The sequence below is a fragment of the Streptococcus suis genome, assembly GCF_019856455.1.
Classification (GTDB): domain Bacteria; phylum Bacillota; class Bacilli; order Lactobacillales; family Streptococcaceae; genus Streptococcus; species Streptococcus suis_AE.
On sequence record NZ_CP082205.1, the window covers coordinates 1,959,398 to 2,017,068 of the forward strand.

General features: G+C 41.1%; 52 protein-coding genes, 1 other RNA gene, 4 pseudogenes and 1 other annotated feature (1 of these 58 cut by a window edge). Of the genes and pseudogenes, 9 read left to right on the forward strand and 48 right to left on the reverse strand.

Going from position 1 to position 57,671, the window contains the following annotated elements; translation table 11 throughout:
- Positions 1 to 4 precede the first annotated feature (4 nt).
- Positions 5 to 337 (forward strand): annotated as a pseudogene (locus tag K6969_RS09430) (IS110 family transposase); the annotation flags it as partial.
- Positions 338 to 385: 48 nt separating this feature from the next.
- Here K6969_RS09430 and K6969_RS09435 read toward each other — a convergent pair.
- From K6969_RS09435 to murB, 6 genes are all read right to left on the reverse strand, one after another.
- Positions 386 to 1,924: a ClC family H(+)/Cl(-) exchange transporter gene (locus tag K6969_RS09435; RefSeq protein WP_029173403.1), complete on the reverse strand. Its 1,539-nt coding sequence runs from the start codon at positions 1,922 to 1,924 to the stop codon at positions 386 to 388.
- Positions 1,925 to 2,037: 113 nt separating this feature from the next.
- Entirely contained in the window at positions 2,038 to 3,108 is a 1,071-nt protein-coding gene (locus tag K6969_RS09440; RefSeq protein ID WP_029173402.1) for an ABC transporter substrate-binding protein, read from the reverse strand.
- The gene (locus K6969_RS09445; protein ID WP_171942827.1) at positions 3,108 to 3,878 is read right to left on the reverse strand and encodes an ABC transporter permease; all 771 of its coding nucleotides are present in this window, start codon (positions 3,876 to 3,878) and stop codon (positions 3,108 to 3,110) included. Before K6969_RS09445 ends, K6969_RS09440 begins: the two co-directional genes overlap by 1 nt.
- On the reverse strand, positions 3,878 to 4,678 hold the full coding sequence (locus K6969_RS09450) for an ABC transporter permease (protein ID WP_029173400.1): 801 nt from the start codon (positions 4,676 to 4,678) through the stop codon (positions 3,878 to 3,880). The genes K6969_RS09445 and K6969_RS09450 overlap by 1 nt, the downstream gene beginning before the upstream one ends.
- Positions 4,662 to 5,816, reverse strand: a complete 1,155-nt coding sequence (locus tag K6969_RS09455; RefSeq protein WP_014637974.1) for an ABC transporter ATP-binding protein — start codon at positions 5,814 to 5,816, stop codon at positions 4,662 to 4,664. Before K6969_RS09455 ends, K6969_RS09450 begins: the two co-directional genes overlap by 17 nt.
- A gap of 150 nt (positions 5,817 to 5,966) precedes the next feature.
- Positions 5,967 to 6,872: a UDP-N-acetylmuramate dehydrogenase gene (murB, locus tag K6969_RS09460; protein WP_029173399.1), complete on the reverse strand. Its 906-nt coding sequence runs from the start codon at positions 6,870 to 6,872 to the stop codon at positions 5,967 to 5,969.
- 386 nt (positions 6,873 to 7,258) lie between these two features.
- Between murB and K6969_RS09465 the strand changes: the two genes are divergently transcribed.
- A complete protein-coding gene (locus tag K6969_RS09465) occupies positions 7,259 to 8,461 on the forward strand; it encodes an IS110 family transposase (RefSeq protein WP_321537499.1) in 1,203 nt (400 codons plus the stop codon).
- Between the two features lie 268 nt (positions 8,462 to 8,729).
- Here K6969_RS09465 and thrB read toward each other — a convergent pair whose 3' ends face one another.
- Positions 8,730 to 9,590 carry a homoserine kinase gene (gene thrB, locus K6969_RS09470; RefSeq protein WP_011922331.1) on the reverse strand — a complete coding sequence of 287 codons (861 nt, stop codon included), beginning with the start codon at positions 9,588 to 9,590 and terminating at the stop codon, positions 8,730 to 8,732.
- Positions 9,591 to 9,593: 3 nt separating this feature from the next.
- On the reverse strand, positions 9,594 to 10,880 hold the full coding sequence (locus tag K6969_RS09475; RefSeq protein ID WP_024399122.1) for a homoserine dehydrogenase: 1,287 nt from the start codon (positions 10,878 to 10,880) through the stop codon (positions 9,594 to 9,596).
- 104 nt (positions 10,881 to 10,984) lie between these two features.
- Here K6969_RS09475 and K6969_RS09480 point away from each other — a divergent pair, with 104 nt between their 5' ends.
- A complete protein-coding gene (locus tag K6969_RS09480; RefSeq protein WP_029173398.1) occupies positions 10,985 to 11,908 on the forward strand; it encodes a polysaccharide deacetylase family protein in 924 nt (307 codons plus the stop codon).
- A gap of 225 nt (positions 11,909 to 12,133) precedes the next feature.
- Here the strand turns inward: K6969_RS09480 and K6969_RS09485 are convergent, their stop codons facing one another.
- The 22 genes from K6969_RS09485 to brnQ form a co-directional block, all read right to left on the reverse strand.
- On the reverse strand, positions 12,134 to 13,942 hold the full coding sequence (locus tag K6969_RS09485) for an ABC transporter ATP-binding protein (protein ID WP_171942826.1): 1,809 nt from the start codon (positions 13,940 to 13,942) through the stop codon (positions 12,134 to 12,136).
- A gap of 8 nt (positions 13,943 to 13,950) precedes the next feature.
- Positions 13,951 to 15,687, reverse strand: coding sequence for an ABC transporter ATP-binding protein (locus K6969_RS09490; RefSeq protein WP_029173396.1), 1,737 nt, complete (start codon positions 15,685 to 15,687; stop codon positions 13,951 to 13,953).
- A gap of 193 nt (positions 15,688 to 15,880) precedes the next feature.
- Positions 15,881 to 16,123 carry a KH domain-containing protein gene (locus K6969_RS09495; protein WP_002940680.1) on the reverse strand — a complete coding sequence of 81 codons (243 nt, stop codon included), beginning with the start codon at positions 16,121 to 16,123 and terminating at the stop codon, positions 15,881 to 15,883.
- Positions 16,124 to 16,144: 21 nt separating this feature from the next.
- Positions 16,145 to 16,417 carry a 30S ribosomal protein S16 gene (gene rpsP, locus K6969_RS09500; protein WP_024392238.1) on the reverse strand — a complete coding sequence of 91 codons (273 nt, stop codon included), beginning with the start codon at positions 16,415 to 16,417 and terminating at the stop codon, positions 16,145 to 16,147.
- Between the two features lie 124 nt (positions 16,418 to 16,541).
- Positions 16,542 to 16,850 carry a DUF4298 domain-containing protein gene (locus K6969_RS09505; RefSeq protein ID WP_029173395.1) on the reverse strand — a complete coding sequence of 103 codons (309 nt, stop codon included), beginning with the start codon at positions 16,848 to 16,850 and terminating at the stop codon, positions 16,542 to 16,544.
- Positions 16,850 to 17,497 (reverse strand): pyroglutamyl-peptidase I, encoded by a 648-nt coding sequence (gene pcp / locus K6969_RS09510; protein ID WP_029173394.1) that lies wholly within the window; start codon positions 17,495 to 17,497, stop codon positions 16,850 to 16,852. Before pcp ends, K6969_RS09505 begins: the two co-directional genes overlap by 1 nt.
- Positions 17,494 to 18,249, reverse strand: a complete 756-nt coding sequence (locus K6969_RS09515) for a class I SAM-dependent methyltransferase (protein ID WP_012775077.1) — start codon at positions 18,247 to 18,249, stop codon at positions 17,494 to 17,496. The genes pcp and K6969_RS09515 overlap by 4 nt, the downstream gene beginning before the upstream one ends.
- Before the next feature lie 63 nt (positions 18,250 to 18,312).
- Positions 18,313 to 21,492 carry a carbamoyl-phosphate synthase large subunit gene (carB, locus tag K6969_RS09520; protein ID WP_029173393.1) on the reverse strand — a complete coding sequence of 1,060 codons (3,180 nt, stop codon included), beginning with the start codon at positions 21,490 to 21,492 and terminating at the stop codon, positions 18,313 to 18,315.
- Between the two features lie 510 nt (positions 21,493 to 22,002).
- Positions 22,003 to 23,082: a carbamoyl phosphate synthase small subunit gene (locus K6969_RS09525; protein ID WP_029173392.1), complete on the reverse strand. Its 1,080-nt coding sequence runs from the start codon at positions 23,080 to 23,082 to the stop codon at positions 22,003 to 22,005.
- A gap of 409 nt (positions 23,083 to 23,491) precedes the next feature.
- Entirely contained in the window at positions 23,492 to 24,415 is a 924-nt protein-coding gene (locus K6969_RS09530) for an aspartate carbamoyltransferase catalytic subunit (protein ID WP_002939139.1), read from the reverse strand.
- A gap of 56 nt (positions 24,416 to 24,471) precedes the next feature.
- Positions 24,472 to 24,993, reverse strand: coding sequence for a bifunctional pyr operon transcriptional regulator/uracil phosphoribosyltransferase PyrR (gene pyrR, locus K6969_RS09535; RefSeq protein ID WP_024376075.1), 522 nt, complete (start codon positions 24,991 to 24,993; stop codon positions 24,472 to 24,474).
- A 201-nt stretch (positions 24,994 to 25,194) separates the two neighbouring features.
- Positions 25,195 to 25,842, reverse strand: a complete 648-nt coding sequence (locus K6969_RS09540) for a Pr6Pr family membrane protein (RefSeq protein WP_024377832.1) — start codon at positions 25,840 to 25,842, stop codon at positions 25,195 to 25,197.
- Positions 25,843 to 25,889: 47 nt separating this feature from the next.
- Positions 25,890 to 26,228, reverse strand: a complete 339-nt coding sequence (locus K6969_RS09545) for a zinc ribbon domain-containing protein YjdM (RefSeq protein WP_012775074.1) — start codon at positions 26,226 to 26,228, stop codon at positions 25,890 to 25,892.
- 80 nt (positions 26,229 to 26,308) lie between these two features.
- Positions 26,309 to 27,202, reverse strand: coding sequence for an RluA family pseudouridine synthase (locus K6969_RS09550; protein ID WP_002939451.1), 894 nt, complete (start codon positions 27,200 to 27,202; stop codon positions 26,309 to 26,311).
- The gene (lspA, locus tag K6969_RS09555) at positions 27,186 to 27,650 is read right to left on the reverse strand and encodes a signal peptidase II (protein ID WP_171942825.1); all 465 of its coding nucleotides are present in this window, start codon (positions 27,648 to 27,650) and stop codon (positions 27,186 to 27,188) included. The genes K6969_RS09550 and lspA overlap by 17 nt, the downstream gene beginning before the upstream one ends.
- A 1-nt stretch (position 27,651) precedes the next feature.
- The gene (locus K6969_RS09560; protein WP_029173388.1) at positions 27,652 to 28,557 is read right to left on the reverse strand and encodes a LysR family transcriptional regulator; all 906 of its coding nucleotides are present in this window, start codon (positions 28,555 to 28,557) and stop codon (positions 27,652 to 27,654) included.
- A 12-nt stretch (positions 28,558 to 28,569) separates the two neighbouring features.
- Complete coding sequence (locus tag K6969_RS09565; RefSeq protein WP_029173387.1) at positions 28,570 to 29,229, reverse strand: hypothetical protein; 660 nt, start codon at positions 29,227 to 29,229, stop codon at positions 28,570 to 28,572.
- Between the two features lie 4 nt (positions 29,230 to 29,233).
- Complete coding sequence (locus K6969_RS09570) at positions 29,234 to 29,629, reverse strand: hypothetical protein (protein ID WP_171942824.1); 396 nt, start codon at positions 29,627 to 29,629, stop codon at positions 29,234 to 29,236.
- A gap of 20 nt (positions 29,630 to 29,649) precedes the next feature.
- Positions 29,650 to 30,063 (reverse strand): hypothetical protein, encoded by a 414-nt coding sequence (locus K6969_RS09575; RefSeq protein WP_029173385.1) that lies wholly within the window; start codon positions 30,061 to 30,063, stop codon positions 29,650 to 29,652.
- A gap of 53 nt (positions 30,064 to 30,116) precedes the next feature.
- Positions 30,117 to 30,410 (reverse strand): 50S ribosomal protein L27, encoded by a 294-nt coding sequence (gene rpmA / locus K6969_RS09580; RefSeq protein WP_009909754.1) that lies wholly within the window; start codon positions 30,408 to 30,410, stop codon positions 30,117 to 30,119.
- Positions 30,411 to 30,456: 46 nt separating this feature from the next.
- Positions 30,457 to 30,771 carry a 50S ribosomal protein L21 gene (rplU, locus tag K6969_RS09585; protein WP_002941330.1) on the reverse strand — a complete coding sequence of 105 codons (315 nt, stop codon included), beginning with the start codon at positions 30,769 to 30,771 and terminating at the stop codon, positions 30,457 to 30,459.
- Positions 30,772 to 30,806: 35 nt separating this feature from the next.
- Positions 30,807 to 30,982: a sequence feature (ribosomal protein L21 leader region), on the reverse strand.
- Between the two features lie 67 nt (positions 30,983 to 31,049).
- Positions 31,050 to 32,378: a branched-chain amino acid transport system II carrier protein gene (gene brnQ, locus K6969_RS09590; protein ID WP_414820586.1), complete on the reverse strand. Its 1,329-nt coding sequence runs from the start codon at positions 32,376 to 32,378 to the stop codon at positions 31,050 to 31,052.
- Between the two features lie 188 nt (positions 32,379 to 32,566).
- Here brnQ and K6969_RS09595 point away from each other — a divergent pair.
- Positions 32,567 to 33,772 (forward strand): annotated as a pseudogene (locus K6969_RS09595) (IS1182 family transposase); the annotation flags it as partial.
- A 374-nt stretch (positions 33,773 to 34,146) separates the two neighbouring features.
- Here the strand turns inward: K6969_RS09595 and K6969_RS09600 are convergent.
- From K6969_RS09600 to K6969_RS09640, 10 genes and pseudogenes are all read right to left on the reverse strand, one after another.
- Positions 34,147 to 35,268 (reverse strand): IS110 family transposase, encoded by a 1,122-nt coding sequence (locus K6969_RS09600; protein WP_015445098.1) that lies wholly within the window; start codon positions 35,266 to 35,268, stop codon positions 34,147 to 34,149.
- 333 nt (positions 35,269 to 35,601) lie between these two features.
- Positions 35,602 to 35,874, reverse strand: coding sequence for a PASTA domain-containing protein (locus tag K6969_RS12400; protein WP_414820587.1), 273 nt, complete (start codon positions 35,872 to 35,874; stop codon positions 35,602 to 35,604).
- 63 nt (positions 35,875 to 35,937) lie between these two features.
- A pseudogene (gene pknB, locus K6969_RS09605) lies at positions 35,938 to 37,596 on the reverse strand (Stk1 family PASTA domain-containing Ser/Thr kinase); the annotation flags it as partial.
- Positions 37,596 to 38,333 (reverse strand): Stp1/IreP family PP2C-type Ser/Thr phosphatase, encoded by a 738-nt coding sequence (locus K6969_RS09610; RefSeq protein ID WP_024377218.1) that lies wholly within the window; start codon positions 38,331 to 38,333, stop codon positions 37,596 to 37,598. The gene K6969_RS09610 and the pseudogene pknB, both read right to left, overlap by 1 nt.
- Positions 38,334 to 38,370: 37 nt before the next feature.
- Positions 38,371 to 39,684: a 16S rRNA (cytosine(967)-C(5))-methyltransferase RsmB gene (gene rsmB / locus K6969_RS09615; protein ID WP_079270330.1), complete on the reverse strand. Its 1,314-nt coding sequence runs from the start codon at positions 39,682 to 39,684 to the stop codon at positions 38,371 to 38,373.
- Positions 39,671 to 40,609: a methionyl-tRNA formyltransferase gene (gene fmt, locus K6969_RS09620; protein WP_029174103.1), complete on the reverse strand. Its 939-nt coding sequence runs from the start codon at positions 40,607 to 40,609 to the stop codon at positions 39,671 to 39,673. The genes rsmB and fmt overlap by 14 nt, the downstream gene beginning before the upstream one ends.
- Positions 40,610 to 40,751: 142 nt before the next feature.
- Positions 40,752 to 43,142, reverse strand: coding sequence for a primosomal protein N' (locus K6969_RS09625; RefSeq protein WP_171943014.1), 2,391 nt, complete (start codon positions 43,140 to 43,142; stop codon positions 40,752 to 40,754).
- A gap of 69 nt (positions 43,143 to 43,211) precedes the next feature.
- Positions 43,212 to 43,526, reverse strand: a complete 315-nt coding sequence (rpoZ, locus tag K6969_RS09630; protein ID WP_024377214.1) for a DNA-directed RNA polymerase subunit omega — start codon at positions 43,524 to 43,526, stop codon at positions 43,212 to 43,214.
- 32 nt (positions 43,527 to 43,558) lie between these two features.
- On the reverse strand, positions 43,559 to 44,179 hold the full coding sequence (gmk, locus tag K6969_RS09635) for a guanylate kinase (RefSeq protein ID WP_024377213.1): 621 nt from the start codon (positions 44,177 to 44,179) through the stop codon (positions 43,559 to 43,561).
- Between the two features lie 120 nt (positions 44,180 to 44,299).
- A complete protein-coding gene (locus K6969_RS09640; protein ID WP_171943015.1) occupies positions 44,300 to 45,913 on the reverse strand; it encodes a ribonuclease Y in 1,614 nt (537 codons plus the stop codon).
- A 128-nt stretch (positions 45,914 to 46,041) separates the two neighbouring features.
- On the opposite strand from K6969_RS09640, the gene K6969_RS09645 reads away from it, so the two are divergent.
- Complete coding sequence (locus K6969_RS09645; protein WP_004194159.1) at positions 46,042 to 46,524, forward strand: S-ribosylhomocysteine lyase; 483 nt, start codon at positions 46,042 to 46,044, stop codon at positions 46,522 to 46,524.
- Between the two features lie 380 nt (positions 46,525 to 46,904).
- Here the strand turns inward: K6969_RS09645 and K6969_RS09650 are convergent, their stop codons facing one another.
- The 5 genes from K6969_RS09650 to K6969_RS09670 form a co-directional block, all read right to left on the reverse strand.
- Positions 46,905 to 48,341, reverse strand: a complete 1,437-nt coding sequence (locus K6969_RS09650; RefSeq protein WP_029174107.1) for a cell division site-positioning protein MapZ family protein — start codon at positions 48,339 to 48,341, stop codon at positions 46,905 to 46,907.
- 9 nt (positions 48,342 to 48,350) lie between these two features.
- Positions 48,351 to 49,508: a THUMP domain-containing class I SAM-dependent RNA methyltransferase gene (locus K6969_RS09655; protein ID WP_171943016.1), complete on the reverse strand. Its 1,158-nt coding sequence runs from the start codon at positions 49,506 to 49,508 to the stop codon at positions 48,351 to 48,353.
- A 53-nt stretch (positions 49,509 to 49,561) separates the two neighbouring features.
- An RNA gene (rnpB, locus tag K6969_RS09660) (RNase P RNA component class B) lies at positions 49,562 to 49,927 on the reverse strand.
- 142 nt (positions 49,928 to 50,069) lie between these two features.
- Positions 50,070 to 50,405 carry a cell division regulator GpsB gene (gpsB, locus tag K6969_RS09665; protein ID WP_024379573.1) on the reverse strand — a complete coding sequence of 112 codons (336 nt, stop codon included), beginning with the start codon at positions 50,403 to 50,405 and terminating at the stop codon, positions 50,070 to 50,072.
- Between the two features lie 66 nt (positions 50,406 to 50,471).
- Positions 50,472 to 51,011 carry a DUF1273 domain-containing protein gene (locus K6969_RS09670; RefSeq protein ID WP_004195215.1) on the reverse strand — a complete coding sequence of 180 codons (540 nt, stop codon included), beginning with the start codon at positions 51,009 to 51,011 and terminating at the stop codon, positions 50,472 to 50,474.
- A gap of 65 nt (positions 51,012 to 51,076) precedes the next feature.
- Between K6969_RS09670 and recU the strand changes: the two genes are divergently transcribed.
- The 3 genes from recU to rsmG are packed head-to-tail and all read left to right on the forward strand — an operon-like array spanning position 51,077 to position 54,621.
- On the forward strand, positions 51,077 to 51,694 hold the full coding sequence (recU, locus tag K6969_RS09675) for a Holliday junction resolvase RecU (protein WP_321537399.1): 618 nt from the start codon (positions 51,077 to 51,079) through the stop codon (positions 51,692 to 51,694).
- Positions 51,675 to 53,849 (forward strand): penicillin-binding protein PBP1A, encoded by a 2,175-nt coding sequence (gene pbp1a, locus K6969_RS09680; protein ID WP_216661470.1) that lies wholly within the window; start codon positions 51,675 to 51,677, stop codon positions 53,847 to 53,849. The genes recU and pbp1a overlap by 20 nt, the downstream gene beginning before the upstream one ends.
- A gap of 58 nt (positions 53,850 to 53,907) precedes the next feature.
- Complete coding sequence (rsmG, locus tag K6969_RS09685) at positions 53,908 to 54,621, forward strand: 16S rRNA (guanine(527)-N(7))-methyltransferase RsmG (RefSeq protein WP_171943018.1); 714 nt, start codon at positions 53,908 to 53,910, stop codon at positions 54,619 to 54,621.
- A gap of 358 nt (positions 54,622 to 54,979) precedes the next feature.
- Here the strand turns inward: rsmG and K6969_RS09690 are convergent, their stop codons facing one another.
- The gene (locus tag K6969_RS09690; protein WP_014637517.1) at positions 54,980 to 55,183 is read right to left on the reverse strand and encodes a cold-shock protein; all 204 of its coding nucleotides are present in this window, start codon (positions 55,181 to 55,183) and stop codon (positions 54,980 to 54,982) included.
- Positions 55,184 to 55,420: 237 nt separating this feature from the next.
- Here K6969_RS09690 and K6969_RS09695 point away from each other — a divergent pair.
- A pseudogene (locus tag K6969_RS09695) lies at positions 55,421 to 56,279 on the forward strand (IS630 family transposase); the annotation flags it as partial.
- Positions 56,280 to 56,447: 168 nt separating this feature from the next.
- On the opposite strand, the gene K6969_RS09700 reads toward K6969_RS09695, so the two are convergent.
- Both K6969_RS09700 and K6969_RS09705 read right to left on the reverse strand, forming a co-directional pair.
- On the reverse strand, positions 56,448 to 57,281 hold the full coding sequence (locus K6969_RS09700; protein WP_171943200.1) for an energy-coupling factor transporter transmembrane component T family protein: 834 nt from the start codon (positions 57,279 to 57,281) through the stop codon (positions 56,448 to 56,450).
- A protein-coding gene (locus K6969_RS09705; protein ID WP_171943199.1) for an ABC transporter ATP-binding protein crosses the window boundary here: on the reverse strand, positions 57,278 to 57,671 show its 3' end. Its footprint extends 1,280 nt past the window's final position; the window shows 394 of its 1,674 coding nt (coding positions 1,281-1,674); its start codon lies off the right edge, out of view — the gene reads right to left on this strand; its stop codon occupies positions 57,278 to 57,280. The genes K6969_RS09700 and K6969_RS09705 overlap by 4 nt, the downstream gene beginning before the upstream one ends.

Here is a 57,671-nt window from a genome sequence, read left to right on the forward strand (position 1 = left end):
CCCCTCAACTTGTCCAAAGCGTTACTTAGCTACATTTGATACAACGACTAAAGGTCTACGTGCTTACCACGATTTTCTCAGTCAATTTCATGTGGATGCTGTTGGTATGGAAAGCACAGGTGTCTATTGGCGACCTGTCTGGCATGCTCTATGTGATGACTTCGAGCTAATACTTGCTCAACCAGTCCACATGAAGGCCATTACAGGTCAGAAAACTGACAAGAAAGACGCTTACTGGATTGCCAAATGAATGCGGATTGGTCTGCTTCCTCGGAGTTTCGTTCCCGATGAAATCATTCCTGAATTGAGAGAGTTGACCAGACAACAGAAACATTATAATATTGGGACTTTTCTCATCTCTTTGTTAAGACAATCTAAAAAAATGCTAATCTCCCTCAAATATCCTACGAACGGTATGAATTTGAGAGATTGGAACTGCAACGAGCAAGGAATCACCCATAGAAAGTTGGCTATTTCCTTTCACAATCCTTGACTTACCATGATGAATTTGATTGGTGATCAAGCATGAATCCGGTAAACGTAACTCGCTAACAAATCTTCTGTCCAATGTTTCGTTGACAACAACCTCTATTAAGGTCATGTGTTCTTGCTGTTCTACTTCTTCTGGCAGAATTTTTTCCAACATTGCTTCATAGACTGGCGCGCCACCTAAGAGGTCCATCATCACATAGGAACTCAAAGCTACCAACCCGATGACCATCAATTGGTTCAAACTTCCAACCATTTCAGTTACTAAAATAATAGCAGTTAGAGGTGCTTTGGAAATCGCTGCGAAAAAGCCTGCCATTCCCAATACAATAAACAATAGCATCTGCTCCTGACTGATGAAACCAATATCAAGGAAGAACCGTGCGACAAAAAGCCCAAGGAGACTTCCTAAGGTTAATATGGGTAAAAAGATGCCCCCTGGTAGACCAGAACCATAGGAAATCATGCTCCATACAAATCGTATTAAAATCAAGATTGCCAATGTCAGTAGTCCTTGTTCCAAATATGGAAGCTCTAAAATCAAATGATGCCCGCCACCCAATAGATTAGGGAAAAAATAACCAATCGGTATAATAAACAAAAAGGCAAATACACTGTAGTATGGAACTGGGAGAGGAATGATTTTTGAGAGAAGGGTATAGAAACCTTGTATATTGAGGATAACAACTTCATACACATATCCAGCAAGTCCAAGGAAAACTCCAAGTAAGATATAGATCCAATATTGGTCAAGAGATAGTAACTGTAAGTCCTTCGGCATATGCAAAACAGGCATTAATCCAAAAAAATGTAAGGAAATAAAGTTCGCAGTGATACTGGCTGCCAGGGCTGAGACCCATACCAGACGTGAAAACTGATGATAGACTTCCTCCACAACAAATAAAAGGCCTGCTATTGGTGCGTTGAAAGCTGCTGCCAAACCTGCCGCAGCGCCACTAGCAATCAAACTCCTTCTTTCCATTTCACTGGATTTAAGAAGAACTGATATACCTTTAGCCGTTACAGCTCCTAATTGAATACTGGGACCTTCACGCCCCAGCATTAGACCAGATGCAATGGATAAAACACCGCCGATAAATTTTCTCCAAAGGACTGACCACCAGTTTAAATCCATAATTCCTTTTAGTTCTGCCTCCACCTGAGGTATACCAGAACCTTTTGCATTTGGCTCGTCTTTGATCAACTTGCCAACAAGTAAAGCTATGACCAGATAAAGCCCTCCAATAAGAAGTAAATAGATTGCATTGTCTGTTGCCAGAGAATAGAGGTGCGTAAAGACAGAAAATAGTTTTTCAATGGCTAAGCGAAATGCAACGACCACTAAACCAGCGACAATGCCAACTAAACTACCACGCAGAACCGAGTAGAGGATTGATTGAGAAATAAAACTAACTTCTTTCCGGTGATTTTCCATTGGGATTTCCCTTCCTTTCTATAGTATGTATGACCAAAAAATAGGAGCAATAAGTACTTAGTAAAGAACCTCACTCCCATTCTTTTATTTATATTGCTACCTGTCCAATCAGACTATTTCCGATACATCTTAAATTGGAGATAGAGGTCATTATACATTCCAAGTATCTCTGGTCCAAGATTATCATAAACTTCCATCTTCTTCATCGTTTCTTCAGATGGATAGAAAGATTCATCGTTCTGAGTTTCTTCATCTAACATGGCTTTTGCTGCAGGAATCGGTGTTGAGTAACCAACATATTCAGCATTGCGAAGCGCATTTTCAGGACGGAGCATGAAACTCATAAAGGCATAGGCACCGTCCAAATTCTTGGCAGTTTTTGGAATGACCATGTTATCGAACCAAAGGTTAGAACCTTTTGATGGTACAACATAGCGCAGATTTTCATTACCATCTAACATTTCACTGGCTTCACCAGAGAAGGATACTGCGATAGCTGCCGCATCTTGTATCATGTAGCCCTTGATTTCATCAGCAACGATGGCCTTGACATTTGGAGTTAGATTATAGAGATGTTCCGCAGCTTTTTCGATTTCAGCTGGATTTTTGGAATTGAGACTATGCCCCAGCGATTGCAAACCAAATCCCATGACCTCACGGACACCATCAATCAACATGATATTGTCACGGTACTCTTTAGACCATAAATCTTCCCATTCTTGAGGAGGATTTTCGACCATAGTTTCATTATAAACAATTCCCAAGGTACCCCAGAAATAAGGGATGGAATAATCATTGTTCTTATCAAAACTCAAGCCCATGAATTGTGGATCAATATTTTCCAAACCTTCGATTTTCGACTTGTCCAATTTGATGAGCATATTCTCTTCGGTCATCTTAGAAATCATATACTCAGATGGAATGGTCAAATCATAGGTTGTACCACCCTGCTTTATCTTGGTATACATGGATTCATTGGAATCAAAAGTTTGGTAATCCACCTGAATACCTGTTTCAGCAGTAAACTCTTCCAGCAATTCTGGGTCAATATAATCTCCCCAGTTATAGATGACTAACTTATCCGTCGTTCCTTGAGTTGAATCAGCTTCTAATTTACTAGAAATTCCCCAAAGAATGAGAATAATGGCAATAATTCCTAAGAAAAATGAATATAAGCGTTTCATTAGTTGGCCTCCTTTTCACGTGAGATGAAATAATACCCCACTACCAATAAGATTGAGAAAAGGAAGACAAGGGTTGACAGGGCATTGATTTCCAAAGAAATCCCTTGACGAGCCCGTGAGTAAATCTCTACAGATAGGTTTGAGTAACCATTTCCCGTAACAAAGAATGTCACGGCAAAGTCATCCAAGGAATAGGTAAAAGCCATGAAATAACCTGCAATAATGGCTGGTGTTAAGTATGGCAACATGATTTCTTTCAGCATTTGTGGCTGAGTTGCACCCAAGTCATAAGCTGCTGAAATCATATCCGCATTCATTTCCTTCAAGCGTGGCAAGACCATTAAGACCACGATAGGAATGGAAAAGGCAATGTGACTGAGCAATACTGAAACAAATCCAAGCTGGAAACCAATCATAGTAAAGAGAATCAAGAAACTCGCCCCAATCATGACATCTGGTGCCACCATCAAAATATTATTGACAGACAAAAGCGCATTTTGAAAACGAGGTTTTGCCTGATAGATATAGATAGCACCAAACGTTCCGATAAGGGTCGCAATCAAAGAACTCAAGAAGGCCAACAAGAAGGTTTGCGCCAAAATCAGCATCAGACGGCTGTCGCCCAACATGGACGAAAAATGCTCCAAGGTAAAACCTGTAAAGCCGTTCATATCTCCACCTTCATTGAAAGCGTAGAAAATCAGATAGAAAATCGGCAAATAAAGAAGAAGAAAGGCAACCGTTAAGTAAATGTTTGCAATTTTTTTCATTATTTCTTCCTCTCTTTCGTCATCCACATAATCAAGAGCATGGCCAAAATCAAGACCACACCAATGGTTGAACCCATTCCCCAGTTTTGCGTAGTAAGGAAATGTTGCTCGATGGCTGTACCCAAGGTAATCACTCGGTTACCACCAATCAAGCGGGTCAACATAAAGAGGCTCAAACTTGGAATGAAGACCGCCTGAACACCAGAGCGAACGCCATTCATGGAAAGAGGGAAAATAACTTTTGTAAAGGTCTGCCAAGGAGTTGCCCCCAAATCACGACTGGCATTGATTAGGTTTTTATCCAAATCATCCAAGGCGTTAAAGATCGGCAAAATCATAAACGGAATCTCGATATAGGCTGCAACAGCAATAAAGGAGAAATCTGTGAAAAGAATTTGCTGAGCTCCTAGACCAATAAATTCTAGGAACTGGTTGATAGAGCCGTGTTGCCCAAAAATACCGATAAAGGCATAGGCTTTTAGCAAAAGATTGACCCAGGTTGGCAAGATAATAAGCATCAACCAGAGCTGTCTATGCTTGAGTTTGGTCAAGAAATAGGCTGTTGGGTAGGAAACCAAAAGCGTGACCAGAGTGATAATACCTGCGTAAAAAATGGAGTTAAAACTCATTCGCAGATAGGTCATATTTGGCGAGTTAAAATAGGTCTGATAATTGGCCAAAGTGAAATTGCCATGAATATCAAAGAAAGATTTGAAGATAATCAAGGCAACTGGAGCAAGTACAAAGAGAAAGATCCATAGGGCATAGGGAATTGCAAAAAGCCTAGAGGTTTTCTTCATTGCGTTCCTCCTCAATGGCGTTAATCAAGCCATCTTCTACTTCTTCCACTTCCACATATTCTTCGATACGGGCATCGAATTCTTCCTCTGTTTCATTAAGACGCATGATATGGATATCTTCTGGCTCAAAACTTAGTCCAATCACTTCTCCGACAATAGCCTTACGAGTTGAGTGAATCATCCACTCATTACCGAGGTCGTCATAGGCGATGATTTCATAGTGAACCCCTCGGAAAAGCTGAGTATCCACTTTTACCTGCAATTTGCCTTCCTCAGGTAGGGTAATCTGCAAATCTTCTGGACGGATAACAACTTCAACTTCTTCGTTTGGTCGCATACCACCATCGACAGCTTCAAAGCGTTTGCCGTTAAACTCAACCAGATAGTCTTCTATCATGCGACCTGGAAGGATATTGGATTCACCGATGAAGGTCGCAACAAAATGGTTGATTGGCTCGTCGTAAATGTCCACTGGCGTCCCAGACTGAACAATTTCACCTTCATTCATGACAAAAATCCAGTCACTCATGGCCAGAGCTTCTTCTTGGTCATGGGTAACGAAGACAAAGGTAATTCCAAGACGTTGTTGCAATTCACGCAGTTCGTACTGCATTTCTGTACGGAGTTTCAAGTCCAGGGCAGAAAGTGGTTCATCTAGCAAGACAACGCGAGGCTGGTTGATAATCGCACGTGCAATAGCAACCCGCTGGCGTTGACCACCAGATAATTTCTGAATGGAACGATTTTCATAACCAGAAAGTCGGACCATTTGTAAGGCTTCTGTCACACGGCGTTCGATTTCAGCCTTGTCAACCTTGCGTAATTTAAGAGGAAAAGCCACATTTTCAAAGACAGTCATATGTGGGAAAAGGGCATAGGACTGGAAAACAGTATGGACATCCCGTTTATTAGTCGGAACATCATTAATCCGTTGACCGTCCAAATAAATATCACCTGAACTCGCATCCAATAAACCAGCAATAATGTTCAAAATCGTTGATTTACCTGAACCAGAAGCTCCTAAAAGGGTATAAAATTTCCCCTCTTCCAATTCAAAACTAATATCCTTTAATACAGTTGTTCCACTGTCTTCAAATACTTTTGAAACGTTCTTAAATTCAATAATTGGCTTTTTCAATTCTCATAAATTCCTTCTTTTTTGTAAGAGCCTAATGGCTAGAGTTTAGTCTTTCAGTTTGCTTTTAGTACTAGGCAACGAGCTGCAGACAGTACTGAAGTACGGCAAAGCGAGTTAACGACGTAATAAAAGATAAACTGAAAGACTATGCTATGTATCAGATGGGTCGCCGATAATACGCACCTCTCTCTCCAGAGTAATTCCTGAAGATTTTTCGACAACTTCAATTACATGGGCAATCAGATTTTCATAATCCTTTGCTGTACCATTGTCGACATTGACCATAAAACCTGCGTGTTTTTCAGATACTTCAACACCACCAATTCGATAACCTTTCAAACCAGCTTCCATAATCAACTGTCCTGCGAAGTGACCAAGTGGACGTTTGAAGACTGAACCACAAGATGGATATTCCAAAGGTTGCTTGAGCTCGCGTAAATGTGTCAAACGAGCCATTTCTTGTTGAATAACCGTATGATTTCCTGGCTTGAGGGCAAATTTAGCAGACAAAACAATCGCACCGTTTTCCTGCAAAATAGAAGAACGGTAGCCAAATCGCAACTCGCGATTGTCCAACGTTTCGACATAACCTGCTGGAGTCAAAATCTGCGCTGAAACTAGAATGTGTGCTACTTCACCTCCGTAAGCACCTGCATTCATATAGACAGCACCACCAATGCTTCCCGGAATACCACAAGCAAATTCAAATCCTGATAAAGAATGAAAAAGTGCGACTTTTGTTGTTTCAATCAGATTGGCACCTGCTTCTGCTTCAATGGTGTATCCTGATACAGTAACGGAGTTAAGTTTATCCATACGGATAACAAAACCACGAATACCGCCATCTCGGACAATGATATTACTTGAATTTCCTAATACTTGCCATGGAATACCTTCGCGTTTAGCAAATTCGACTATACGAACAATCTCGTAACGATTCCGCGGAAAAGCTAGATAATCAACAGCTCCTCCTACTTTTGTATAGGTATATTCTTTTAAAGGCTCATCGAATCGAATATCGATGCCTTCTAATTCAAGCCTAATTTTATCTTTCATAACCTTCTCATTTCAATTTAAGATATACAGGATTTATTATACCAAAAATTACAGGAGAAAACGAATAAAATTCAACAAAAATACTTTCACAAGCCAAATTAATTTGCCCCAATATTTTGAAATGGAGAATGGAATGCACCAAAAACATACTAAGATTAGTAGTGAGGAAATCTCCGACGGGAGAGAGTAGTCACTACTTTTTCTTTATGATAAAGTAGAGGTGTCTTGTTAAGTCGAGAACTCTTTTGACGCTAGACGTCGCATCAAAAACTGGCAAGACACCTGTTTTAGAAAGAATGTTATCAAAGTATGTGGGACGCCAGACGTCGAGTATTGAAAATGACATCACTAAAACAAGGAATCATTCAAGACAAAGAGGTAATATCATGCGTGCAGTTTTTGGGATTGATGTGAGTAAGGCAAGTTCAGAAGTGGCCATTCTAGTCAATGGTGAGAAAGTTCATGGCTATACCATGTCCAATGACGCCATCGGCTTTGCTCGGCTACTTGGCGATTTGAAAACCGTCCATAAGCCAGAAATCATCTTTGAAGCAACAGGTGTCTATTCTCGTCGTCTCCAAGCTTTTCTGGATGAACATGGCTACGCTTATACACGGCTTAATCCCTTAGAAGCTAAGAAGCAACTGGATAGCTTGCGTGTGCGGAAAACAGATCAAATTGACGCCGAAAAACTGGCTCAATCTCAATTTGTGCTGAATCGTAAACCCACTTATGTCCAAGAAGAAGTCTATCAAGAACTGCGAGATTTAAGTCGCTTCTATCAGAACTTAACTGAGGACATCGTTCGAGCTAAAAACCGTCTGCACAAGGTCTTGCAAGTCACGTTTCCAGAGATAGAGACTGTCTTATCAAAGCCAACTGGGGAACAATACTGGAACTTAGTTACTGCGTTTCCTTGCAAGGACTTCGTGCTTGATTTAAGCAAGGACAAACTCTTAGAGAGCATTCGTCAGTCCACCTCAAAACGTATTTCGGACAAGCGTGTGGCGTATTTAGCTGAGAAGCTGATAGCACTAGCTAATCAATCTTATTGTGCCGTCAAGAAAACCTCTCCAATGCTGGAAGAGGTTCGTTACTATGCAAAAGAATTGCTTAGACTTTCTGAACAGAGACAAACTGTTCTAGACCAAATGGTGGAACTAGCTCAGCCATTACCTGAATATGACATTCTGCTCTCTATTCCTGGAATAGCTGAGACTACTGCAACAAGTATTATTGGTGAACTGGGAGATATTCGCCGTTTTCAGTCTGCCAATCAAATCAATGCCTTTATCGGTATTGATCTGAGACACTATGAATCTGGCAACTTCCTCGCTAAGGAACACATTACCAAGCGTGGCAATCCCTACGCTAGAAAGATTCTGTTCAAATGTATCCACAATATCGCTTCAGCCAGTCATACCAATCCTTGCCATATCGCAGACTTTTATGAGAAACGAAAAAGACAATCGCAAACGACTTCTACGAAGCCACACACGATTGCCTCCATACATCGTCTCATTCGGACAATGTATTACCTCATTATGCATAACAAACTTTACGATTACGCTTCAACCCAAAATCGGTAAGATTGTTTATGCTATATTATTGTAACACCTTATCAAAAATTTTCAACATAAGGTGTTCATTTCGTGTACTCTTTTTTACACGAAACTTTAGTCCAAAAGAAAACAATTTCCTTATTTTGACTATTGAACTTAACATATTTTTCATCAAATACCTTGATAGGCTTGACAAATGGTAGAAAAGGAGTTCCCTTCCTACCGCATATAGTAGCGATGGCGAACTCCAATAAAATAAACATGTTTAGTTTTGCAAATGATAGATTCTCACTATCTATACAATAGCAATCCCTTTGGTATCAACTTGAAGGCGGTGGACAGTTCCGTCTAGATTTAGTTCCTCTAATGCTAGAACAATAGCGTCCTCCCTATCTTTGGGCGCTAATACCATCACTGTTGGACCGGCACCTGATAAGTAGGTTGCATAGGCTCCCAACTCCTGTGCAGTTTGCTTGATTGGACAAAACTCCTTAACAAGTAGCTGACGAAACGGTTCATGGAACATGTCTGACTGAATTGCTTTCCCAGCTTTTTCAAGATCACCTGCCATCAAACTGGCAACAGCAACGTTTGCAATGGCACTAGCAGCCACTGCTTTCTTGTACCCCATCTGAGAAGGCAGTACACCTCGGCTTTCAACCGTACGCAATGGGTAGTTTGGAATAAAGGCAACAAAACTTGCTTCTGGGAATTCTGTTACAACTGCCTGTACTCTCTTATTAACATAGCTAGAGATGACTAAATTACCAAAAATCGCTGGGGCTACATTATCAGGATGTCCTTCAATTTCTGTAGCTTTGAGCAATTTTTCATCCGCTGTCATATTCAAACCTGCTAATTGATTAGCCAATTCGATACCAGCTACGATAACGGAACTGGATGAACCCAAACCACGTGCCAAGGGAATATCACTAATCATTCTGATACGATGCGGCTGCAATCCTTTTTCAATCTTTAAAGCTGTCTTGATCAAAAGATTGTTCTTGTCTGATGGAACATGTTCAAGATTGTGCTCAATCACCCATTCATCAGTCTCTTCAAATACTTCAATCGTTAGATATTTCGAAAGGGCAACACCTACTGAATCAAATCCTGGACCGATATTAGCTGAAGTTGCTGGAATAATAATTTTCATTGCTTATTCTCCCAGTACTTTAAAGGTATTTAAGACAGTAAAGTCTGTTTCTTTACTCAATTTGTCTGTTACATTTTCCAACTGAGTCTTACTCATTTCATGGGTCACAATCACTAGGCGGGCTGTTTCTCCATCTGCAGCTTGTTGCAGAATTTGCTTGAAGGAAATTTCTTCAGAATTGAAGATTTCTGCTAAACGAAGCATTTTTCCATTTTTATCAGGCGCATCAATTGAGAAATAATATTCGCTTTTCACATCGCTTGGGGCTGCCAATTGAAGTGGGCGACTGTATTCATTGAAGGCTTTGCCGATAGTATTGTCTTTCAAGCGACGAACGATACGAATAATGTCAGCCATAACACTTGTTGCAGTCGGTTTTTGCCCAGCACCCGGTCCATAGTACATAGACTGGCCGATGCCGATAGATTCGACAAATACAGCATTCATCACACCATTCACGCTTGCAAGTGGATGATTTTTCGGTAGGAAGGTTGGAGATACTTCGGCAGCAATACCAGAGGTAGTTTCTTGAATATCACCCACAAGTTTGATGACATAGCCCAACTCTTGTGCCACTGCTACATCTTCTGGCGTGATATTTGAGATACCCTTGTGAGCCACGTGTTCAAAATCAACTGTCATCCCGAAAGCAAATTGACTGAGGATAACAGCCTTGTAAGCCGCATCAATCCCCTCAACGTCATTTGTTGGGTCAGATTCTGCATAGCCAAGTTCCTGTGCTGTTTGAAGAGCTTTTTCGTAAGTCCAGCCTTCATCAACCATCTTAGTCAACATGAAGTTTGAAGTACCATTCAATACACCGAGGATACGAGTCACCTTGTCAGCAGCCAATGAGTTAACCAAGGTACGCAAGATTGGAATACCACCTGCAACTGCAGCTTCATAATAAAGCGCAAGACCTTTCTCTTCAGCCAAGGCACGCAATTCGCTACCATGAACAGCAAGTAAATCCTTATTGGCTGTTACAATATGCTTACCTGCTTCCAAGGCGCGAGTGATAAATGTTTTTGCTGGCTCAATACGTCCCATCAGCTCAACTACAATAGCGATATCTTCGTCAGCCAAAATTTCATCAATATTTGTCACAAAATGATAGTCATGACCTGCAGCCAAGAGACGGTCTTTTTCTGCTTCATCCTTGACCAAAACCTTAGCAACTTCAATACTATCATGCGCGGCTTTCTCTATTTTTTCCTGGTTTTCTTCTAATAAAAATGGCACACCACTCGCAACGGTTCCAAATCCTAATAATCCTATCTTAACTACCATGTGCTCTCCTTAAAAATGTATTTCTCTCATTATAACAAATATTCTGACTATTTGGCAAAAAATTTGATATAATTGTTTTAATATATGATTATGGAGATAAGATAATGAAACATTCAAGAAGAGCTCGTCGAAGCCGCACACAAAAGAAACAACTTGTGCCAATGCTACTTGGTATCGCATTATTAGTAGTGACTCTACTATCTATTTTTCTAATCTTTCTAAAACAGCCTTCTAAGCAGCAAAATGATTCCAAAGCTTCAACGGTAGAGACAACAACCAGTTCGAGTGTTATGACTTCAGAAAGTAGTGAAGTACAAACAGAAATCATTTGGGAACAACAAACTGCACCTATCAAACTTCCAATCCTCATGTATCATGCCATTCACGTAATGGCTCCTGAGGAAGAAGCTAATGCGAATCTTATCGTAGATCCAACGACTTTCGAAAGTCATCTAAAAGCATTGCAAGATGCAGGTTACTATACTTTATCACCTGAAGAGGCTTATAAGGTATTGACAGAAAATGTCCTTCCTGCTGGAAAAAAGGTTGTCTGGCTAACCTTTGACGATAGCCTCTGGGATTTTTATAGTTATGCCTACCCATTGCTTAAGCAATATCAAATGAAGGCAACCAACAATGTCATTACAGGGTTTACTGAATCTGGACAAGCAGGGCACCTTACTCTTGAACAAATCAAGGAAATGCAGACCGCAGGGCTCTCCTTCCAAGGGCATACCGTCAACCACCCTGATTTAGAGTATAGTTCTATCGAGGATCAAACAAATGAACTTACTTCCTCTAAGGCCTATCTTGACAGCCAATTAAATCAGGAAACCATCGCTATCGCCTACCCTGGTGGACGATACTCAGCAGATACAGTAGCCTTAACTGAACAAGCTGGCTATAAACTTGGTGTGACTACTAACAACGGCTTGGCTTCTGCTAGTGACGGATTACTGACTCTCAATCGTGTCCGCATCCTCCCAACCACTACCGCTGAGGGGCTATTATCCGAAATTTCCTATTAATTTTTACAAACATGTATATGAGAAAACTCCCTGTCACTGACAAGGGAGTTCGTTTTATGTATACTCAATGAAAATCAAAATCAGGCTAGCTCCAAAGGTTTGGGGAGCCTTTGGAGGTTGGAAATAGAGCGAACAAAGTTCGCTTCTCCAAGAGCAGATAGTCCCCCTACTGCTTTCGCGTCTTCAGGTAGTAGGCTGAAAAAATCCACAGGATCTTTTCACTCATCAAATCAAGTCAACAACGTCTGCTTTTGATTTTCGAAGAGTATTAGATTGACTAAACTGACTTTGATAAAGATTATAATAGAAACCTTTGTCTGCCAAAAGACTTTCATGGTTACCTTGTTCGATAATCTGTCCATCTTTCAAGACCAAAATCTTATCAGCTTCCTGAATGGTAGATAAGCGATGAGCGATGACAAAACTTGTCCGCCCTTTCATCAATCGTTTCATGGCTTTTTGAATCAATAGTTCCAAACGGGTATCAACTGAAGAAGTCGCTTCGTCAAGAATCAGAATAGCAGGATCTGCCAACAAGGCACGCGCAATGGTTAAAAGCTGTTTTTGTCCTTGGGAAATATTACTGGATTCCTGGTTCATTTCCATATTGTAGCCACCAGGCAGAGTACGGATAAAGTGATCAACGTTGGCAGCTTTAGCAGCTTCCACAATTTCCTCATCTGTCGCATTCAGACGACCAAAACGCAGGTTTTCTTTGATGGTTCCTTCATAGAGCCAAGCATCTTGCAAGACCATACCAAATTGACTACGGTAGGATTGACGGGAAATATTTCGAATATCCTGACCATCCACTTTGATAGCACCTGATGTCACATCGTAGAAACGCATGAGCAAGTTGATAAGAGTAGTCTTACCTGCACCTGTTGGACCAACGATGGCCACCATCTCACCGGGTTGAACATCCAGATTAAAGTTACGGATGAGCGGCTTGTCTTCTGAATAGCCAAATTCGACATTTTCGAAGCTGACTTGTCCTGTCAAACTTTCTGTCAACTCTAGTGCATTGGCGTCTTCTTCGTCAAACTCATCTAAGACTGAAAAGATGCGTTCAAGGGAGGATTTTGCAGACTGTAACTGTGGTGCCAACTGGGTCAAGGTTTGGACTGGCTGAGAAATCTGCCAGACGTATTGGACGAAGGCCTGCATATTACCCACCGTCAATGTACCTGCAAGAACTTTCAATCCAGATAGCAGGGCGACGACAACATAGGCGATATTTGAGAAGCCGTGAACTAGAGGCATGAGCAAATCAGACATGAAACTAGCCTTGAAACTAACTTCCTGCAAATCTGCGGTAATCTGGCGAAACTCTTCTGTAGAAATTTCTTCACGGCCGTAGAGTTTGAGAACGTTAAAACCAGTCAGATTTTCTTGGACAAAGCCGTTCAAACGACCTAGTGCATCAGCCTGCTGCTTGAAATATGGCTGGGATTTGCCCATGACAAACTTGGAACCAAAATAGGTCGCTGGAACCAAGGTTACGACTACAAGTGCTAGGGATACATCCAACCAGAAACACATGAAAATGGCTAGAGAGAGGGTCAGAACGGCATTGACTAGCTGGAGAAAACTTTGTTGCAGGGCGTTTGAAACAGTCTCCACATCGCTTGTAAAACGCCCGAGTAAATCACCATACTGGTGCTTGTCAAAATAAGACACTGGAATCTTGTTAATTTTGTGGCTCAAATCCTGACGTAGTTCCTTAGTTGCTCCCTGCACTGCCTTGGTCATAAAATAGTTAGAACCGTAGGCACCGATTTCATATAGAAGGGCACGAAGGGCATAGATGGCAAGCATGATGGCAATGTAGGCATAGTTAATCTGCGCTCCTTCTACTCCATTAGCAATATCCAACAGATTCTTGGTCAATTCTGTAATGATAAGTCCCAGTACAAAGGGTTCTAAGGCATTCATAACTGCGCTAATGGTCTTTAGAAAAACGGCTAAAAATACAGAAGATTGGTAACGACGCAAATAGTCCCAAACACGGGTAAATACTGATCTATTCTTCATAATTCCTCCTATTCTTCTGTTAACGATTGACGGTTAAGCTGAGAATTGGCGATTTCTCGATAAATCTCATTGCTTTCCATCAATTCATTGTGGGTGCCACGGCCAACGATTTCACCTTCATTCAGCACGATGATCTGGTCAGCATCCATGATGGTTCCGACGCGTTGGGCAACAATCAGCACCGTCGCATTTTCCGTCACTTCCTTCAAACGACTCCGCAAAATCGCATCCGTCTTATAATCCAATGCTGAGAAAGAATCATCAAAAATATAAATATCCGGCTGTTTGACAATAGCACGTGCAATGGACAAACGTTGCTTTTGCCCGCCTGACAGGTTGCTGCCGCCCTCTGCCAAGTGGGTGTCGAATTTTTCTTCCTTACTCTCGATAAACTCCTTAGCCTGAGCCACATCCGTCGCATCATGAAGTTCTGCAAGACTAGCATCCATCTTACCGTACTTTAAGTTTTCCGCGATAGTTCCGGTAAATAGCAGAGCTTTCTGCGGAATAAAGCCAATCTTGCTGCGGAGTGCCTTTAGATTGTAGCGTCTGACATCCACACCGTCCACCAAGATACGACCGAGTGTCACATCATAGAAACGTGGAATCAAGTTGACCAAGGAAGACTTACCAGAACCTGTTGAACCAATAAAGGCAATGGTTTCACCAGGCTTAGCTTCGAAGGAAATATTGTGCAGCACAGGCGATTCCGTTTCACCAGGATAGGCAAAAGTTACATTTTCAAATTCCAAATAACCACGAGTGTCTGTTTCGGTTATGCCGTCTTCATTCTTAGAAATGGAAATGGGCATGTCTAACACTTCTTGGATTCGCTGACTAGACACCGACATACGTGGATACATGTTAAACAAGTTAGCAAAGAGCAAGAAAGAGAAAAGCGCGTGGAAACTGTATTCGATAAAGGCTACCAAATCTCCAATCTGCAAACTACCATCTTTCAAAGGAGGCAGGGCAAACCAGACAATGGCCACAATCATAGCAATGATAATCTGGACAAAGAGAGGCTCTGTCAATCCAGTCAGATTAAAGAGCTTTTTGGAAATATTGGTATATTCCTCATTGACCGACTCAAAGCGCTCCTCTTGAAACTCCTCACGAGTAAAGGTACGAATGACACGTAATCCCATGAGATTTTCACGAACATATTGGTTGATCGTGTCCAAACGTTTTTGTTGCTTTTCAGAAAGAGGACGAGTTTTGGTTGCCACGTAGAAAATAACAAAAACCAGAAACGGCATGGCTACTGCTACTGTCCAGGCCAAGCTCGGACTGGTTACCAAGGTCATGATGACAGAAGCAATCATCATCAAGGGTGTAATAATACCTAGTTTCAACACCATTTCAGAGAATTGCATGAGAACAAAAGCATCATTTGTCATACGAGCAACTAGAGAAGAAACACCAATCTGCTCATATTCATGATGAGAATAGTCCTGAATTTTCTCATACAGATCATTTCGAATATCTTTGACGATATTGGTAGTCAATTTTCCAGCTGCATAGGCAAGTGTCACTCGACCAACAATCCCGAGCAGGACAATCAATCCCATCATCCCCGCCCAGAAATAGAGCTGACTAACATCGTTCTTTGTAATTCCTTGGTCAATCATCCTAGCCAAAAAAGTCGGCAACCCCAAGTTTACCACTACAAACAAGAAGGCCCCCAACAAGTCTAAGGCAATCCACTTAGGATATTTTTTCAAATAGGTCCAAACTAATCGCATAAATCCACCTTTCTATTAGTCGTGTCACTAGACGACTTAAAATATAGCAAACCCTTTTATTAAATGTAAAAACCTCGTAAGGTTAAAACTTAAACTACACTCATACGTCGAAATATCGAGAGTAAGCTAAATGACGATAAAAAGGGGCCTGGCCCCTTTGTCTAAGTTAAAAGCCACCATACGGTGACTTTTATTATTCTTTCTCGTCAATCACTAAACGAACTTTTTTATCACTTGTTGGAACAGAGTAGACAATCGTTCTGATTGCAGAAATTGTGCGTCCTTTTTTCCCAATGATACGTCCAATATCAGATTTATCCAAATCCAAATGATATTCTAAAAATTCAGGTGTATCAACAATTTTAATTGTCAAGCTATCAGGCTGTGAAATCAAAGGTTTCACAATCGCAATAATGAGATTTTCAATCATGTCCATAAGTGTTCTCGCTTACTGTTCTTATTTAGAGAATTTTTGCTCGTGGAATTTCTTCAATACGCCAGCGTTTGAAAGAAGGGCACGAACTGTATCAGATGGTTGTGCACCTTTTGCCAACCACTCAAGTACACGCTCTTCTTTAAGAGTTACTGAGTTTTCAGCCAAAAGTGGGTTGTAAGTACCAACTGTTTCGATGAAACGACCATCACGTGGAGCGCGTGAGTCTGCAACGTTGATACGGTAGAAAGGTTTCTTTTTAGAACCCATACGAGTCAAACGGATTTTTACTGCCATTTTAAAATATTCTCTTTTCTTTGTATTTTTATTCGGTGAAATAGCAGAGCTATTTAGCACATGTTCTATTATACCACACTTTGACAGGGTGTCAAGAAAAAAACTTGACAGGTTTTAAAAAATTTTATTGTTCGAGCATATCTGCTAGTTCTCTCAGTTGACTTGCTAGATTTGTACGGTCAAACAGTAAATTATAGACTCCATCTTCACTCAATACTCCGCAAGGAATACCAATGAAATCCCCCTTATCAGATAATTCAAGATCTTCCATATAGGTCTGGCTCTGGTAATAATCTAATAACTGTAAATAAGTCGATTGTTCCTGGTTAAGTTGTGCCATACTATCGGAAAGGGACTGGTTCAGCTCTAGCTGTCTGTTAAATATTTTTTCCATTTCCTCTACACGTTTTCTTGCTTCCATAATATTTTTCATCAGTGTGTACTACCACCACCCTTTTTAATATCCTCTTTATCCCTATATTCAACAATTGCTCCTATAGCTACTTCAACTCCTCTTACAATATCGTTCAAAGACATGGAAGCCAGTCCTGGTTTGTCGACAACCTGCTCTGGCAAGAAGGGAATATGGAGAAAACCCGCCTTAGCCTTTGGAAATTGTTTCTCCGCCAAGTAAAGAGCTTGATACATGAGATGGTTGCAGACAAAGGTGCCGGCGGTGTTTGAAACAGAAGCAGGAATGCCCACAGAACGAATGGCTTCGACCATAGCCTTGATAGGTAAGGTGGAGAAATAAGCAGGCTGACCATCTTCTCGAATCGTTCTATCAATCGGCTGTTGCCCTTCATTGTCTGGAATACGTGCATCATCTTGGTTAATGGCTATACGCTCAGGTGTTAAATCAACTCGCCCACCAGCCTGACCAATACATAGTACCGCATCAGGTAAATGTTCTGCCATTTTCTCCTCTAAAACATCCGCAGCCTTGTCAAAAACAGTCGGAATCTCTACAAGAATAATCTCTGCACCAACAATGGTCTTAGGTAGAGATTTGATTGTTTCCAAGGCTGGGTTAATAGGCTCGCCACCAAAGGGATCAAAGCCTGTTACGATGATTTTCATACTTCCTCCTCCAAAATAATTTCTCCGTAGTGAAATTTTTGATTGGGTCTGACATGACGTTTAAAGCCAAATTCTTCAAAGACCTGATCTCGAAAATGAGCCTTTATAATCAATTTCTTCCTAGCTACTCGTTTAGCCTCAGATACAATTTCCTCCGTTAAACGGCTTCTGTCAGCTAAAGTAGACAAGCCAGAAAGATTTTGTGATTCCTTGATTTCTTCTGAAAACATGGGATCAAAGTAAATGACATCAACAGACTTATCTATTTGCCCTTTCAAATAAGTCAAACTATCTGTCCAAATTGTCTGGATAGATTTCATGGCTCGATTGACCTCTTGCAGCCCACTATCAAAATCCTGTAAACCTCGACTCACAATAAAGTGCACTAGCTTAGAACTTTCCAAGGCTGTCACCCGATGACCAGCACTTGCTAACACAATGCTATCAGATCCCAAGCCCATAGTACAGTCTATTATTGATTGTTTTTCTTTTCCAAGTAATTCTAAAAGCGGATCTCTTCCAGACTTAATCCGCAACATGGCAGTATCTGGGTGGAAAAATAAAACCTGCCCACCCCTCTGTTCTAGTATCAATTTATCCTTATAAAGAACCAAGACAGCCTCGTAGGTACCTAACATTTTTCCAACCGACTGCTTCTTTCTTTCCTTGTATTCAATTCCCAGTTCACTGGCAATCCGTCTAGCCCTATAGACCAGCCCCTCATCCATCCCAAGACTAGTTGTTACAATCATTTTCATACTCTTCAGTATATCAAAAAATCAGGACGAACTCAAAGCTCATCCTGATAGTATCTTCTATATTGCCTGTGTCATGAAGCTACGGCTCTCCAGCACTTTGACCATAGCTTCTGCTGTATCGAGGGCCGTAAAGAGCGGAATTCCTCCTTCAATAGCAGAGCTTCGAATGACTTGACCGTCACCATCTGCCACCCGTTTTTTTCCAACCGTATTGATAATAGCCTGAATCTTACCTGCTCGAACAAGACTTGGAATATCATGATTATCAACTTCACCTAATTTTCCTACCGGTATTACTGACAAACCGTTTTCAACAAGAAACTTAGCTGTTCCAGTGGTTGCAAATATACCATAACCTAATTCGTGGAATCGACGTGCTAAACTAAGGGCTTCTTCTTTATCTTCATCAGCGATTGTAAAGACAACATTTCCGAATTCTTCTAGATGTTGGTAACTCGCTTCAAAAGCCTTATAAAGTGCTTTCTCCAACGTCAAGTCTGACCCCATAATCTCACCCGTAGACTTCATCTCTGGACCTAACAAACTGTCAACTTTAGCTAATTTTGTGAATGAGAAAACTGGTGACTTGACATGCACTTGATTGCTCTCAGGATAAAGACCGTCTTGGTAACCCAGTTCCGCAAGGCTTTGTCCCAAAATCAATTTGGTTGCAACCTGAGCCATTAGAATGTCTGTGACTTTGGACAAGAATGGCACCGTACGACTGGCACGAGGATTGACCTCAATCACATATACCGTTTCATCCTTAATAACAAACTGGATATTCATCATACCGATACAGTTGAGACCGATTGCCAAGCGTTTGGTATAGTCTGCAATGGTTGCCTGTACCTCTTTAGACAGGGTTTGTGGCGGATAAACGGCCATCGAGTCCCCTGAGTGAACCCCAGCGCGCTCGATATGCTCCATAATCCCTGGAATCAAGACATCCTTACCATCTGAAATAGCATCAACCTCACACTCACGACCGACGATGTAGGAATCCACCAAAACAGGGTGTTCTGGCGAAGCCTTGACCGCCGTTCTCATATAAGAACGCAAATCCGCCTCATTTTCGACAATCTCCATAGCACGACCGCCCAAGACATAAGAGGGACGAACAAGTACCGGGAAACCAATTTTGCGGGCCGCTTCAAGAGCTTCCTCTTCGTTGGTTGCGGTTTGCCCTGGTGGCTGTGGAATCCCAAGGTCTTTCAGGGCTTTTTCAAATAAATCCCTGTCTTCAGCTCTATCCAAATCCGCTACTTGCGTACCCAAGATTGGAATGCCTGCTTTGGCCAATGGCTCTGCCAAATTGATAGCCGTCTGGCCACCGAACTGAACGATAACCCCTTTTGGTTTCTCAAGGTCAATCACGTTCAATACATCTTCTAAAGTCAACGGCTCGAAGTAAAGTTTGTCCGAAACCGAAAAGTCAGTTGACACAGTTTCAGGGTTTGAGTTCATAATGATGGCTTCGTAGCCAGCTGCCTGAATAGCCTTGACTGAATGCACTGTCGCATAGTCAAACTCCACACCCTGACCGATACGAATTGGACCAGAACCCAGCACCAAAACAGATTCTTTCTCCGAACGGATAGACTCATTTTCCCACTCATAAGTTGAGTAGAAATATGGTGTTGAACTTTCGAATTCAGCCGCACAAGTGTCCACCATCTTGTAAACAGGGACAATCTTGTGTTCTGTACGCAGTTGACGGATATAGGACTCTGTCCGTCCCCATAATTCTGCAATCTTGCGGTCTGCAAATCCATATTTCTTGGCTTTTTTCAATAGGTCAATGTTATCAAAATTCGTTGCCAATTCCTGCTCGATTTCTAAGATATGAAGCAGCTTATCAAGGAAGAAAAGATCAATCTTGGTCAACTGAGCCAATTCTTCTACTGTATAGCCACGTCGAAGGGCTTCTGAAAGATAGAATAAACGATCATCCTGTGCCTTGACAATCTTTTCAACCAGTTGGTCATCTGTTACTTGGCTGAGTTCAGGCATTTCATTGTGGTAGACACCGATTTCCAAAGAACGACAGGCCTTGAGCAAACTTTCTTCGATATTACGCCCAATGGCCATGACCTCTCCAGTTGCCTTCATCTGCGTTCCAAGGCGGCGCTCCCCTTTTTCAAACTTATCAAATGGGAAACGTGGAATTTTTGCTACAACGTAGTCAAGTGCAGGTTCAAACATGGCATAGGTTGTTCCTGTAACAGGGTTGACCATTTCATCCAAGGTTAAGCCAACTGCGATTTTCGCTGCCAATTTGGCAATAGGATAACCTGTCGCTTTGGATGCCAAGGCAGATGAACGGGACACACGCGGGTTTACTTCAATGACATAATATTTGAAACTATGTGGATCTAGTGCCAACTGTACATTACAGCCACCTTCGATTTTGAGAGCACGGATGATGCTGAGACTGGCATCACGTAACATCTGGTTTTCAATATCCGAAAGCGTCTGCGTTGGGGCAAATACGATAGAATCTCCTGTATGAATTCCCACAGGGTCAAAGTTTTCCATGTTACATACGACCAAGGCATTGTCAGCCGCATCGCGCATCACTTCGTATTCAATTTCTTTGAAACCAGCAATGGAACGCTCAATCAAACACTGTGTCACTGGTGACAATTTTAGACCATTTTCTGCAATTTCTCGCAGTTCTTCTTCATTGGCACACATACCACCGCCAGTACCACCCAACGTGAAGGCTGGTCGAACAATGACAGGATAACCAATTCCAGCAGCAAATTCCAAGGCTTCTTCAACTGTTGTCACAATCGTTGACTCAGGAATAGGCTGATTGAGGTCTTCCATGAGTTGTTTGAAGAGGTCGCGGTCCTCTGCCTGATCAATTGCAGACAGTTTAGTTCCCAACAACTCAACTCCAAGCTCATCTAAAATACCAGCCTTAGACAATTCCATGGCCATGTTGAGACCAGTCTGACCACCCAGGGTTGGCAAGAGAGCATCTGGACGCTCCTTCCGTAAAATCCGTGTGACAAATTCAAGCGTAATCGGTTCAATATAGACCTTGTCTGCTATTTCCTTATCTGTCATAATGGTCGCAGGGTTTGAATTGACCAAGACGACACTGTAGCCTTCTTCCTTCAAAGCCAAACAAGCCTGAGTCCCAGCATAATCAAACTCCGCAGCCTGACCGATAATAATCGGACCAGACCCAATCACCATAATTTTCTTAATATCCGTACGTTTTGGCATAATGTATGATACAAAGCCCGTTAAGAGGACAAAGCGAAAATAGGAAACACGACGCTGATGCTTCAAGCATCAAGACGACGTTTATCTTTTTCGCACAGTCCTTAGGGCGTGTTCGAATAAGAAACTCGAACCTGTACCTTCTCCTTTCTATTTTCTATCTCTCCGAATAGAATTAAATAATAGACCGACGTGAGAAAATGGATTCGACATTAATCCATTTTCGAGCTAGTGCAAGGGATAGCCTGACCTCCATAGAGGCAGGCGTAGGGAAATGAGTTGCTCGCAACCATTGATCTGTCCCTTGCCTTTCTATTCGTCGCCTCTCTGAGCGACATTAAATAAGATAAGTCCGACGTTTAGAATCTCAATTCGATAATAATTGAAATTCTAAACTAGTGTCAGAGTTAGCAAAGGTCCCATAGGACTTTGCGTAGAAGGACACATGCGTTAGCATGAAGTCCGACTTGCTCTGACCGACGCAGTAAGGTTTAGCTCGATAGTGGTTAAACCTTACTGCCCTTTTTTAAACGAATCCATCAATTCCATAAATTCGTCAAACAAATAGCTGGCATCATGTGGACCAGGTGCAGCATCTGGGTGGAATTGAACAGAGAAACCTGGATAGTACTTGTGGCGTACCCCTTCTACTGATTTATCATTGATTTCTTCATGAGTAATCATTAAACATTCAGGTAAATCTTCACGAGCCACTGCATAACCGTGGTTCTGACTGGTAAAGTCCACTCGACCTGTCGCAATTTCACGAACAGCATGGTTGAAACCACGGTGACCAAACTTCATCTTGTAAGTTGTAGCACCATTGGCCTTGGCAAAGAGTTGGTGCCCCATACAGATACCAAAAATTGGAATTTTCCCAAGAATGCCCCGAATCATGTCCAAAGCTTCTGGAACATCATCTGGATTTCCTGGGCCGTTTGATAGCATAACACCATCAGGATGGAGAGCAAGAATTTCTTCAGCAGTAGTATCATAAGGGACAACTGTCACATTGCAATCACGCTTGGCTAACTCTCTAAGAATAGAATGTTTCAATCCAAAATCAACCAAAACAACACTACGTCCAATTCCAGGCGCAGGATAGGCCGTTTTGGTAGATACTTGCTGGATGTTGTTGGTTGGCAAAACAGTCGCTCTCAACTGATCCGTCAAATGCTCAACGGAATCACCAACATTTGCAAGAGTCGCCTTCATAGTCCCGTGCTGACGAATAATTTTAGTCAAGGCGCGTGTGTCAATTCCAGAAATAGCTGGAATTTTCTTAGCCTTTAAAAATTCATCCAAAGTCATCTGGTTACGCCAGTTACTTGCTCGACGAGCCCACTCGCTAACAACCACTCCCTTACAAGTCGGTTTGATCGACTCGTAATCATCGCGGTTAATCCCGTAATTTCCTACCAAGGGATAGGTAAAGGTTAAAATCTGACCATTATAAGACTGGTCCGTGATGGATTCCTGATAACCTGTCATACCAGTTGAGAAAACCAACTCACCAGTCACATCAATATCAGCACCGAAGGCCTCCCCTTCAAAAATAGTGCCATCTTCCAAAATTAAACGTCTTTTTGACATAATCTATGATACAAAGCCCGTTAAAAGGACAAAGTGAAAATAGGAAATTCGGCGCCGACGCTATAGGCGTCAAGTCGATATTTATCTTTTTCACACAGTCCTTAGGGCATGTTCGAATATAAAAATCAAATCTTACTCGAACCTGTACCTTCTCCTTTCTATTCGTCGCCTCTCTGGGCGACATTAAATAATTCTCCGACGTGAGAAAATGGATTCGATAATAATCCATTTTCGAGCTAGTGCAAGGAATAGCCTAACCTCCATAGAGGCAGGCGTAGGGAAATGAGTTGCTCGCAACCATTGACCTGTTCCTTGCCTTTCTATTCGTCGCCTCTCTGAGCGACATTAAATAAGATAAGTCTAACAAATTTCTAACTGCTCAGTACTAAGGTACCTGAACAGCTTACTTTTAAGCCTTGCCATTGACAATTGCTTCCAAAATCGCCATACGGACAAATACACCATTCTGCATTTGGCGGACAATACGTGATTTGGGTGCTTCAACTAGAGAATCATCAATCTCAACATCGCGATTGACAGGGGCCGGATGCATAACAATTGCAGTATCTTTCAAGCGTTTGTAGCGCTCCTCTGTTAAACCATGCAAACGGTTATAAGTTTCTTTAGAAAAGCCACCATCACCATCATGACGCTCGTGTTGCACACGGAGCAACATCAGTACATCTACCGTTTCCACAATATCATCAATATTCAAATGCTGACCATAGACATCAAATTCCTCTGCGTACCATTCCTCCGGTCCAGCAAAGAAAATCTCAGCTCCCAGACGCTTCAAAATTTGCATATTGGACTTAGCAACCCGTGAGTGTGTAATATCACCTGCAATGGCAATCTTCAAGCCTTCAAAAGTTCCAAATTCTTCATAAATAGTCATCAAATCAAGTAGGGATTGGCTTGGGTGTTGGCCTGAACCATCACCACCATTGACAATTGAAGTCTGAATGGTAGGACTATCAATCAATTGCTTGTAATAATCCACTTCCGAGTGACGAATGACACAGATATCGACCCCTAAAGCTGACATGGTCAAAATTGTATCATACAAGGTTTCACCCTTATTGACCGAACTGGTACGAGCATCAAAGTCAATCATTCCCATATCCAAACGAAGCTCCGCCATTTCAAAAGACTTATGCGTCCGAGTTGAATCCTCAAAGAAAAGGTTAGAAGCATAGTACTTCCGATCCAACTCTACCTTTTCACCGCGTTTAAAAGCAATACCACGTTGAATGAGTCCCAATACTTCTTCATTTGAGAGGGTCTCCATTGTAACCAAGTGTTTGAGTGAAACTTTACCATTTGTAATTGTCATGACGATACCTGCCTTTAGGATATAAAATGTAGAATATTGAGTTGAAAAATAAACGACTAAGCTCCCTCGACTAGGAGGACAGAATCCTGACCATCGATTTCAGCCATGTGAACGATGATTTCTTCCGAACGGCTAGTTGGGATATTCTTCCCAACATAATCTGCTCGAATAGGCAACTCCCTGTGTCCACGATCCACAAGTACCGCTAAACTAACACGAGCTGGACGGCCCAAGGACACTATGTTGTCAATAGCCGCACGAATGGTTCGGCCTGTATAGAGCACATCATCTACCAAAATAACATCACGGTCATTCACATCAGCAGTCATGCTTGTCGTATCTTCTTCGACTTTTACATCATCACGGAAAGGTTTGGTATCCAATTCACCCAGTGGAACATCAATACCCTCTAATTGCTTCAGTCTTTCCTGAATACGTTTAGCAATGAACACCCCACGGGTTTTAATCCCTGCTAGAACAATATTTTCCAAATTTTTGTTCCGCTCGATAATTTCATAAGTGATACGGGTAATAGCCCGTTTCATGGTCATATCGTCAACGATTTCTTTTGTCTTCATAAGACCTCCAAAAAATATAGAAAAAAGTCCCCTTTACACAAGGAGACTATGAAAATATAGGCTAGCTAGAACCAACCTGCTTAACATCCGACTCCTTGTCTGCCTCTCTGGACAGGTTTTAAAGGATTTATTAAGCAGAGTATAGCATAAAATCTCAGCCTTGACAATTTTTTTCTGAAAAAATATAGAAATTATCGGATTTTACTGAGAATTTTTTCCAAAAGACAATGAAGTCTTAAGGTTTATGGATTTTAGTCCCGCCAACAGAAAACCGCAGACTAGATAGGCGACAAAGATGACTCCAGCATAAGTCAAAACATAGGTCCAACCATACTTAGGGACATTGAGAAAGAAATAAGCAAAAGGACTGTCCTTAGCATCTGGGATTGGAATTTTTATGAAAAGACCATTCACTAGACCAAAAATCATGTAGAGAACAGGCAAAAGCGTCCACCAAATCGGGTCAAACCACTTGTACTGTTGCTGACGATCTACTATTAGGGTATCTAACAAAAAATATAAGGGAACAATATAATGGCAGAGTAGATTTTCAAGTCGCCAGAAATCGTCTGCCAAAGGCGCCAACATAAAGTGATAGACTACACAAGTAATCATGATAGACATGGTTACAGCAGCCTTTATCCGAAGAAAACGTGACGTCTGTAAATCCACACTTTTACTCATGGCATAGACCATATAGACAGCAAACAGAGATACCAATAAATTAGATTGTACCGTATAATACATGAGCATCCCGATACCGTATTTAATGATTTCTAGAGCAGTTCCCGTAATCGCTAAAGCAGCCAGTAAACATCTGCTATAAAATAAAAAACTTTGATTCTTCATACTATCCTTTCAAAAACAGGAAAAGACTGGTTAACCAGTCCTCTCTCTTAGATTTTCTTAACAAATTCAGATTTCAACTTCATGGCACCAAAACCATCGATTTTACAATCAATATTATGATCGCCTTCAACGATACGGATGCCTTTAACGCGTGTACCTTGTTTAAGGTCCTTAGGCGCACCTTTCACTTTCAAGTCTTTGATAAGCGTCACAGTATCGCCGTCCGCCAAACGATTACCGTTAGCATCAATTGCAACAGGTCCACTTTCTTCCTCAGCTACATCTGCTGGGTTCCACTCGTAAGCACACTCAGGGCAAACCAAGAGGGCACCGTCTTCATAGACATATTCAGAATTACATTTTGGACAATTTGGTAAAGTTTCCATTCTTACTCTCCTTAACATTTTTCATGTTCTAGTATAGCATTTGTTGAAAAAATGGGCAAGATGATAAGGTTTTCATACTATTATTCAGCCTTGCGCAGTTTTTCAAGTGCCTCCTGAAAAATAGCTGGCGCTTCTGCCGTAAATTCAACAACCTCGCCAGTTCTCGGATGGGTAAATCCAAGCGTTCTGGCATGAAGAAATTGGCCATGCCCTTTTAGTGTTTTCCTTGGGCCGTAAGCTTCATCACCCGCAACCGGATGACCAATATAAGCCATGTGGACACGAATTTGGTGAGTTCGTCCTGTTTCCAATGTCAATTCCACCAAAGTGTAGTCACCAAAACGCTCTAAAACCTGAAAACGTGTCACCGCTTCTTTCCCTTTGGCCGTCACCGCTTGTTTCTTGCGGTCTTTTTCAGAACGACCAATCGGCGCCTCAATTACTCCGCGATCGTTTGGTAGATTGCCGTGTACAATGGCCCAATACTTACGAAGGGATTTCTTATCTTTCAATTCAGCAGCAAGCTTTGTATGGGCATCATCGTTTTTAGCAATCATGAGCAAGCCAGATGTATCCTTGTCAATCCGATGGACAATACCTGGTCGCAAGACACCATTGATGCCTGACAAATCTTTTACATGATAAAGGAGAGCATTAACTAGCGTTCCAGACGTGTGACCAGCCGACGGATGAACGACCATCCCTTGAGGTTTATTTACAACAGCAACATCCTCGTCCTGAAAGACAATCTCTAAAGGAATATCCTCAGCAACATAGTCGATTTCTTCTACTTCTGGAATTTGATAGGTTAGGACATCCCCAACCTGCACACTATATTTAGCTTTTTTAGGCTGTCCATTGACCAAAACCTGACCAGCCTTAATCTGCTCATTTGCAACCGAACGAGACAAATCCGTCAAGTCCGACAATGCCTTATCCAAACGAATACCACCAACCTCAACTCTTACTTCCATTACTCTCTTCTTTCATGATACAAATTAACAAAATTCCAACACCGACATTCAGACACATGTCCGCCACATTAAATACTGGGAAACTGATAAAATCCAAATGGAACATATCCACTACATAACCAAGACGAATTCGATCAATAAAATTCCCCAGGGCTCCAGCAATCATCAAAGCCAGACTAAATAAGGTCCACAGGTTGCCCTTGATTTGCTTCACATAATACCAAATCAAACCGGTCACAGCTGCGATTGTTACAATCGTGAAAAACCACTGCTGATTTTGTAAGATAGACCAAGCCGCTCCATAATTGCGTAAATAGGCCAAACTCATAAATCCTGGAAGAAATGGCTCAACCGTGTCTAATTCAATATTGGCAACAGTCCAAGCCTTAACAAGCTGGTCAAGACCTATCAAAACAACTGCCAGAATTGGAAATCCAAACTTTCTCATACTAACCTTTCTTCGCATCAAAATATTGATGCATCATTTCAATAAAATCTAAAGCACATTGGCTTAATTCTGAATCAGCTCGTTTGACATAGACCATGCGATTATCAATTTGATCTTTAATTGGAATGACTGTAATCCCGTTCACACTTTCACTATCTAGGAAGCCAGAGCCTGTCGCATAGGCATCGGTCCGCTCCAATATGCCGTTCAAAGTTGATCGGTCAGTTACATCAAAAGTAACAGACGAGTCTGACGTATCAATTAGATTTTCAGAGTAGTAAAGATAAGCTTCTTTTTCCTGAGTAAATCGCACTGTCGGAAGACCAACTAAATCATTCAACTCAACCTCAGACTTGCTTGTTAAAGGATGGTCTTTCCGAATATAGATATGTGTTTGAAAGGCAATTAACTCCTCAACCTCTAACTTGAGTTTCTCTAATTTCTGCATAATCCCTTTTGTATTGCGACCATTCAGATAAATAATCCCTAGTTCGCTATATCCTTGGGCTACTTCATCTAAAATTTGAACCGTTGTTGATTCAAAAATTCGAAGATTTTTGTACTGAGGATGTTCCTTTGAGAATTCTGTTATCAACGGTGGTAAAAAGTCATAGTGCTGACTGGAAATGGAAAAAATCTTTTCCCCTTCTTCAGGTTGCAAATAACGATTTTCAAACTGATCAAATCCCTTAACTAAGGCTTGAGCTTTTTCGTAAAAATCCATGCCCTCTTTGGTTAGAAAGGTTCCTGAACTTGTTCTGTTAAAAATTTGAAAACCAACCTCCTTCTCCAAATCACGAATTGCAATGGACAGACTAGGCTGGGACACGTACATCTTCTCAGCCGCCTCTCGAAAAGTCCCGCTGTTGGCAATGGCAACAACATAGCGTAATTGTTGAATGTTCATGGTTATACTTTACTATTCCTCTGCTTGCTCGAACTCTTTTTCTATTAGAAATTTATGAACATCTAACATTTTTGCTAAACAAATCACTCTATCCTCTTTAGTCGAGAATTTTTCAAGTTCATTCAATAATAATGAACTATATTCCGTTTTATATTCTAAATTTAGTCTAAAAATATAATCAAAAATTTCCACAAGGTCTGGATTTTCTTGATTGAATTTTGAAAAGTCTTTTATTACTTGTAGGACACTGAAATCAACATTCAGATAAGGCATTTCTTTCTGCTGTATTAATTGTGTCAGAGCTAGGGCTTTTTGATAATTCTCTGTCAAAAGTTTCGAGGATAAAATCAATTCATGGATTTCTCTGTAAAATGTTGTAACTGGAAAATTATTTTTTATAGCACGTTTCAAAATAGCCTGATATATACCAACTACAAATTTATCCAACGAGGAAGAAAAGTATGCTTCAGTCTGTTCCTCGGTAACAAAATCTCCACTTTTCACTTCTTTATCAATTTCAAATTTCCCAAAATTTGTAAATAATAATTCCAAAAACTCAATTTGTTGTTCACTATCAAAATTTTCTAATTCTCTAACACATTCAAACATTATGTTTTTTATCATTCCATCTTTTGATAAAATTTCTCTTACTCTTTTTTTAATTTCAGACATTGTTTCACCTCATTTTAGATTTTACTTTTGTTTCAAAAGCTTGACCATACCATCTTTGTGGAACACTTACTAACAAAGTAAGTATCGCAATCACCTCTTGAGTTTTTTCATTTGCATAAAATTTGTCAGCAAGCACTAACAAAGCAATTGTGAGACATATACAAATAAGAATTGCTATACCTAACAGCAACTTGAAATAGTATTTAAAAAACTTTTCTTTATTAAACTTATAATAAAACTCATTTAGTAAAATTACAAAACTACAAGGAAACATTACAATATTTAATATGTCTATTGTTGTTTGAATTTGAGTCGGTGTTTCTATAAATATAGTTATAAGTGACACCAACAAAGTTATTAATATAATAAAAAATAGGAGAATGTCCAATATTTTTGCCATTTTAAAACTCCAATAAATTTCTACTTTTTAGCTGAGTCCTTATAGGTTTTCTTAGAAAAGATATTCCTCATATTTAATTTTTTTCTTTTATTTTCATCCTCGAAATATGATTCTTTTTGCTTTTGATAATTTTCTTCTTCTAGCAATAATATTGTAAGTTCTTCGGTTCTTTTACTCGAATCATGAGTGGAGGTCTTTAAATTTTCAATATCTGTTCTTATTTCCCAAAGTTCACTATTCTCTTCAATATAATAATCTGGTTTAAAAACTGTCCGTTCAGAATGTTTGATGAGTTGGTTGTCATACTGAGCAATCTTTTCTTTAAGCTTACCAATCTCAATTTCCAGTTCTAAAATTTTACTTTTGCACTGTTCTTTATTTTTTACCAACTCTAAGTAGAAACCTTTAACAAATTCATTATTTAAATCATTCATAAAAGTTCGTAGTTTATTTTTTTAAAAAAGCCTCTAATACTAGAGGCTACGACTTATTTTGCGATTGGGTAAACAGATACTTGTTTCTTATCGCGACCTTTACGTTCGAAGCGTACAACGCCTTCTACTTTAGCGTAAAGAGTGTCATCTCCACCACGACCTACGTTAGCTCCTGGGTAGATTTTTGTACCACGTTGGCGGTAAAGAATTGAACCACCTGATACAGTTTGGCCGTCAGCAGCTTTCGCACCAAGGCGTTTCGCTTGTGAGTCACGACCGTTTGACGTTGAACCTCCACCTTTTTTGTGGGCCATAAATTGCAAGTTAGCAAGATTCAAGTTTAACATATGTTATTCCTCCGAATTTCTGTAATGATTGCTTCAAGCTACGCGATTAAGCGTTGATAGCGTTGATAACAACTTTTGTGTAAGGTTGACGGTGACCTTGTTTGCGGTGGCTACCTTTTTTAGGTTTGTACTTGAAGGTAACAACTTTTTTCTGTTTACCTTGTTTTTCAACAGTACCAACAACAGTAGCGCCTGCTACAAGTGGAGTACCCACAACAGTTTTCTCACCACCAACAAGAACTACTTCTTCGAAAGTAACTTCTTGACCTGCTTCAACGTTCAATTTTTCAACGTAGATAGCTTGACCGACTTCAACTTTAACTTGTTTGCCGCCAGTTTTAATGATTGCATATGTGCTCATTATGCACCTCCTATGATTTTTGGGCCTTGCCCGAATTTGATGTGAAGACTCGCCTAGTACCGTGGGACGAACCACTTTATCTTGCTCAATAAAAATTAAGTTCAGACTAGGCGACGCAGACACAGGTAGAACTTAGGTTCACCAAGTTAAGTCAACGACGTTTGAGCTTAATTTTTGCAGAGCAACGGCATTCGTGCGGTTGCACAGGATGTGTGCATAGTCAACAGTCCTATTATAACAAAAACACCTGCAAATGCAAGTGTTTTGTATCACTTTTCTTACATTTCAAAAACTTCGCTCTCCTGCTTGTTTGGTAAGAATAGAGAGAGGACGATTCCGACAAGAGCAGGTAATAACCACGCTAGTGATTGTCCGGCCAATGGCAGAGCTGAAATGATTTTTGAAACAGCAGTCCAGTTGAATTGTCCTGCTAACACTTCTACCAATGACAAAACTGTCACTAGTCCCACAGTTAATTGCATACCATAAGTGGAAAGCGATACAAATTTGTTAACAATGGTAATCAATACAATACAGATAGTAATTGGATAGAGAACCAAAAGAACTGGAACTGAGAAGGTGATGATATTGTTCAAACCAAGGTTGGCAATCCCAAAGCCAATCAAAGTAAAGATAGTCGCATATACCTTGTAGCTAAAACGTGGGAAACGCTCAGCGAAAAATTCACCCGAAGAAACAATCAAGCCAGCCGTTGTCGTAAAGCAAGTAACAATCACCATAGCTGCCAAGAAAATTTGTGCACTTGGTCCAAAAATAGCCTGTGTTGCTTGCGAAAGAATGTAAATACCCTTGTTGGTATCGGAAGCCAAAACATCAGCAGGAACTGGGAAATGATTTCCAAGGAAGGCCAAACCAACATAGAGCGCCGAGAAAGCCAAGGCTACTATCAGACCAACTGACCAAATGGTAGATACATATTCCTTTTTGCTTGAGAAACCAAGTTGTTTTAAGGTATTCACCGCTACGACACTAAAGGCAATAGAGGCAAGGGCATCAAGGGTATTGTATCCTTCAATAAATCCTGTACCAAATGCCTGTCCTGCTGAGTAAGCATCGGCTGCAGGAAGTGGATTTGTAGAACCATATTTAACAATACCTAGCACCACTAAAATCACAATCAAAATGGCAAAAACAGGGGTTAAAATACGTCCGATACTGTTTAAGATTTGAGATGGATTGAGGGCAATCAGATAAGCTGCCACAAAGTAAAGGGCTGTAAAGCCAAATAACCAGAGACCCAGATTCGCATCGCCCAACAAGGGTGCAATACCAATTTCAAAGGACGTTGTAGCTGTACGCGGAATAGCAAAGAAAGGACCGATAGCCAAATACAAGGCAACAAGATAAATCGTTGCAAAAGTCGGTGAAATCTTGCGAGAAATCTCATGTACATAACCTTTTGGGTTTAAGGTACCGACGATCAAGGCAACAACAGCAATACCGACACCCGATACAACAAATCCTAAAATAGCTGGCCAGAAATTCTCACCAGATAAGACACCAAGTGCAGGTGGGAAAATCAAGTTTCCTGCACCAAAAAACATACCAAACAGGAGTAATCCTGTTAGGGCTCCTTTTTTCATAATAACTCCTTTGTTTTTTTCTGAAGTCTTATTATATCATACAAATTCGATTTTTCCGAACGATTCGAACTAAAAAATCCAGCAATAGCTGGATTTCAGACTGAAGACAAAGTCCTTAGAATTGATTTTCTAAGGGCTTTTCTTCGTATTTAGGAGTATAATATAAGAAAAAGGACTTATGAGGTTCTCCTATGCTACACAAAGAAAAACCTGACTATAACCGCAATCAGTACGGTTTCTATACCCTTGACCAGCTTGTGCCTGCAGATCATTTCCTGCGCCAAGTGGAAGTTGTGATTGACTTCGACTTCATTTATGACCTAGTAGAAGATACCTATTCGCCTGATAATGGTCGTCCTAGTCTTGACCCTGTCATGTTAGTTAAAATTCCTCTGATTCAGTGCTTTTATGGTATTCGTTCCATGCGTCAGACCATCAAGGATATTGAAGTGAACACTGCCTATCGCTGGTTTCTTGGTTTAACCCTAGATGACAAGGTGCCTCACTTCACGACATACGACAAAAATTATTCCCGTCGCTTTCAAGAGAAAGGGTTGATTGAGTCCATTTTCACACATATTCTTGGGCTGTGTATCAATGCAGGCCTGATTGACCCGACGGAGATTTTCATAGACGGAACTCATATTAAAGCTGCGGCCAATAATCGTAAGTTTATCAACCAAGAGGTGGAAAAGCAGGCTAAATTCATGAGTGAACAGTTGGAAATCGAAATTAATCAAGATCGGGTAAAGCACGGAAAAAAGCCGCTCGGGCCCGCCAAAGAGCCAGAGCCCATCGCTAAGAAAATCTCCACAACCGACCCAGAAAGTGGCTGGTTCCACAAAGGTGATCATAAGGAAGTTTTCGCTTATTCTGCCCAAGTTGCCTGTGATAAGTATGGCTGGGCACTTGCTTATAGTGTTGAGGCTGGTAATATCCATGACAGTCAGGCTTTTCCTGCACTTTTCGCCAAGCTTGAACCCTTGAAACCAGAGTATATCATTGCGGATTCGGGCTATAAAACTCCCAGTATTGCCAAGTTTCTAATTGATAAGGAAATCACTCCTGTCCTTCCCTACACCCGTCCTCGTGGGAAGAAGGGACAACTTCGTCCTAAAGATTTTGTCTATGACGAACACTTCGATTGTGTCCTGTGTCCTGAACATCAGGCCTTGACCTATCGCACGACTACCCGAGAAGGCTACCGAGAATACAAAAGTGATCCAGCAATTTGTGCCAACTGTCCCCTATTATCAGTATGTACGACCAGTAAGAACCATCAAAAAGTTGTCACGCGGCATATTTGGAAGGAGTATTTGGAACAGTGCGAGGATATTCGTCATCAAAGAGGGATGAAGGAACTCTATCAACATCGGAAAGAGACGATTGAACGGCTGATATGTAAAGCCCTTTGTCAAGTAAAAACAATCGAACTGATAAAAAAATGAAAAGTATCTAGAAAGAGCCTAGTTCTTAGCTTCGGGCATTGGCCACTCTGATATTCGTGGATTGGTTACCTACAGGTCAATGGTTCTGCCGCGAGTCCTACTCTCTATAAGCGTGGATCACAATTGTGCCACTTAGTCGTTTCGTAGATGACTCAAACCTTGAAGTCCTAAACTCCTTCAAGATACTTTCCATTCAAACATGATTTCAATCCTTATTTCTGTCCAAATTCACCCAGTGATTTTGGATAGAAATAGGGATTCCTCATCGCTCTGCGATGATAAAACTTAATGGTCAAAAGTGTACATGAAAACAAGCGCTAACTTCAAGCTATTCTTCCTGTCATCATCCCCCAAATAAAACCAGACAATTCTCGTGCAATAGCTGTTTTAGCAACATTTTGTTTCTTATTTTTTCCTAGAACAAGTGTGCGATAACGTCTTCTTAAGCGTTCATTAGCCTTATCCGCATAAGCAATCACCTCCACTCGGTTTCCACTTTGTCTCCTTTTCAATTCTTTGGATTTATACCCAATCGTCCCCTTAGCCAATGATTGTGCAGCTTCTATCAGAAGTCGTCTCACATGGCTATTCCCAGCTTTGGTGATAGCACCTCTTCTCTCCTTGTCGCCGCTAGAATTTTCGCTAGGAGTTAGCCCAAGATAAGAAGCAAAATGTTGAGCTGTCGCAAAGCGATTAAAATCACCGATTTCTGTCACAATGGAAAGAGCAGTTAGTGTTTTAATGCCAATAAAGCAAGAAAGCCGTGAGACCTTCTCTTGGTAACTGTCGCTTTGACCCAGTTGCTCAATTCGTGCATCATACCGTTCTATTTGATCTACTAATTTCTCATAGGTCAATAGATATTCTGTCAAAATCTCTGCGTAAAGTCCATCAGGATTTAGGGAACGGAGCCAGCGGACATGTTTCTGTGTCCAATTACTGCTTCCCTCGGTATAGCGAAAATCATGTCGGAGACAGAAGGCAAGAATTTGTTGTTTGATTTTCTTCAGAGCCACTTTGTGGTCTGTTCTCATGCGGATATATTCTTTGACTTGTTCATCCTCAACAGTAGGAATATGAACAGGCCGATAGCTACGAAAGGCCAGAGCTTTTGCGAGCTGAGCTGCATCTTTTTTATCAGTCTTAACACGCTTAGATCCTTCCTTCATCACCGTTGTAGGCGCCATCACGATACAGGGGATCCCGTGAGCTTGTAGCTGGTGATATAGGGTAAATCCAAGACATCCGGCTTCGTAGCCACATAACACTTCTGCATCTTGACCATATAAACGACGAAGCTCATTCACATAGTTCACAATATAGCTAACATTTGGACCAACTTTAGTGCTATGTTTGAATTGATTCGCCATCATATCATAATAGCAGAGTGAAAAACTTTCTTTGTGAACATCCATTCCGATGAAAAGTGTGGTAAAATGAAACATATAAGACCTCCAATTGAGTGTGGTAATTCCTGTTAGAAGTTGATTGTTTTTTTATTCTAGTGTACAGGTAAATCCACGAATTCTCAACTGGGGGTCTTTACATATTGTCTATATTAGTTCAAAGCAACGAGATGCAGGCTATACTTGGGTACGGCAAAGTAAATTAACGAAGCAAGCAAAATAAACTAAACATGACTATAAACTATGCAAATCACTCCTAGGCCATCACTCTTGATGGACAGAAGGAAACAATTTTGGCATAGGGGACCGCTCACAAGCTACGCTCTCTAATCAAGAGAAAAAGGTTCGGCATCTGCCCAACCTTTTTCATCTTTATCGTCCGCTATCTGTTGAAGTACTTGTGCTGGTGGAACTTCCTGTTGAGGAATCGCTACTGGTGCCGGTTGATGCAACGGTGACATACAAGGTAACTGTTCCATCAATTGTTGCTCCAGCAGCAGGATATTGTCCAATGACGATGTCACTTGTCGTTGAGTAGTAGCTTCTATCTTCTTGTTTTTCAATACTTTCCACATTGACGCCTAGCGTTTGTAATTGACTACGTGCCTGTGAATAGGTGTAATTGCCAGATGTTAAATCAGGCATAATCAATTCTTTTCCTTTTGAAACAACTAGATTGATGATAGAACCTTTTGTCAACTCTGTATTGGCAACGGGATCTGTACTGATAACCTGACCCGCAGTAACAGATGAGCTATATTCCTGAGTAATAGTTCCAATACTGAAGCCTGCTGTCTGAAGAATTTGAGTAGCATTCTCCTGAGTTTTTCCAACAACGTTTGGCACAACTTGTGGCGCTACTCCTTTGGAAACATAAAGGGTAATTTTTGCCCCCTTCTCAGCAGAACTATTTGCTCCTGGATCTGTTTTGATGACAAGTCCTTGGGCAACTTTTTCGCTATATTCTTCTTTTATTGTCACTTGGAAACCAAGAGCCTCCAATTCCTGCCGTGCAGTATCAGAATCCTTATCTGTCACATCTGGAATAGATACCATCGCAGCCGTTGCTACTACAATATCAATCTTACTTCCTTGACGTCTGGTCGTCTTTGCAGCCGGAGAGGTCCGTATTACCAAGCCTTCATCTACAGTCGCTGTCGCTTCTTCTGTGATGTTTCCAACTTCCAATCCTGCCACTTCAATCATTTCTGTAGCTTTTTCAACGGTTTGACCAGACACATCAGGGACTGTAACTGTTCGTGGAGTGTTGAAAAACATGAGTCCAGCCGCTATGACTGTTAACAAAATAGCCCCTATCAAGACTTTGTAGCGTGTACGCATACCTGGCCTTGGTTTTGAAACAGGCTTATTTCCCGACTTCGCCACTTCTTTCTTACCAGGCCCCTTATCCGTCGCAGAAACTTGGGCAGAACTGTTTGTATGCGGTACTTTCGTTTCAACATTGGCTTGGGAGAGTTTCGGCAAGGTTTTTGTATCAACCTTGTTCCCTTCTAGTTCAACCCTGGGTTCATTCCGACGATCCATGGATAGAGCCGAAGCTAAATCTGCATACATTTCTGCAACCGACTTATAGCGCTCGTTTAATTTTTTAGCCGTTGCTTTTAGTACAACATTTTCTAAGGCTTGAGGTACATTGGCATTCTCTTCTCTAACAGATGGGAGAGGTTTTTGGAAATGCTGAAGAGCGATCGTCACAGCACTATCTCCATCATAGGGAATACGCCCCGTCAACATTTCAAAAAGTATGATTCCCATTGCATAAATGTCACTTTGAATGGTCGCTTTCGAACCACGCGCCTGCTCAGGTGAAAGATAGTGAACAGACCCCAACATGGAGTTGGTTTGTGTCAAACTCGTTTCAGCAAAGGCAACTGCAATACCAAAGTCTGTTACTTTAGCGACTCCATTGGAAGTCAAAAGGACGTTCTGAGGTTTCAAATCTCGATGGACAATTCCTCTCGTGTGCGCCATGCGCATAGCAAGGAGAATCTGTCCCATAATTCGCACCGCAACATCGTTGGAGAGTGGTGCATTTTCTTTTATATAACGTTTTAAATCGAGGCCATTGACATATTCCATAGCCAGATACTGTTGACCATCTTCTTCACCGATGTCCGAAATACGAACGATATTGGGATGGTCAAGTTCTGCCATGGCACGCGCTTCACGTTGAAAACGCTGGATAGCAATTTGATCTGTCTGATAGTTGGTCCGAAGAACTTTAACAGCAACCTCTTCTCCATCTAAAATCAAATCTCTTGCTAGGTAAACATCTGCCATACCGCCTCGACCAATTTGCCGAACGATTCGATACCGACCGGCAAAGATCTTACCGATTTGAATCATTACCTAGCCTCCTCCGTAATGTGAAGCAAACCTACTGTAATATTATCTAGACCGCCTGCATTATTGGCAAAACGTACAAGTGTTTCTACCTTGCTTTCAATTGAAACATCACTCAATACAATATCACGAATGTCCTCGGTTGGTACCATATTGGTTAAGCCATCGCTGTTAATAAGGACATAATCTCCAACCTCAAGAGTTTTCAAAGCAATGTCTGGTTCAATTGGTTCGGCTTGTCCAATGGACTGCGTTACAATATTTTTTTGAGGATGACGCTGTGCTTCTTCTTCTGTGAGCTGACCAGCTCGAACAAGGGCACCTACCAGCGAATGGTCGTTGGTTAGACGTGTATATTCATCATCTCTAATCAATCCAACTCGTGAATCTCCAACATGGGCATAGATCATTTGGTTGTCGATGACAACAACTGCTTCAAGAGTTGTTCCCATCCCCTTGTATTCTTCTGTCTGTCCAAGTTCATGAATCTTTTGGTTTTCAGCATCAATGATTGCAACCATCCATTCACGGACATCATTTAAGGTCACTAATTGAGTATCAACCCAAGCAGCTCCCAAATCTGTTGCTGCCATTTCACTAGCAATATGGCCGGCACGGTGCCCACCCATTCCATCAGCTAACACGACCAAATCAATCCCTGCACGGTTTTTGTAGCGATTGATATAGTCTTGGTTGTTCGAACGTTTCTGTCCTACATCAGTAAGTAATGCAATTTCCATAATTTTTATCGTTGCTAAGCAACTTCCTCCTCTTATTCTAGGATTTTCGTCTAAGTTGACCGATGAAAAATCCATCTGTCTTATACTGTTCAGGGGTTATCAACAAGCAGCCATCCACCATAATATCTATTTGAGGGTGTTCTAGTGTCACCTGTTCAAAATTGGGATGGTTTTGCAGAAATTCTTGAATAACCTCTTGATTTTCCTTAGCAATAATCGTACATGTGCTATAGGTTATTATACCACCGATTTTCAGGCTTTGACAAACACTGTCCAGTATCTGCAACTGGATAGTCTTTAGAGAATCAAAGTCCATCGATGCCTTGTTATAACGAATATCTGGCTTACGGCGAATGAGTCCAATACCTGAACATGGGGCATCCACTAGGATTTTATCAAAGGTATCTGGACCAAATTCCTCATGAACACGACTGGCGTCCAGACCTTTGGTCTCAATCTTATCTGCTAGGCCTAAACGACGTGCGTTTTCTTCAATCAGGTTTAGTTTATGATCATATAAATCCAACGCATAAACTTTTCCATCCGTAAGATAGCTTGCCATATGACAGGTTTTTCCACCCGGAGCTGCACAGGCATCCAAGATGATTTCATCTCCTTGAATATCCAAAGTCGGAGCTACCAATTGACTGGTTTCATCTTGAATGGTGATAAGTCCTTTCTTGAAATAATCTGTCCCCGCAAAGTGTCCATGGGATTTAACCAACCCAACTGGTGATAACTGCGAGTGTTGAGCGCCTAGCTCCTCTGCCAATTGCTCCACTTGTTGACCATCTGTCACGCGTACGCTGGCCTTATTCCGAATATGTAAGCTTTGGAAAATCTTCTCTGCACGTTCATCGCCATATTCTGCAATCAGGGTTTGGACCAACCAAACTGGCACAGAATACTGAACGGATAAACGTTTGTTCTTTCTTTTAATATCTGCTGGTTTCGGCAAGGAATCCTGACTAAGCTTACGCAAAATGGCATTAACAAATTTGTCAGTTCTAGGCTTTCGCTTGGCAATATTAACTGCCTCATTGACAACTGCGTGGGGGGGCAATTTATCCAAATATACCAACTGGTAGAGGCTCAACATGAGGAGATAGTAGACCCAAGTGTCCAACTTTTCTCTATCTTCGATAAAATGTGCCAAATACCACTCTAGGGTAATTTTACGAGAAACCGTCCCATAAACCAACTCGGTCGCCAAGCCCTTGTCCTGTGCTGATAAACGAGAAGATTCTAGGGCCTTATTGAGAGCGATGTTCGAGTAAGCACCTTGATCAAAGACTTGTTCCAATACAGATAAGGCTAGACTTCTTGCTGTTTCATGTTTATTGATCACCAAATTGATCTCCTACTGCAATATCTCGACCTGCACCATTTAAAAAGTCTGCAATGGTCATTTTTGGCTTACCAGCTGGCTGGACAGTTTTCAGAGAAAGGGCTCCCTGACCTGTCGCAATGATCAATTCTTTCTTGCGTCGAGCAATAACCCGACCAACTGGTCCTTCACCTTCTGCTTCTACAGCTTCTTGAATTTTAAAACGTTCCCCTTGCCAATAGGTGTGGGCAACGGGCCACGGGTACATACCGCGAATGTGATTAAATAGTTGACGAGCTGTCTTATTCCAATCCAGTACCTCTTCTTCTGGCTGGATATTTGGTGAGAAGGTTACCTGTTCTGGATTTTGAGCTACTGGTTTCAAGTCACCAGCAATATAGGCTGGTAAGGTTTGTAATAATAAATCCCGACCAACAACAGCCAACTTTTCAAACAAGGTGCCGACGTTGTCACTTTCTTCAATAGCAAGGCTATCGCTGGAAATCATGTCACCGGCATCCATTTCCTTGACCATTTCCATGATGGTTACGCCGGCACGTTCATCACCGTTAATCAAAGCGTAATGAATAGGGGCACCGCCACGGTATTTAGGAAGAAGAGAAGCATGAACATTGACTGCAAAGTCAACTGAGTTCAATAATTTGGTTGGTAGGAATTGCCCAAAAGCTGCCGTCACAATCCCATCTGCTCCTAAATTCATCAGCTCATCCATTTCTTGACTTCCAGATAGCTTCTCTGGTTGATAGACTGGTAAATTGTATTCCAAGGCTACTTCTTTCACAGGTGTCATTTGGATGACTTTTTTTCGTCCAACAGCTCGGTCTGGCTGGGTAACAACAGCTAAGATTTCATACTGATCATCCGCCAAAAGACCTTTTAAGACTGTCGCAGAAAATGCTGGTGTTCCCATAAAAATCAACTTTGTCATCTTTGCTTTCTCATCTCCTTTACATTACATCGTTCGTACTTATTCTATTATCCCTTAATTATACCATTTTTGCTTATTTTTTCCTTAATTCATGCCTATTTAAAGCCTTTTAACGCAAAAAAATAAAGCCGATTACTCGACTTTACATCATATTCTGCGGTTCATTGTCAATAATCAAACGCAAATCTTGATTTTCTCTCTCCTGCGTCCAATCCAAAATCTGATTCAATACCTCTTCCAAACGGTCTTCATGCCGGTATTTCAAGATGATCTGGTAGTGGTAGAGATTATGGGTTCTGGCAATAGGCTTGGGCGTCGGTCCCAGGATTTGAATTGCATCTGTTAAGTGTTGACGGAGAAAGGCCACTGTCTCATAGGATTTTTTCACGACAAATTCTTCCGACTTGTGCGAAAAGGTTAGACCAACTGTAAAATAATATGGCGGATAGCCAAGATTTTTCCGAATACCCATCTCATAGCGATAAAATCCTTCGTAGTCCTGTTCTTTGGCAAAGACAATGGCATAGTGATTGGGGTTGTAGGTCTGGATCAGGACCTCTCCTTCCTTATCAGCTCGACCCGCCCGACCAGCTACCTGAGTCAGCAACTGGAATGTTCGCTCAGAAGACCGAAAATCAGGCAAATTCAGAGCCGTATCTGCATTGAGCACCCCAACCAAGGTGACATTTGGAAAATCCAAGCCCTTGGCAATCATCTGAGTTCCTAGAAGAATATCTGCTTCTCCTCGACCAAAGCGTTCGAGCAAGTCTTCGTGAGCCCCTTTTTTCTTTGTGGTATCTACATCCATCCGCAAAATTCGAGCTTCTGGCAAGAGCTCCTGCAATTCATCGTAGGCCTTTTGCGTACCCGTCCCATAATAACGAATAGAACGACTTTGACAGTTTGGACAGTTCTGAGGAATCCCCTTTTGAAAACCACAATAATGGCAATTCATCGTTTTTGTATCCATGTGAAGCGTCAGGGAAATATCACAATTGGGACACTGGTCAACGCTACCGCAATCACGACACATGACAAAAGAAGAATAACCACGCCGATTTAACATGAGAACAACCTGTTCCTTACGAGCCAACTTTTCTCTAATTTTCTCAATCAAAACAGGGGTAAAATTACTAGCCTCCTGCTGACCGATATAATCACGGAAATCCACAACTTCCACTTCTGGAATACGAGCCAAGGAATTAGCACGTTGGTTCAGAGTCAGTCTTCCATAGACTCCCCGACTAGCCCTAGCCCGTGTTTCAAGGCTAGGCGTAGCTGACCCCAAAACCAAAGTAGCCCGATTATAGTCTGCTCGCAACTTTGCTACATCACGCGCATGATAGCGCGGATTGCTATCCTGCTTGTAGGTCGCTTCATGCTCCTCATCAATGATGATAACACCCAAGTTTGTCAAAGGGGCAAAAATGGCCGAACGGGCCCCGACAACCACCTGGGCATTCCCCGCCTCAATCTTCCGCCACTCGTCATACTTCTCTCCGTCAGACAGACCCGAATGCAAAATCGCAACCTGCTGACCAAAACGAGAAATAAAACGATTGGTCATCTGAGGGGTCAAGGAAATTTCAGGCACCAGCATAATAGCTGTTTTCCCCATCTTCAGAACCCTATCAATAACCTGCAGATAAACCTCCGTCTTCCCAGAGCCAGTCACTCCTTGAAGAAGAAATGTCTGACTTTCCTGACCGATAGAGGCCACAATCTCACGAACCGCAATGGCCTGCTCTGGATTCAAATCCAAGGCCTGCGTTTTTTCTACCTTATCAAAAACACCCTGAGTCCGCGACACTTCCTCTTCCCAGACTTCTATATAGCCTTTTTCTTGGAAATAGCGGAGCGTATCAGCTGAATAGTCCGATTTTAGGCTTGAAAGGAGTTGGTCTTCAGGATGAGTCAAAAGAAATTCTCTTAATTGCTGCCGTTTTTTAGCCCGATTGCCAATGTCTGCTTCTCGTAATTTCTCCAGACAAACTCGGTACCATTTTTCTGTCTTGATTTGCTTCTTATCCTTGGCCACATAGTCTACCAAGATTTTCCCTGACTGGGCCAGACGCATGATTTTTCCTTGCTCTTTCACGTCTAAGTCAGAAAAACGAATCTGCTCCTTATCACCAAACAGACTAATCTGCTCTGCAATTTCCAAACCAAGCCCTGGCCTGAGCAATTTATCATAGGTGGAATTGAGAAGACTTGGCAACATAGCCTTCAAGAGAGTAATTTTGTAGGAGAAAACCGACTTTCTCATCTGGTCAGCCAACCAAAATTGCTCTTGATTGAGAACAGGACTATAGTCCAAAACCTCGGCAAGCTCTTTCAAGTCTTGTAAATTATTTTCGTCATCTTCATCAATCAAGTCAACTACAATCCCTTGAATCAGCCGATTGCCCTTGCCAAAGGGGACATGGACTCGTACACCAACCATAAGCCCCTCTTCTAAGTCAGAAGGAATCCGATAAGAATAAGCTTGATCAGTCTGCATCAAGGGGACATCCACAATAACTTGTGCTAACATAGGACCTCCTTTCTATCAATGTCCATAAGTGAAAAGAAACCCGGATGGCAAGCCCAACCGAGTTTTCTATTAAATCTTTTCGCCGTCTTCTTTTTCTTTTGCGATTTGTTCTTTGATTTTCTTCTCTTCCTCTTCTGCCAAACGCTTCGCTTCTTCAGCACGGCGACGAACTGCCTCACGTTTTGCTTCTGGATCTGGGTGGATAACCACATTGCCAGATTCAATTTCTTCCAAGGCACGAAGGGTTGATTTTACTGAAGTAAATTCTTGAGTTGGCTTTGCACCTGCTTCCAATTCATGGGCACGTTTTGCCTCAAGAATAACCAAGGAATACTTAGATGGTACCTTGTCCAACAAGGTATCGATAGATGGTTTCAACATCATAGTTCTATTCTCTACTTTCTGTTAAGGTTCTGTTACTTGTTCACATCACGAATCATTTCGTCATAACGACCGATTACGCGATCGACACGGAAATGCTCTGCTTCGATAATTCGTTTGACACGTTCAGCTGCCAAAGGAACTTTATCATTGACAACCGCATAGTCATACTCGCGCATGAGGGCAATCTCTTCTTTGGCACGTTCGATACGTTGCGCAATGACTTCCTCACTGTCTGTCCCACGACCAACCAAGCGATCTTGTAGTTCTTCCAAATCTGGTGGCGTCAAGAAAATGAAAACACCGTCTGGAACTTTTTTCTTCACTTGGAGGGCACCCTGTACTTCAATTTCTAAAAAGACATCAATTCCCTTATCAAGAGTTTCATTGACATAGGTCAGAGGTGTTCCATAGTAATTTCCAACGTACTCTGCATATTCCAACATCTGACCCTGGCGAATCAAATCTTCAAATTCCTCACGACTACGGAAGAAATAGTCAACACCATCAACTTCTCCCGGTCTCTGTGGACGTGTCGTCATGGATACAGAATATTCAAATTTATTATCAGAGCTTTCAAAAATTTCCTTTCGAACTGTTCCTTTTCCAACACCAGATGGGCCAGAAAAGACAATGAGTAAGCCTCGCTCTTTCATGATATCTCCTTTAAAATCTTTCATTCTAGTGTAACAAAAATCCCTAGGAATTTCAACTGATTTTAAATGAGCAAACTATTTTTTCAAACAGAAAGAGGAGCTAGTCTAGCTCCCCCTGACTTATTTAGCAATATCTGTTGCTCTTGTTTCACGGATAACTGTGATTTTGATATTTCCTGGATAATCCAGATTATTTTCAATTTTCTCACGAACATCATGGGCCAAGATGGTAATCTGATCATCAGTAACCTTGTTAGGATGAACGATAATCCGAATTTCACGACCAGCCTGAATAGCATAGGATTGTTTAATCCCTTCAAAACTGTTAGCGATTTCTTCCAAGTCTTGCAGACGTTTGATGTAGGCTTCCATAGATTCACGACGCGAACCTGGACGAGCAGCGCTCAGAGCATCTGCCGCAGCCACAATAACTGCAATAGTACTTGTCGCTTCTACATCGCCATGGTGACTAGCAATCGCATTGATAACAATTGGATTCTCTTTATATTTCTTAGCCAATTCTGTACCGATTTCAACGTGGCTTCCATCCACCTCACGGTCAATAGCTTTACCAACGTCATGTAGGAAACCAGCTCGCCGTGCCAAATTCACATTCTCGCCCAATTCAGCAGCAAGTACACCTGCTAATTTAGCAACTTCGATTGAGTGTCGAAGAACATTTTGTCCATAAGAGGTACGGAAATGCAAACGTCCCATAATTTTAATCAAGTCTGGATGAAGGTTTGGTGCCCCAACTTCATAAGCAGCAGCTTCCCCATACTCACGAATGCGATTATCCATCTCTACACGGTATTTCTCAACCAACTCCTCAATACGAGCTGGATGAATACGACCATCTTGAAGCAAGGTCTCCATGGTCATACGGGCAATCTCACGGCGAATCGGGTCAAAACCTGATAGAACAACCACTTCGGGTGTATCATCAATGATAACATCAATACCTGTGAGACTTTCAAAAGTACGAATATTTCGACCCTCACGTCCAATAATCCGTCCCTTCATCGCATCATCCGGTAAATGAACCGATGTAATCGTCTGCTCAGCTACATATTCACCTGAAATCCTTTGCATAGCCTGAGCCAACAAGTCCTTGGCCATCTTATCCGAACGTTCTTTAACTTCACGTTCTGCATCTCGGATTTGAGTTGCAATTTCATGCGTTAACTTATCACGTGTATCGGTAAGGATGATTTCCTTCGCCTCTTCTTGACTGAGGGCCGCCACTCGTTCTAACTCCAAAGCTTTTTGTTCTTCGAGTTTTACAACTTCTTGTTCACGCTCATCAATGTGCTTAGCTTTATCGGTCAGACTTTGTTCCTTTTGTTCCAAAGTCTTTTCCTTGTTGGTCAAATTATCGTCTTTGCGGTCCAAACTGGTCGCCCGCTCTGTCAAGCGTGATTCGATTTGCTTCAACTCTTGACGTTCTGACTTAAATTCTTCTGCAATTTCTTCTCGGTACTTACGAGCTTCTTCCTTAGCTTCCAAGAGTAATTCTTTTTTCAAGGTCTGGCGATCGCGCTCAGCTGTTTTTAGAATAACCTCAGCTTGCTCTTCTGCTCGACCACGAACATTACTAGCTTCTTGTTCTGCGTTTAAAAGTGTCAATTCTGCAGTTTCTTTTGCAGATTTCATCTTCAAAGAAATGGCAAAGTAGCCAATTACTAAACCAATGAGAGCAGAAACAAGTGTCACTACTACTGTAATGATATTCATATTTCTACCTCTTTTTTATAATTCGATTTTCACAAAATCTGTATCTATTTTATCATAATTGAACCGATTTCACAATTCCAAATTGTCAAATATGGTATAATAAATTCATCACTTATTTGGAGGAAACCATGAAAAAAGAAGTCACTGTCGAAAGCTTCGAGCTAGACCACACTATTGTGAAAGCACCTTACATCCGCTTAATTTCTGAAGAAGTCGGACCAAAAGGAGACATTATTACAAACTTTGATATTCGCCTTATCCAACCCAACGAAAATGCAATGGATACAGCTGGCCTACATACCATCGAGCATCTATTAGCTAAACTAATTCGCCAGCGCATCGATGGGCTAATTGACTGCTCTCCTTTCGGGTGTCGGACAGGTTTCCACATGATTATGTGGGGAAAACAAGACTCTGAAAAGATTGCTCAAGTCATCAAGTCGAGTTTGGAAGAAATTGCAGAAGGCATCACTTGGGAGGATGTCCCTGGAACAACCATTGAATCATGCGGTAACTACAAAGACCACAGCCTTCATTCAGCTAAAGAATGGGCCAAACTAATCCTTTCTCAGGGAATCTCTACAGATGCCTTTGAAAGAAAACCAATCTAACAAAAAAACGGATACACCGCTCAGAACGTAGACAAACTCCTAAAAATATAGTCGAATGAATTAACTTTCAGACAAGGAACTGAGGCGCAGGTTGCTAGCACAGCCTAGTGGCTGTGCTAGGTTGGAGATATAACTTGCAAAGCAAGTCACTTCTGCAGAGTACGGCAACCCGAAAGCGACGATGTATCAAAGCTAATTCAAATGACTGTATAAAAAATTGAAGAAGTTTGCGAAAAATAACAAGTCATTAAACTCTTAGAAACATTGATATTTCGGCGTTTCTGAGAGTTTTTTATTTTCAACATAAAGAAAAAAGATTGAAGAAAATTGTCCAAAATGAACTTTTTCTTCAATCTGAAGCGGCTAAAACGCTTTTTTGTTTAATAATCCAAGGCATCAGAATGACCAGCACCATTGCCGACAAAGTAGCCTGTCTTACAATTTATAGAGAACAAGTAGGTCCCATCTGGTTTAAACATATTGTAGTAGCCATTGCCGTTGATAATATTAACTTTTTCCAAGATATATTGATTGCCTGTTATATACCCACGTTGTTGCGAGATAGTCACAATATTTTCAAGAATACCTGGATTGAAATTCCATGCTTCATTGTTTACATCATCAATCATCGCTTGATTATAAGGAACACGACTGCGGTCACGTTGCAAGACGACACCAGCTGGCACGGCAATACCAAAGTCGGTTGTTGAAGCGACTTCTGTTGTCGCTGGTACACCAGTAGATACAGTTTCATCAGCACCTTGGTTGCTTGTGACCGCAGCCTCACTTGCTGCCGTAGCCGAAGCGACTTCCTGTTGCGAACGACCAAAATTCACGACCGATGCCAATAGACTGTCAACCGCACTAATCCCTGTCGTTGTCGCAGAAAGAGATTCTCCTGATTTAACCGTCGCCGTTGTATCAATTTCACCATTAACAACGACTTCTTTATCAAACTGGCCATTAATGGCCTGAATGGCTGCAATGGCTTTTTCAAGATGATCATACTGTTCTTTAGCTTTGGTATAACTGTCCGAATTCTTATCCAATTTTTCCAACAGCACTTTCAATTCTGCTAATTTACCAAACTCTGAATTTTTTAGCTTGGTCAAACTACTATCCGTAAAGAAACTATTATAGAGCTGTTCAAAAGCGGTCACATTCGCATCTGTCGAACTTGATGCTGTCGATGACGTCTGGCTTGTACTTGTTGAACTGGAAGAAGTCGCAGTATTCGATTTGTTAACCGAATTCATCCAAACCAGCGCCGTCGCCATTACACCAATCATTGAAAGCCCTACTGCTGACCAGAAGTAAAATTTCTTTTTCTGATCCCTATCTGCGCCCTCACTATGGTCCAAGTCTTCGGCTTCATCTTCTTCCAATTCTAAACTAGAATCATCTGCCACTGAAGATAACCCCTCCATTGCTACGGTACTTGCAATCACTGTTTCTTCCAAGTTTTCCATCGGAGTTACCGAAAGTTCTTCTACAATAGGAGCAATCTCCTCACTAACTTCCGTAAGAGAAGACTCATTTGCTTCTACCTCTTCCGCGCTTTCATGTCCTTGATTTTTTTCCTCATCAGCCACCTCAACTAAAGGAAGAGGATTGATTTTGGTTTCAAATTTTTGAGATTCAATTTCTGCGCGGTGCTGCTTGATATAACGATCCAAGAGACCATCATCTTCTGTCACACCCGCTTCAATCTCCTTATGTTTTTTGACTGCTTCTTCGATTGTTAAATCTTTCGCCACTTCAAAATCTAAAACTTTCTCCTCATCCAAAGGAAGATGATGACTATTTTTTTCTACCACGATGTCCTCCTATCCTTGCACTTGACGTTTCACTCGTTGACCAAAAAATTGATAAAGATCCACTTTTAGGGTCCCATTATATAGTTTGCGTTTCTTATCCGCTTGCTGTCCAAAACGGGTTTCAAACAACTCATCACTAGTTAGAATAAACTTAGACCATGTTTTGAGTGGTTCAAAAGTCTCCCCCATTTCTCGATACAAGGTAACAATGGCTTCATCATCCAACAAACGTTCTCCGTAAGGTGGATTAGAAATAATGACACCATTAATTTTATCTGTACGCAAGTCTTGCACACGCATTTGCTTGAAAACAATATCCTGCTCAACTCCTGCCGCCAATGCATTCTTCTTCGCAATTTCAATCATACGAGCATCAATATCTGATCCAGCAATATCTAATACCAAATCTGTTTTGATAGAAGCTTGCGCTTCTTTGCGTAATGCAGCCACCAATTGTTCCTCAACCCACGGCCATTCCTCAAATGCAAAACTTCTCTTCAAACCTGGAGCTATATTTTTGGCCAACATAGCTGCCTCAATACAGAAAGTTCCCGAGCCGCAAGTAGGGTCAATAAGCGGTTTATCTGGATACCAATTCGATAATTGCAAAATAGCAGCTGCCATATTTTCTTTGATTGGTGCGCCACCTTTTTCCACCCGATAACCACGTTTGAACAAACTAGAACCTGTCGTATCAATCATGACTGTCGCCACATCTTTCAAAATCGACACTTCAATTTTAAACTCTGCCCCCATCTCTTGTAAGGGAACCCCTTCGGGACGAGAGAAGTGTTTCTGCAGTTTCTTTACAACTGCTTTCTTAGAAATAGCCTGCACACTTGGTTCATTATGCAATTTCGATTTGACACATTTGGCCTTGGAAATAGGGAACTTGCAGCCCAGAGGCAAGTAATTTTCCCAGTCCAAGTTAAAAACTCCTTGGAACAACTCTTCAAAAGTCTTTGCTGGAAATTGTCCAACAATGATTTTAATTCTATCTGCTGAACGCAGCCAGATATTGGTTTCGATAATGGATTTTACATCTCCTTGGAATCGAACACGGCCATTTTCCACTTGACATTCATAACCGAGATTACGAATTTCTCGACCCACAACCGCTTCCAGACCTGCTGCTGCCGTTGCAATCAACTCAAATTGTTTTTTCATTTTTTTCCTCTACAATAAAAGCTAGCAGAGCTAGCTACCTATTTTATGCAATTTTCTGTAAGCCATGTTTTGTTCCGGTGGTACTAGGTTCTACCACCTTCGATAACCATCTGTCTACTGTTCTAAACAGTCAGGATTTCTGTTCATTTCCATTCATCCCATGCCCCGACCAAAGTTTGGGTTGCTAGCTTGAGGGGTTTACCGCGTTCCATTTTTTACGTTTCCATAAAAACTTCGTCACTGTGGCACTTTCAGATCTACTCTGGCATATCAAAAGACTTAGCCATTTTGACCGCCGTAACGCCCAAGGGCGTCCCTAGGCTTATTGATTCGCCTAGCACAAACACTACTGGCATCTCAGCCAGTGCTAGCATGGACTTTCCTCATGGTAGAAAACTACCACGCGATTATCCAAAAATTGCACCTTAATATCTTAGAACTTGTATCTACAAAGCAAGCCACTTTAAATCAAGGAATATCTCTGACACAAATACAGAATGTATTTGTGCACAAGAAAATTACTGCGAATAAAGTGTCAGTTTAGGTGTACAATTTTCTATTCTATTCTTGACCCTGAACGATTTGTTTTCCAAATACTTCTTTCTCCAGACGGTTCAGACGTCGGAGAATATCAAAGTTTGTCGCTGAAGATGGACGTTCTGTACGCAATACGTCGTTCGATTCTTCAGTAGGAAGAGTTGCTTTGGGAGAATTTGCTGCCTGCGCTTTCAATCGAGCAATTTCGCCTTTTAATTCCTTGATAATCGCTTCATAAGCATCATAGTCTTTCATAATATCGTCAAGAAAATCGTTCACTTCATCTTGATCATAGCCACGAAAACCAATTTTAAAATCTTGCTCGAAAATATCTTTTGTCGTAAATTTAATACTTGCCATCTCTCTCTCCCTAATCTAAAACGTCACTACTATTATATTAAAAAAATAGGGAAAAATCAAGTCAAATCACTCAGAATTTGAAAAATTTTCAGCCTCCTCATTCAATTCTTCAAAGGTAAGCGTTTTTCTATTATATCCTTCTTTCTTTAAGACCATGTGATATAAATATTTCAAATTGGTTTCATTTTCAGAATCGTAAAATAAATAACAACCTGCCGTATTATCCAGTAAAAACTGGTTATAGTCTCTAAATTGCCCTGGGTTTTCATAGCGTGGATAAGCATACTTTACAAAATCAACCTGCTTAAACCGTGCTAACTTTGCTTGGTTAGCCTCATTCCACTGTTCGCCATGATTTTCAAATGGAAATATTGTTGCAATACTCAGTTGATACCCCTCGGCTCGTAAATCTTCTAAGACTTCTAAGGACCAGTATTCAAAACCCAATTGACCTGTCAGTATAAACCAACTAACACCCTCTTCTAAAAAACGAATAAAATTCCTACGAATTGCAGATTTAATAATGTGCAGTCGAGGATCTTTTTCTGAAAAAATTCCCAGGTCTGTATGTCTATAACCTGTTACCAAAAGGCTCTTAGTATCCATTTCTTGTACTCTTTTCGCTAATTATGGTATAATATGCTGATATTATTTTATCAAGAAGGAGTTCTATGGTCAATTATCCTCATAAGGTGTCAAAAAAAATCAATAGAACCAGTCCTATTTCATCCCAGCGAGTAAACTTTGCTAATCGCGGAATGTCTTTTGAGGCCGCTATCAACGATAGCAATCAATATTACCTTGCGCACGATATTGCTGTCATTAACAAGAAGCCAACTCCCGTGCAAATTGTAAAAGTTGATTACCCCAAACGGAGCCGTGCTAAGATTGTCGAAGCATACTTTCGACAGGCATCTACCACAGACTACTCTGGTGTTTTTAAAAGACATTATATTGATTTTGAAGCGAAAGAGACACGCCAAAAAGCATCCATGCCCATGAAAAATTTTCATGCGCATCAGATCGAACACATGAAACAGGTTGTTAAACAAGGTGGCATTTGTTTTGTCCTTCTTCACTTTTCAACATTAAAAGAAACCTATCTCTTGCCAGCCACTCATTTGATCGAATTTTATCAAGTAGACATGGGTAGTAAGTCGATGCCTCTAACCTTTATTCGACAATACGGCTTTGAGATTCAAATGGGGCGTTTCCCCAGCATCCCATATCTGGAAATCGTTGAAAAAAATCTATTAGGTGGTGAATCTTTTGAAAACTACAACAATTAAAAAAGCTCTTCTAATCACTGCAAATATTTTACTGGCGGGGGCTATCATTGCCTGCCTGGCCGGAGCTGCATTGGTTGTTTACTACATCCAAAGCGCTCCAGAATTGACAGAAGAATCTTTGACAGCAACTGTGTCAAGTAAAATTTACGATAAGAACGGAAATCTTATTGCAGATTTAGGAGCAGAAAAACGTTCGAGTGCCAAGACTGAAGAAATTCCAACAGACTTGGTAAATGCGATTGTCGCAATCGAAGACCAACGCTTCTTCAATCATAGAGGGGTTGACGTTATTCGTATTGCGGGTTCCCTGATTAATAACTTGAGCGGAGGACGTTTGCAGGGTGGCTCGACACTTGACCAACAGCTTATCAAGCTGACTTATTTCTCGACATCCGTAGAAGATCAAAATCTAAAACGGAAAATTCAAGAGGCTTGGCTGGCTACTCAATTGGAACGCCGCAATACCAAACAAGAGATTTTGACCTACTACATCAACAAGGTGTATATGTCAAATGGTAATTACGGTATGAAGACTGCTGCTCTTGCTTTTTATGGAAAAGAGTTAAAAGATTTGACTCTTCCTCAATTAGCTCTTTTAGCAGGAATGCCCCAAGCGCCAAACCAATATGATCCTTATACCAATCCAGAAGATGCAAAAGAACGTCGCGATTTGGTATTGGCTGAGATGCTGGAAGAAAAGTACATTGATAATACCCAGTATGAACAAGCTGTTCTAACACCTGTAACAGATGGTTTGCAACCACTATCTACTGCAGCTGCTTATCCTGCTTATATGGACAACTATCTGAAACAAGTCGTTGAAGAAGTTGAAGCAAAAACAGGTTACAACTTGCTGACAACAGGGATGGATGTCTATACGAACGTCGATCCTGCCGCCCAGCAGCAACTTTGGAATATCTACAATACAGATATGTATGTCAGCTATCCAGATGATTTATTACAGGTAGCTTCAACGGTTGTGGATGTTTCTAATGGTAAAGTCGTTGCGCAATTAGGTGGTCGTAAACAGGAGACAAACGTCTCGTTTGGTACCAACCAAGCCGTTGAAACCAACCGCGACTTTGGTTCTACAATGAAGCCAATCACAGACTATGCTCCTGCTTTTGAAAACGGCATTTATACATCTACAGCAGATTTAATCTTAGACGGTCCTTATAACTATCCTGGTACAACAACTCCTGTCAATAACTGGGATAAACAATACTATGGCAATATCTCTGTTAAGACTGCTATTCAGTATTCTCGAAATGTTACAGCCGTTAAAGCATTGGAAGCTACAGGCTTAGAAAATGCCTTGAAATTTTTGAATAGCGTTGGTATCGCTTACCCTGATATTCATTACTCTAATGCTATTTCAAGTAATACATCCGATACTAGCAGTAAGTATGGAGCAAGTAGTGAAAAAATGGCTGCTGCCTACGCTGCTTTTGCCAATGGTGGTACTTACTACGCTCCACAGTATGTCAATAAAATTGTCTTTAGTGATGGAACAGTAACAGAATATGCTCCTAAAGGGACCAAAGTCATGTCTGCCGAAACAGCCTACATGATGACCGATATGATGAAGGCTGTTATGTCTTACGGTTATGGATTAAACGCTTCTGTTAGTGGAGTTCCTATGGCAGGTAAAACAGGTACATCAAACTATACCGATAGCGAAACAGATACTATTCTAGCTTCAATTCCAGAAGCAAATTATAGCTACATGGTCGTTCCTGATGAAAACTTCGTTGGATATTCTAGTCAGTATGCAATGGCTGTTTGGACCGGATACACCAATCGTATGACTCCTATCCTTGATAACAGCATGCGAATTGCAACAGATGTCTACCACAATATGATGCTCTTTATGCATTCGGACTATACAGCTACCGATTGGGAGATGCCAAGCGGACTCGTACGTTACGGTTCCAACTACTATCTCAGAGGTAGTCGCTCACTATCCAATGCTTATAACACGTACACTAGCTCTAGTACAAGTTCTTCTAGTTCGACTGAAACTAGTGAAACGACCGAAGCGACGACAACATCAAGCGAAACATCATCTGGAACTTCCACCGAGACTGCAACTTCTTCAACTGAAACTGCAACAACAGGAAACAATCCTGCGACGGGACAGACAGATGGTCAATAAGAAAATTCCCAGACTCTTCTGGGTTTTTCTTTTGCTTAAATTATGATAAGATAAGATTATGAAACCTGAAGTATTTTATAAAACCTTGGCAGACCAAGGTATTCAATTAACCGACCAACAAAAACACCAATTTCATCGCTATTTCCAACTATTAGTGGAATGGAATGAAAAAATCAATCTGACAGCTATTACCGAGGAAAGCGAAGTCTATCTAAAGCATTTCTACGATTCTATCGCTCCAATCCTGCGAGGCCATGTTCAGAACGAAGCTCTTCGGCTTTTAGATATTGGAGCTGGAGCTGGATTTCCTAGCCTACCTATGAAGATCATCTTTCCGCAACTAGATGTTACCATCATTGATTCTCTTAATAAACGAATTAACTTTTTACATTTGCTTGCCAAAGAACTAGAGCTCGAAGGTGTTCATTTCTATCATGGTCGTGCAGAAGACTTTGCACAAGATAAGAACTTCCGTGCACAATTTGACCTTGTCACAGCACGCGCAGTTGCCCGCATGCAGATTCTTTCTGAATTGACTATTCCTTATTTGAAGCTCAACGGAAAATTAATCGCACTCAAGGCGTCCAGCGCAGAAGATGAATTGACCCAGGCAAAAAACGCACTCAATCTCCTCTTCGCAAAAGTCATCGAAAACCACGACTATACTCTTCCAAATGGCGACCCTCGAACATTGACCATCGTCGAAAAGAAAAAGGAAACTCCAAATAAGTTTCCACGCAAAGCTGGTATGCCAAATAAAAGACCCCTTTAAACATAAGAAAAGAGGCTGGGCAAAAAGCTCAACCTCGCTTCTCAGGGTTCGTGTCAACATCTCAGCGCAGTGGTTGATTGGCTTTAACAGTCCAGTGGACTGTTAAAGGTTGGAGATAGGATTTGCGAAGCAAATCTCAGCAATTCGTGTTTTACACTCCAAATCTGACCATTACGACTGTTGCGAACAAAGTTCGCTTCATCTCCAACCTCCAAAGGTTCCCCGAACCTTTGGAGCTATGCGGGGGTGGGAGTGAAACAGTCTGGGGATAGACTGTTTCAGCTCAACAACTTAAAACGAAAAATTGTTGACGAACTCTTTTTTTGACCAGTCGAGTTCTTTCCCGCTCCCTCTTTTATTATCCAATTTTTGTAATATTGGTTGCTTGAAGACCACGTTGGCCTTGCTCCACTTCAAATGTCACTTTCTGACCATCTTCCAAAGATTTGAAACCATCTGATTGAATTTCAGAAAAGTGTGCAAATACATCTGGACCGTTTTCTTGAGCAATAAAACCAAATCCCTTTTCTGCATTAAACCATTTAACTGTACCTTGTACCATTTGTGTTACCTCTTTTTATTTATACTGTTCAAAAAACAAAAACTAACGTATAATAGATTTATGAAACTTACTATCGAACAAACAAACGAATTAAAAACTTATTTGAAAGATAAAACCTATTCCCCATTTCATAGACGACTTCAAGTAATCCTGTTCAGAGCCGAAGGTCTCAGTTATAGAGAAATCACTAACCTTATCGGCTATTCAAAGTATACAATCTGGTCCTTACAAGGCAAGTATGAGCTTGGTGGGATTTCAGCTCTAGTAAGAGAAACGCGAGGTGGACGGAACCGTCAATATTTAACCCTTCAAGAAGAGGAAGCATTTCTAAAAGAACAGTTAACAGCTTCACTAAATGGCGAATTTGTGACCATAAACTCTCTCTACGAAACTTATCAGAAACGGGTTGGACACCCTACGACCAAGGAAGGATTCTATGCCCTTCTGAAACGCCATGGTTGGCGCAAAGTGACGCCAAGACCAGAACACCCTAAAAAAGCAGACGCCGAAACGATTCTAGCGTCTAAAAATAAAATCTTCATTCACGAAAATAGGAAAGCGCTTCAAGAATAGTCGTCGCTATCATAAAGTCAGACTAATGTATCAAGATGAGGCGGGTTTCGGTCGGATTAGTAAAATTGGAAAGGCCTGGGCACCAAAAGGGGTGAGACCGCATGTACATAGCCACTATATTCGTGAGTATCGCTATTGCTATGGTGCTATTGATGCCCATACAGGAGAGTCCTTCTTCATTATCGCTGGGGGTTGCAATACAGATTGGATGAATGTTTTTCTCAAACAACTATCTGAAGCTTATCCTGACGATTATATTTTATTAGTGATGGACAATGCCGTTTGGCATAAATCAAGTACCTTAGAGAAACCACATAATATTGGTTTTGAGTTTATTCCTCCCTATACTCCTGAAATGAATCCAATTGAACAAGTTTGGGCTGAGATTCGAAAGAGAGGGTTTAAGAATAAAGCTTTTAAAACACTAGATGATGTGATAAACAAGCTTCAAGAAGTGATACGAGAGTTAGATTGGTCTATTTTAAAACCAATTGTTAGTAGACGATGGTTAAAAAACACTTGATTGGTTTGATTTTGATTTTTGTTGAGTATTATTTGTAAAACTTATCAAGAGGAAAAACAAAAGATGAAACTGATACTTAAACTCTAAATTTATTTACATTCCCTACTGTAACAGTATATTTCCTATATGTCAACGATAAAGGGTTGATAAGTCCAATAAACTCAATAATCATCGCCACGGATTATAGAATCGACCCTGATTAACAAAAAATAGATAGATTGTCACGACTACTAGAGCAAGAATAAATAGCAAGACAGCGTAATCTATTCTTTGTAGAGGCTGTTGGGTATACCATGTTCTTTTTTTATTTTTTCCAAAACGTCGCAATTCCATAGCCGTTGAAATCGTATCAATCCTCTCCAAGAAGCTGAAAATCAGAGGAATGACAAGGGATAGATTCCCTTTTATACGATCCATCAATTTTCCTTTCTTGGACAATTCCAAACCACGCGCTTCTTGAGACATTCGAATCGTATAAAACTCTTCTTGAATATCTGGAATATAACGCATGGTCAAACTTACTGCGTAAGCAACTTTGTAGGATACCCCAATTTGATTCAAGCTGGAAGCAAACTGACTAGGATGAGTGGTCATGAGAAAGATAATCGCTAAAGGAACTGTACAAAAATACTTCAAGAGAAGATTCACCAGATAAAATGCTTGCTGACTCGTCAAGGAATAAACTCCCAGACCTGATAGCAAGGGAGTGTCTGCTCCGTAAAGTTCCACTCCATACCGTGGTGCAAACAAGTGAACCATCAGAGCATTAATTGCAGCAAAAATGATCGTCAGAATTAAAACAAGAGAGATTTCTTTATAACGAATCCCTGACATTTTGAACAAGGCTAGAGAAAATACTGCGATAAAAAGAATCAAGCGGGTATCATAAGTAATCATAGCAAGAATGGAAACTATGAGAAAAAAGAGTAATTTACTGACAGCCGATAAACTATGAATCAAGCCAGTTCCTGGATGGTAACCAATTAGTTTTTGTTGACTCATCTTCCTCTCCTTTCTTCCTGCATATAAAACGTCGTTAATTCTAAGGGATTAACTCCCAACCTCTCTGCCAAGTGAAAAATTGATGTTTCTTTTAAATTGGCTCGCTCAATCACCGTATCATCAGATAAAATTTCTGCTGGACTGGCATCTTCAATAATCTGCCCATCCACCACAACAACAGCTCTATCTGAATAATCTAGCATGAGTTGCATATCATGGGTAATCATGACAATGGTGTGCCCTTGAGCATTTAATTGATCCAAAAACTCCATCATTTCCCGATAATGTCGTTGATCTTGTCCTGCTGTTGGCTCATCTAGCAAAATAATTTCTGGATTGAGAACCAAGATAGATGCTATCGTTACCCGTTTTTTCTGCCCATACGAAAGT

What these genes read in the sequence shown, in the direction of transcription:
- K6969_RS09450 (WP_029173400.1), bottom strand. Translation starts at nt 4,678, where the DNA reads ATGAAGAAAACCTCTAGGCTTTTTGCAATTCCCTATGCCCTATGGATC.
- K6969_RS09600 (WP_015445098.1), bottom strand. Translation starts at nt 35,268, where the DNA reads ATGTTTCATTTTACCACACTTTTCATCGGAATGGATGTTCACAAAGAA.
- thrB (WP_011922331.1), bottom strand. Translation starts at nt 9,590, where the DNA reads ATGAAAATTATTATTCCAGCAACTTCAGCTAATATCGGTCCAGGATTT.
- K6969_RS09640 (WP_171943015.1), bottom strand. Translation starts at nt 45,913, where the DNA reads ATGAATATCATTACAGTAGTAGTGACACTTGTTTCTGCTCTCATTGGT.
- K6969_RS09565 (WP_029173387.1), bottom strand. Translation starts at nt 29,229, where the DNA reads ATGTCTGAAATTAAAAAAAGAGTAAGAGAAATTTTATCAAAAGATGGA.
- K6969_RS09465 (WP_321537499.1), top strand. Translation starts at nt 7,259, where the DNA reads ATGCGTGCAGTTTTTGGGATTGATGTGAGTAAGGCAAGTTCAGAAGTG.
- K6969_RS09485 (WP_171942826.1), bottom strand. Translation starts at nt 13,942, where the DNA reads ATGAAGAATAGATCAGTATTTACCCGTGTTTGGGACTATTTGCGTCGT.
- pcp (WP_029173394.1), bottom strand. Translation starts at nt 17,497, where the DNA reads ATGAAAATCATCGTAACAGGCTTTGATCCCTTTGGTGGCGAGCCTATT.
- recU (WP_321537399.1), top strand. Translation starts at nt 51,077, where the DNA reads ATGGTCAATTATCCTCATAAGGTGTCAAAAAAAATCAATAGAACCAGT.
- gmk (WP_024377213.1), bottom strand. Translation starts at nt 44,179, where the DNA reads ATGAAAGAGCGAGGCTTACTCATTGTCTTTTCTGGCCCATCTGGTGTT.
- K6969_RS09525 (WP_029173392.1), bottom strand. Translation starts at nt 23,082, where the DNA reads ATGTCAAAAAGACGTTTAATTTTGGAAGATGGCACTATTTTTGAAGGG.
- K6969_RS09515 (WP_012775077.1), bottom strand. Translation starts at nt 18,249, where the DNA reads ATGATTGTAACAACTAGTCTTGGGATGGATGAGGGGCTGGTCTATAGG.
- fmt (WP_029174103.1), bottom strand. Translation starts at nt 40,609, where the DNA reads ATGACAAAGTTGATTTTTATGGGAACACCAGCATTTTCTGCGACAGTC.
- K6969_RS09560 (WP_029173388.1), bottom strand. Translation starts at nt 28,557, where the DNA reads ATGAACATTCAACAATTACGCTATGTTGTTGCCATTGCCAACAGCGGG.
- rpsP (WP_024392238.1), bottom strand. Translation starts at nt 16,417, where the DNA reads ATGGCAGTAAAAATCCGTTTGACTCGTATGGGTTCTAAAAAGAAACCT.
- K6969_RS09570 (WP_171942824.1), bottom strand. Translation starts at nt 29,629, where the DNA reads ATGGCAAAAATATTGGACATTCTCCTATTTTTTATTATATTAATAACT.
- K6969_RS09495 (WP_002940680.1), bottom strand. Translation starts at nt 16,123, where the DNA reads ATGGACATGATTGAAAATCTCATTATTGCGATTGTGAAACCTTTGATT.
- K6969_RS09670 (WP_004195215.1), bottom strand. Translation starts at nt 51,011, where the DNA reads ATGGATACTAAGAGCCTTTTGGTAACAGGTTATAGACATACAGACCTG.
- K6969_RS09690 (WP_014637517.1), bottom strand. Translation starts at nt 55,183, where the DNA reads ATGGTACAAGGTACAGTTAAATGGTTTAATGCAGAAAAGGGATTTGGT.
- K6969_RS09700 (WP_171943200.1), bottom strand. Translation starts at nt 57,281, where the DNA reads ATGAGTCAACAAAAACTAATTGGTTACCATCCAGGAACTGGCTTGATT.
- K6969_RS09490 (WP_029173396.1), bottom strand. Translation starts at nt 15,687, where the DNA reads ATGCGATTAGTTTGGACCTATTTGAAAAAATATCCTAAGTGGATTGCC.
- K6969_RS09480 (WP_029173398.1), top strand. Translation starts at nt 10,985, where the DNA reads ATGAAACATTCAAGAAGAGCTCGTCGAAGCCGCACACAAAAGAAACAA.
- K6969_RS09440 (WP_029173402.1), bottom strand. Translation starts at nt 3,108, where the DNA reads ATGAAACGCTTATATTCATTTTTCTTAGGAATTATTGCCATTATTCTC.
- rsmG (WP_171943018.1), top strand. Translation starts at nt 53,908, where the DNA reads ATGAAACCTGAAGTATTTTATAAAACCTTGGCAGACCAAGGTATTCAA.
- K6969_RS09505 (WP_029173395.1), bottom strand. Translation starts at nt 16,850, where the DNA reads ATGAAAAATATTATGGAAGCAAGAAAACGTGTAGAGGAAATGGAAAAA.
- K6969_RS12400 (WP_414820587.1), bottom strand. Translation starts at nt 35,874, where the DNA reads ATGCCTGATTTAACATCTGGCAATTACACCTATTCACAGGCACGTAGT.
- K6969_RS09655 (WP_171943016.1), bottom strand. Translation starts at nt 49,508, where the DNA reads ATGAAAAAACAATTTGAGTTGATTGCAACGGCAGCAGCAGGTCTGGAA.
- K6969_RS09645 (WP_004194159.1), top strand. Translation starts at nt 46,042, where the DNA reads ATGAAAAAAGAAGTCACTGTCGAAAGCTTCGAGCTAGACCACACTATT.
- K6969_RS09445 (WP_171942827.1), bottom strand. Translation starts at nt 3,878, where the DNA reads ATGAAAAAAATTGCAAACATTTACTTAACGGTTGCCTTTCTTCTTCTT.
- K6969_RS09610 (WP_024377218.1), bottom strand. Translation starts at nt 38,333, where the DNA reads ATGGAAATTGCATTACTTACTGATGTAGGACAGAAACGTTCGAACAAC.
- lspA (WP_171942825.1), bottom strand. Translation starts at nt 27,650, where the DNA reads ATGAGAAAGTTTGGATTTCCAATTCTGGCAGTTGTTTTGATAGGTCTT.
- K6969_RS09540 (WP_024377832.1), bottom strand. Translation starts at nt 25,842, where the DNA reads ATGAAGAATCAAAGTTTTTTATTTTATAGCAGATGTTTACTGGCTGCT.
- K6969_RS09435 (WP_029173403.1), bottom strand. Translation starts at nt 1,924, where the DNA reads ATGGAAAATCACCGGAAAGAAGTTAGTTTTATTTCTCAATCAATCCTC.
- rplU (WP_002941330.1), bottom strand. Translation starts at nt 30,771, where the DNA reads ATGAGCACATATGCAATCATTAAAACTGGCGGCAAACAAGTTAAAGTT.
- rpmA (WP_009909754.1), bottom strand. Translation starts at nt 30,410, where the DNA reads ATGTTAAACTTGAATCTTGCTAACTTGCAATTTATGGCCCACAAAAAA.
- K6969_RS09545 (WP_012775074.1), bottom strand. Translation starts at nt 26,228, where the DNA reads ATGGAAACTTTACCAAATTGTCCAAAATGTAATTCTGAATATGTCTAT.
- carB (WP_029173393.1), bottom strand. Translation starts at nt 21,492, where the DNA reads ATGCCAAAACGTACGGATATTAAGAAAATTATGGTGATTGGGTCTGGT.
- murB (WP_029173399.1), bottom strand. Translation starts at nt 6,872, where the DNA reads ATGAAAGATAAAATTAGGCTTGAATTAGAAGGCATCGATATTCGATTC.
- K6969_RS09575 (WP_029173385.1), bottom strand. Translation starts at nt 30,063, where the DNA reads ATGAATGATTTAAATAATGAATTTGTTAAAGGTTTCTACTTAGAGTTG.
- rpoZ (WP_024377214.1), bottom strand. Translation starts at nt 43,526, where the DNA reads ATGATGTTGAAACCATCTATCGATACCTTGTTGGACAAGGTACCATCT.
- K6969_RS09625 (WP_171943014.1), bottom strand. Translation starts at nt 43,142, where the DNA reads ATGTTAGCACAAGTTATTGTGGATGTCCCCTTGATGCAGACTGATCAA.
- K6969_RS09475 (WP_024399122.1), bottom strand. Translation starts at nt 10,880, where the DNA reads ATGGTAGTTAAGATAGGATTATTAGGATTTGGAACCGTTGCGAGTGGT.
- gpsB (WP_024379573.1), bottom strand. Translation starts at nt 50,405, where the DNA reads ATGGCAAGTATTAAATTTACGACAAAAGATATTTTCGAGCAAGATTTT.
- K6969_RS09550 (WP_002939451.1), bottom strand. Translation starts at nt 27,202, where the DNA reads ATGGAAGTAAGAGTTGAGGTTGGTGGTATTCGTTTGGATAAGGCATTG.
- K6969_RS09530 (WP_002939139.1), bottom strand. Translation starts at nt 24,415, where the DNA reads ATGACAATTACAAATGGTAAAGTTTCACTCAAACACTTGGTTACAATG.
- pyrR (WP_024376075.1), bottom strand. Translation starts at nt 24,993, where the DNA reads ATGAAGACAAAAGAAATCGTTGACGATATGACCATGAAACGGGCTATT.